This is a genomic window from Streptomyces sp. NPDC058000 (genome assembly GCF_042886435.1).
In the GTDB taxonomy this organism is placed as follows: domain Bacteria; phylum Actinomycetota; class Actinomycetes; order Streptomycetales; family Streptomycetaceae; genus Streptomyces.
In genome coordinates this window covers 1-57468 of record NZ_JBHVQS010000024.1, presented here as the reverse complement: position 1 = coordinate 57468, position 57468 = coordinate 1, and the positions used below count along the sequence as shown (strand labels likewise).

Here is a 57468-nt window from a genome sequence, read left to right as displayed (position 1 = left end):
GAAAGGGACGTGGATGTGGACGCAGTGCTGGTGCCCATGGGTGCAGCTGTCTCCGTGCGGGGGTGTCTGGGGGGCACCCCCGGGGAGGGGGTGCAGGCAGCGGCTGTGGTGCCTGGCCAGTGATTGCCAGGACTCTACGCGCGTTGCGCAGCCGTCCACCATCGTACTTTGATCCAACTTCTACCGGTCCGCCCCGTTGGACTCCTCGACGATGACACGAACGGTGTCGTCCTGTCGATGAATCCAGTCACACCACCCTGATCAGGACATACGAGGCGCGCTGAGCCTTCGGAAGGTGAACCGGAGACTCCTCTTCCGTGTTTGCGCCCCGCTCCGGAGCCCCGCCGCGAGCCCGTCGGAGAGATGCATGTCTCGTTTGAGCGCCGCCGTCGGACTGCCGGACGGAGAGATGGTGGCCTCCCCGGCATGGCGCACCGGAATTGGTGCAAGGTGATTCCGATGAACGACAGCGAGCGCGCGCAGGAGGTCGATGTGCCTGGTATGTCCGGCAAGGCGTGTCAGTGGTGCCAGGGCACCGGCTATGTGTCCCAGGCTCTGGCCTACGTCCCCGGCGTCGACCCGTTCCGGGGCCCCTACGAGACCGTCCAGCGAGCCGGCGAGTGCCGGCACTGCCGGGGCTCGGGGACGTACGACTCCCACCGCGACCCCACCCTGGAGCGCTGGCGCACGGAGGAACGCCGGGAGTCCTGAGGCGGAGCGCCGCGCCGTCCCGGGCCCCCGTGGAGCCCCGCCGGGACCCGGGGCGGATCCCCGGGCGCGTGCGGCTGTCCGCGGCGGGGCGTGGCTGATACTGGAGGGGTTATGGAAACCGTCATCCTTGCTGTAGTCATCGCCGTGGTCGTGCTCGGCGCGATCAGCGGGCTCGTCGTCAGCGGCCGCAAGAAGAAGCAGCTGCCGCCCCCGCCGGCTGTCCCCAAGCCCTCCGCCACCGCGCCCCCTGCCGAACCGCAGGTCGGCGAGGAGGCCGAAACCCCCCGCGACGAAGAACGTCGCACCATCGAAGAAGTCGAACTGCCCGCGGCCGAGGCCCCCGTGGCCGAGGCCGAGGCGCCGGTCGCCGAGCCGGAGGCGCCCGCGGCGCCCGCCGTCGAGGTCCCCGAGCCGACCGCCGGCCGCCTGGTGCGGCTGCGCGCCCGGCTCGCCCGCTCCCAGAACACCCTCGGCAAGGGTCTGCTGACCCTGCTGTCGCGGGAACACCTCGACGAGGACACCTGGGAGGAGATCGAGGACACCCTGCTGACCGCCGACGTCGGCGTCACCCCGACCCAGGAACTGGTCGAGCGGCTCCGCGAGCGGGTCAAGGTGCTGGGCACCCGCACCCCCGAGGACCTGCGCCAGCTGCTCCGCGAGGAGCTCCTCACCCTCATCGGCACCGACGCCGACCGCACCGTGCACACCGCCAACGGCATCGGCAACGGCGGCGACGAGATCCCCGGCGTCGTCCTGGTCGTCGGCGTCAACGGCACCGGCAAGACCACCACCACCGGCAAGCTGGCCCGGGTCCTGGTCGCCGACGGCAAGTCCGTGGTCCTCGGCGCGGCCGACACCTTCCGTGCCGCCGCCGCCGACCAGCTCCAGACCTGGGGCGAGCGGGTCGGCGCCCGCACGGTCCGCGGCCCGGAGGGCGGCGACCCGGCCTCGATCGCCTTCGACGCGGTCAAGGAAGGCATCGCCGAATCCGCCGACGTCGTCCTGATCGACACCGCCGGCCGGCTGCACACCAAGACCGGCCTGATGGACGAGCTCGGCAAGGTCAAGCGGGTCGTCGAGAAGCACGGCCCGGTCGGCGAGGTGCTGCTCGTCCTCGACGCCACCACCGGCCAGAACGGCCTCGTGCAGGCGCGGGTCTTCGCCGAGGTCGTGGACATCACCGGCGTGGTGCTCACCAAGCTCGACGGCACCGCCAAGGGCGGCATCATCATCGCCGTCCAGCGTGAACTGGGCGTTCCGGTCAAGCTGGTCGGCCTGGGCGAGGGCCCGGACGACCTGGCGCCGTTCGAGCCCGAGGCGTTCGTGGACGCACTGATCGACTGATCCCGCGGCCCGACGTGACGGCGGCGGCCCCCGGTACCTGCGGATGACGGGTACGGGGGCCGCCGCCGTTCTCCGTACGGTGCAGCGACCCGGCGCCCGCTCTCGCCCGGAGCGTCGGGAGCGTCTGAAGAGCCAGGAGAGCCCGGAGAGCCCGCAGCGCCCAGGGCGTTCGGATCAAGCCAAGACGCCGGACCGGTGCCGGTGGCGGACACATCGGGCCCATGGGGACGGGTGGTGCGTACCGGCGGTGCGGCGGGCCGGGCCCGCGGCCGGTACGGCAGGTGACGGTCGTGCGGGACCACCGCCCCGCGCGGCCCCGGTCGGTGCCCCGACCCGACGGCGAAACGATTTGCCCCGGCTCAGCACACCGACGGGCCGGAGACTGCCGCATCGGAGGCCGCCCGGCCGCCCGCCGACCTGTTGCACACATACGCCAGCGTCCCCAGGAGCAGCCGGGCCTGCGGCGGCAGGCCCGCGGCCTCCAGGGTCGGCGGGCGCAGCCAGCGCATCGGCCCGTGGCCGCCGAGGTCGGACGGCGGCGCGGTGATGTGGTCACCGTGCCCCAGCGGACGCAGGTCCAGATCCGCGTCGTCCCACCCCATGCGGTAGAGGAGGTCGGGGAGCGCGGCGGCCGCCCCCGGGGCGACGAGGAACAGGGCCCGCCCGGTCGGCGTGGCCGCCACCGGACCCAGCGGCAGGCCCATCCGCTCCAGCCGCACCAGCGCGCCCCGGCCGGCGTCCTCCGGCACATCGAGAACGTCGAAGGACCGGCCCACCGGGAGCAGCACCGCCGCGCCCGGCGTCTCCGCCCAGGCGGCCAGCGCCTTCTCCAGCGTCGCGCCGGCCGCCAGCTCCCGGCCGAAGGAGAGCGGATGGGCGCCCGGGGACGAGCAGTCCGCGACCCCGCACGAGCAGTCCGTCCGGTCGCCGGCCCGGACCGCGCGGGCCCCCGGGACGACGTCCCAGCCCCACAGCCCCGTGTACTCCGCCACCGCGGTGCCCTCGGCCGAGCGGACGCGACGGCGCGAACCGGAACGGAGGTCCCGGATGCCGCCGATCGTGAAACCCATGCCCCCTCCAACGGGTGGTGCGTACGAGTGGTTACGAGTCGGGGAGTTGACGAGGAGACGGTTCTTCACTCTGGTGTTCACGCTCCGTCGGCGGTCCGCGGTGCCGGTGGTGTGCCGTCGTACGCCGGGTGGTGCGATGCGGTGCGCGCGCCTCGGCGTGCTCCGCTCCGCCCGTCCCCGTACGACCTGTGTCAAGTCAATCGCGAGAGGCGGCCGGGGAGTTCACGCAAAGGGGTGGCGAATGGTGGCGTTTCCGCAATCGCCCTCCCGACGGGCGTGATCGTAGGATTACTTTCGGTGCACGAACCCCGGAGCGGCGTTCTTCGCACGGGTATGCCGGTGGCAACGCGACCAGGCGGCGACCGGAGGTGTGGCCGGATTCCGCGGTCGGGTAGATGTAGCGCGGAACGGGCGCCGCAACAGGCGGCATCCTGTGGGGGGTTCGCGGACAAGCGCTATCGGAATGGGGGCATTCCTGTGGGCGGCACTGGCGACACCGCCGGCTCCAACGGCACGGGCGGCGTGGGCGGCAGGGACGGCATCGACGCTGCCAAACGTCCCAACGCGCAGTTGGGCTCGTGGTTCCTGCGCAGCGGCTGGTCCAAGGGCGAACTGGCCCGGCAGGTCAACCGCCGGGCGCGCCAGATGGGCGCCCACCACATCAGCACCGACACCTCCCGGGTGCGCCGCTGGCTGGACGGCGAGCAGCCCCGAGAACCCATCCCGCGGATCCTCTCCGAACTCTTCTCCGAACGCTTCGGCTGTGTGGTCGGCATCGAGGAGCTGGGACTGCGCTCGGCGCACCAGTCGCCGTCCGTCTCCGGCGTCGACCTCCCCTGGGCCGGCCCCCAAACGGTCAACCTCATCAGCGAGTTCACCCGCAGCGACCTGATGCTGGCCCGCCGCGGCTTCCTGGGCACCTCCCTCGCCCTCGCCGCCGGCCCCACCCTCATCGAGCCGATGCAGCGCTGGCTGGTGCCGGTGCCCGTCGCCCGGGGCGAGGCCGCGGTGCAGTCCGACCGGGCCCGGCGTCCGGCCCGCCTCTCCCGCCCCGAGCTGGAGCTGCTGGAGGTGACCACCGCGATGTTCCGGCAGTGGGACGCCCAGTGCGGCGGCGGCCTGCGGCGCAAGGCGGTGGTCGGCCAGCTCCATGAGGTCACCGACCTCCTCCAGGAACCCCAGTCGCCGGAGGTCGCCAAGCGACTGTTCAAGGTCGCCGCCGAACTCGCCGAACTCGCCGGCTGGATGAGCTACGACGTCGGCCTCCAGCCGACCGCCCAGAAGTACTTCGTCCTCGCCCTGCACGCCTCCAAAGAGGCCGGCGACCGCCCCCTGGGCTCGTACATCCTCTCCAGCATGAGCCGGCAGATGATCCACCTCGGCCGGCCCGACGACGCGCTGGAGCTGATCCACCTCGCGCAGTACGGGAGCCGGGAGACCGCCACCCCGCGCACCCAGGCCATGTTGTATGCGATGGAGGCCCGCGCCTACGCCGGCATGGGCCAGCCCAGCAAGGTCAAGCGGGCGGTGCGGATGGCCGAGGACACCTTCTCCGACGTCACCCCCGGCGAGGCCGAGCCGGACTGGATCCGCTTCTTCTCCGAGGCCGAGCTCAACGCCGAGAACGCCCACTCCTACCGCGACCTCGCCTATGTGGCCGGCCGCAGCCCCACCTACGCCTCGCTCGCGGAACCCGTCATGCAGCGCGCCGTCGAACTGTTCGGCAAGGACGCCGAGCACCAGCGCTCGTACGCGCTCAACCTGATCGGGATGGCCACCGTCCACCTGCTCCAGAAGGAGCCCGAGGCGTGCGCCGTGATGGCCCAGCAGGCGATACCGTTCGCCCGGCAGGTCCGGTCCGAACGGGTCAACACCCGGTTGCGCAAAACGGTGGACACCGCGGTCCGGGAATTCGGCAACGTCACCGAGGTGATCCAGCTCAGCGACGAGCTCTCCCGCCAGCTCCCGGAATCCGCCGTGGCGGGCTGACCGGACCGCCCGCCGGATTTCGCGGGATCTCGGAATTCACCGGCGCGTAACACGGAGGACGGCTTCGTCACCCCGGTGAAACACCGACAAGGTTTGGCCGAAACGGCGCTGCGACAACCTCATCGCGAAGCCGGCCCACCCCACACCCGCACGGGCCGCATCGACGACGAGGAGACGCCGATGCCCCCAGGCATCCTTACGCTCGCAGACGGCCTCGCGGAAAAAGCGACCCTCAGTCCCGCCAACACCGGGTTCATGCTCATCTGCTCCGCGCTGGTGATGCTCATGACCCCCGGCCTGGCCTTCTTCTACGGCGGCATGGTCCGGGTCAAGAGTGTCCTGAACATGCTGATGATGAGCTTCATCAGCCTGGGCATCGTCACGATCCTGTGGGTGCTCTACGGCTTCGGGCTCGCCTTCGGCACCGACACCGGCGGCATCATCGGCTGGAACAGCGACTTCGCCGGCCTCGGCCACATCGGCCTGACCCAGCTGTGGGGCACCACCACCATCCCCATCTACGTCTTCGCCGTCTTCCAGCTGATGTTCGCGGTGATCACCCCCGCGCTGATCAGCGGGGCCCTCGCCGACCGGGTGAAGTTCACCGCCTGGGCGCTGTTCATCGCCCTGTGGGTGACCGTCGTCTACTTCCCGGTCGCCCACTGGGTGTGGGGCGACGGCGGCTGGCTCTTCAAACTCGGCGTGATCGACTTCGCCGGCGGCACCGCCGTCCACATCAACGCCGGTGCCGCCGCGCTCGGCGTGATCCTCGTCGTCGGCAAGCGCATCGGCTTCAAGAAGGACCCGATGCGGCCGCACAGCCTGCCGCTGGTGATGCTCGGCGCCGGTCTGCTGTGGTTCGGCTGGTTCGGCTTCAACGCCGGCTCCTGGCTCAACAACGACGACGGCATCGCCGCGGTCGCCTTCGTCAACACCCAGGTCGCCACCGCCGCCGCGATGCTCGGCTGGCTCGCCTACGAGAAGCTCCGGCACGGCTCGTTCACCACCCTCGGCGCGGCCTCCGGCGCGGTCGCCGGACTGGTCGCCATCACCCCCGCCTGCGGCGCGGTCAGCCCGCTCGGCGCCATCGCGGTCGGCGTGATCGCCGGGGTGCTCTGCGCCATGGCCGTCGGCCTCAAGTACAAGTTCGGCTACGACGACTCACTCGACGTCGTCGGCGTCCACCTCGTCGGCGGCATCGTCGGCTCGCTGCTGATCGGCCTGTTCGCCACCGGCGGCGTACAGAGCGACGCCAAGGGCCTCTTCTACGGGGGCGGCTTCGCCCAGCTCGGCAAACAGGCCGTCGGAGTGGTCTGCGTCCTGCTGTACTCGCTGGTCGTCTCGTACGTCCTTGCCAAGGCCATCGACCTGGTGATGGGCTTCCGGGTCGGCGAGGACGAGGAGATCACCGGCGTCGACCAGGCCGCGCACGCCGAGACCGCGTACGACTTCGCCGGCGCGGGCGGCGGCACGGCGGCCCGCAGGACCACGGCACTCGGCGATTCCCTGACCAAGAAGGTGGACGCGTGAAGCTCATCACGGCAGTAATCAAGCCGCACCGGCTCGACGAGGTGAAGGACGCCCTCCAGGCGTTCGGCGTGCACGGCCTCACCGTCACCGAGGCCAGCGGCTACGGGCGGCAGCGCGGGCACACCGAGGTGTACCGGGGCGCCGAGTACACCGTCGACCTGGTGCCCAAGATCCGCATCGAGGTGCTCGTCGAGGACGCGGACGCCGAGGAGCTGGTGGAGGTCGTGGTCAAGGCCGCCCGCACCGGCAAGATCGGCGACGGGAAGGTGTGGAGCGTCCCCGTGGAGGAGGCGGTGCGCGTGCGGACCGGGGAGCGCGGACCCGACGCACTGTGAGTCGCCGGCAGAGGGCGGCGGGGGACAACACGACCGAGGAGAGCCCGAGTTGACCGAGCGCCCCGAGCACACCGCGGACCCCGCCGCCGTTCCCGGAGACGGCCCGGGCGGCGGCTACCCCGCCGCCCGGCTGCGGCTCCTCCAGGCCCCCACCTCCGAGGCCCCCGGCGGACCCGACCGCCGCGCCGCCCTCGCCGGGCTCACCGACGACTGGCTCGCCGCCCTGCTGGCCGGGGCGACTGCCCCTGCCGCCCGCGGCACCGCCGCCGGCGGCACCGCACTGGTCGCCGTCGGCGGCTACGGCCGCGGCGAGCTCTCCCCCCGCAGCGACCTCGACCTCCTCCTGCTGCACGACGGCCGCGCCGCCACCGCCGACCTCGCCGCCCTCGCCGACCGCCTCTGGTACCCGGTCTGGGACCTCGGCCTGGACCTCGACCACTCCGTCCGCACCCCCGCCGAAGCCCGCCGCGCCGCCCGCGACGACCTCAAGGTGCAACTGGGCCTGCTCGACGCCCGCCACATCGCAGGGGACCCCGAGCTGACCGCCGCGGTCCGCACCGCCGCCTACGCCGACTGGCGGGACTGCGCCCCCAGGCGGCTGCCCGAACTCCGCGAACTCTGCCAGGAGCGCGCCGCCCGCCAGGGCGAACTCCAATACCTCCTCGAACCCGACCTCAAGGAGGCGCACGGCGGCCTACGGGACGCCACCGCACTGCGGGCCATCGCCGCCTCCTGGCTCGCCGACGCCCCCCGCGGCGGACTGGAGGCCGCCCGCACCCAGCTCCTCAACACCCGCGACGCCCTCCACCTCACCACCGGGCGCGCCACCGACCGGCTCTCCCTCCAGGAGCAGGACCAGGTCGCCGGCGCCCTCGGCCTGCTCGACGCGGACGCCCTGCTGCGCCGGACCTACGAATCCGCCCGCACCATCGCCTACGCCGCCGACGTCACCTGGCGCGAGGTCGGCCGGGTACTGCGCGCCCGGTCCGTCAAACCGGTGTTGCGCGGGCTGCTGCCCGGGCGCACCGGCGGCCGCGGCGAACGCTCACCGCTCGCCGACGGCGTCGTCGAACTCGACGGCGAGGCGGTACTCGCCCGCACCGCCCGCCCCGAACGGGACCCCGTCCTGCTGCTGCGCGCCGCGGCCGCCGCCGCCCAGGCAGGGCTGCCGCTGGCCACCCACGCGATCCGCCGCTGCGCCGCCGCACCGCTGCCGGTGCCCTGGCCGGCCGAGGCCCGCGAACAACTGGTCACCCTCCTCGGCGCGGGCGCGCACACCGTGCCGGTATGGGAGGCCCTGGAAGCCGAGGGCGTCATCGCCCGCCTCCTGCCCGACTGGGAACGCGTCCGCTGCCGCCCCCAGCGCAACCCCGTGCACACCTGGACCGTGGACCGCCACCTGGTCGAGACCGCGGTCCGCGCCGCCGCGCTGACCCGCCGCGTCCACCGGCCCGACCTGCTGCTGGTCGCCGCCCTGCTGCACGACATCGGCAAGGGCTGGCCCGGCGACCACGCGGTGGCCGGCGAGACCATCGCCCGCGACGTGGCAGCCCGGCTCGGCTTCGGCCCCGGCGACACCGCGGTGATCGCCGCCCTCGTCCGACACCACCTCCTGCTCATCGAGACCGCCACCCGGCGCGACCTGGACGACCCGGAGACCGTCGGCGCGGTCGCCGACGCCGTCGGCAGCCCCGGCACCCTGGAACTGCTGCACGCCCTCACCGAGGCCGATGCGCTCGCCACCGGGCCCGCCGCCTGGAGCTCCTGGCGCGCCGGCCTCGTCGCCGCCCTCGTCCAGCGCGTCGCCGACCGGCTCGCCGGGCAGCCCGCGCCGGACCCCCGCGACACCGACGCCCCCACCGCCGAACAGGAGCGCCTGGCCATCGAGGCCGGCCGCACCGGCGGCCCGGTGCTGACGCTCCGCACCCGCCCCGAGGGCGGCCCGCCCGGCACCGCGGACGGCACCACCGAACCCACCGGCCCCACCACCCGGGAACCGGTCGGCGTGGAGCTCCTCATCGCCGTCCCCGACCAGCCCGGCGTACTACCCGCCGCGGCCGGCGTACTGGCCCTGCACCGCCTCACCGTCCGCGCCGCCGACCTGCGCACCCTGGACCCCATCGGCCGGGGCCCGGTGCTGCTGCTGAGCTGGCGGGTCGCCGCCGAATACGGCTCGCTGCCCGAGGCCGGCCGGCTCCGCGCCGACCTGATCCGCGCCCTGGACGGTTCCCTGGACGTCCCCGACCGCCTCGCCGAACGCGAACGCGCATACGCCCGCCGCTCCCGCAGCGTCCTGGCCCCGCCGCCCCGCGTCACCGTCGCCGCCGGCAGCTCCCGCACCGCCACCGTCATCGAGGTCCGCGCCCAGGACGCGCACGGACTGCTGCACCGGATCGGTCGGGCCCTGGACGCGGCAGGGGTCAGCGTGCGCAGCGCCCACATCAGCACGCTGGGCGCCAATGCCGTGGACGCCTTCTACGTCACGGGCCCGGACGGGGCACCGCTGCCCGATCCGGTGGCCCACAAGGTGGCCGAGGCGATCGAAACCGCGCTCCAGTAGTGCCGGGCACGCCGTGCTCCGGGGTGCCCCCGGCGGCGCCCGGTGCACCGGACCGGAGTGGGCCACGGCGGAGTCACTTGCGTGGCCGGATACCCTAGAAGCCGACTGGACCTAAGCCCCCGACCCCGAGGATCGACGACCGCCGTGTTCGATACGCTTTCCGACCGCTTGGCGAGTACTTTCAAAAACCTCCGGGGCAAGGGCCGCCTGAGCGAGGCGGACATCGACGCCACCGCGCGCGAGATCCGGATCGCCCTGCTGGAAGCCGACGTCGCCCTGCCGGTCGTCCGTGCCTTCATCAAGCAGGTCAAGGAGCGCGGGCTCGGCTCCGAGGTCAGCCAGGCGCTGAACCCGGCCCAGCAGATCATCAAGATCGTCAACGAGGAGCTCGTCGGCATCCTCGGCGGCGAGACCCGGCGCCTCCGCTTCGCCAAGCAGCCCCCGACGGTGATCATGCTCGCCGGCCTCCAGGGCGCCGGTAAGACCACCCTCGCCGGCAAGCTCGGCCGCTGGCTCAAGGGGCAGGGCCACGCCCCGCTGCTGGTCGCCTGCGACCTCCAGCGCCCCAACGCCGTCAACCAGCTCCAGGTCGTCTCCGAGCGCGCCGGCGTCGCGTTCTACGGCCCCCAGCCGGGCAACGGCGTCGGCGACCCGGTCCAGGTCGCCAAGGACTCGATCGAGTACGCCCGCGCCAAGCAGTTCGACGTCGTCGTCGTCGACACCGCCGGCCGCCTCGGCATCGACACCGAGATGATGCAGCAGGCCGCGGACATCCGGGACGCGGTCAGCCCGGACGAGGTCCTCTTCGTCGTCGACGCCATGATCGGTCAGGACGCGGTCAACACGGCCGAGGCGTTCCGCGACGGCGTGGGCTTCGACGGCGTGGTGCTCTCCAAGCTGGACGGCGACGCCCGTGGTGGTGCCGCGCTCTCCATCGCGCACGTCACCGGCAAGCAGATCATGTTCGCCTCCAACGGCGAGAAGCTGGACGACTTCGACGCGTTCCACCCGGACCGCATGGCGTCCCGCATCCTCGGCATGGGCGACATGCTCTCGCTCATCGAGAAGGCCGAGCAGACCTTCAGCCAGCAAGAAGCCGAGAAGATGGCGGCCAAGCTGGCGAAGGGCCCCAAGGAGTTCACGCTCGACGACTTCCTGGCCCAGATGGAGCAGGTCCGCAAGATGGGCTCCATCTCCAAGCTCCTCGGCATGCTGCCCGGCATGGCGCAGATGAAGGACCAGATCAACAACCTCGACGAGCGCGAGGTCGACCGCACGGCCGCGATCATCAAGTCGATGACGCCGGGCGAGCGCCAGGACCCGACGATCATCAACGGGTCGCGCCGGGCCCGTATCGCCCGGGGTTCCGGTGTCGACGTCAGCACCGTCAAGAACCTCGTCGAGCGGTTCTTCGAGGCGCGCAAGATGATGTCGCGGATGGCCCAGGGCGGCGGTATGCCCGGTATGCCCGGCATCCCGGGCATGGGCGGCGGCGCCGGCCGGAAGAAGAAGCAGATCAAGCAGGCCAAGGGCAAGCGCAAGAGCGGCAACCCGATGAAGCGCAAGGCCGACGAGGAGGCCGAGGTGGCGCGCCGCGAGGCGGCCGCGACCGGCAACCCGCTCGGCCTGCCGCAGGGCGGCCAGGACCCGCAGAACTTCGAACTCCCCGAGGAGTTCAAGAAGTTCATGAACTGAAAGCGGCGCCCGTACGGCACCGACGGCCGAGCCCCCGACCACCTCTGGATGGTCGGGGGCTCGGCCGTTGCGCACCAGGCCCCGGCTAGCGGGTCCGCGCGATCAGGTACCGGAAGACGTTCGCCATCCAGACCGTTCCGTCCGCCCGCTGATACGGATGGAGCGCCTCGGCCAGCTCCTTCTCCACCTGCCGCGGCCCGGCCACCTCCAGCGCCGCGTCGAACAGCCCGGTCGACAGCATCCCGCGCACCGCGCTCGCCATGTCCGCGTACCCGAACGGGCAGGCCACCCGCCCCGATCCGTCGGGCCGCAGCCCCGCCCGGTCCGCCAACTCCTCCAGGTCGTCCCGCCCGGCCGGCCGCCATCCCGCGCCGAAGCCCGCAGTCCGGGCGGCCAGCCGCTCCGCCACCCGCAGCACCCCGGCCGCCGCACACCGCTCCACCGGGCCCCAACCGCCCAGCACCACCGCACTGCCACGCTCGGCCATCGCCGCCGCCGAGGTCAGCGCCCCGGCCACCTCCTCGGCACCGCCACCGCAGCCCACCGGGTGGAACGCCGTGATCACCGTGAACGCCGCGTCCTTGGGCGCCGCATCGACCAATCCGCCGCTGACCAGCCGGGTGACCTCCGGCATCCCGTCCGGTGTGAGCCGCTCGCGCGCCAGCTCCAGCCGGCACTCGTCCGCGTCCACACCGCTGACCTGCGCCCCGCGCGCCGCCGCGAGCAGCAGCGCCAGCCCGGACCCGCAGCCCAGACCCAGCAGCCGGGTGCCGGGGCCGACACCCAGCCGGTCGTACGCGGCTTCATAGAGGGGCACCAGCATCCGCTCCTGGATCTCCGCCCAGTCGCGGGCGCGGGTGCCGACCAGCGCGGCCGAGCCGTCAGCGTGCCCGGTCCCGGTGTTCGGAAGCTGGTGTCGCACGAGCGTGGGTGACATCGATAGCGCCCCTATTCGCCGAGAACCCGAAGCTGATCAGTACCGTCCGCCCCCGTGTTTCCGAGCGTTGTGCGCCCCCGCGATCCAGACAACTGCGCTTCCGACCGGCCGTCCAGAGGGTGCGCCGGGGTTGGCTCCCGCGCGCCCCTGTGTGCGCCGGCCTCTGTGCTCCCGGAGCGCCGTTCCAGGGTGCCTTGGGGAGTGCCGTCCCGCCACGGCAGTGCCCGCCGCCCGGCGCGCCGACCACGGGATCCCCGCCGACGGCCGCTCGTTCCCCCTGCCCTACGGTGGAGGGGCGGGGCCGACGTCCGCAGCATTTCGTACCGCCGGTAACATCGCCACGCGTCCCGTGCCCCGGCGCGCGGCGGCTTACGCCATGCGGTGTACGCGGGGGTACGCGCCCTACGTACCGGCTTGCGGCCCACGGGCGTCTTCTCCGCAGATCGGCGCACCACGTACGGGCCACGCCGCATGCCCAGAAACTGACCGGTACGTGCAAATTATTTGGGATGCCCCGGAATCGGAACACTGGGCGACTCCGGCTCGTTGTTACGACGTGAGCACGACACCGCCTGTTCTCGCCGCCGAGCTGGCGCTCGCGTGGGCCGACATTCAACGGCACCACCCCGAGCTGCCGGACCTGGCCGCGCCCGAGTCCCTGATCGGAGAGTCCTCGTCCGCCTGCGGCGCCGAACTCTCCTTCGAACGGCTGCTCCATGAGGCAGTCCACGGCATCGCCGCCGCCCGCGGCATCCGCGACACCTCCAGGGCAGGCCGCTACCACAACCGCCGGTTCCTGGCGATCGCCGAGGAGCTGGGCCTGGACCACACCGACGAGCCGCACCCCAGCAGCGGCTTCTCGCTGGTCACGCTCAACCCCGAGGCGAGACGGCGCTACCGCCCCACCATCGAGCGGCTCACCAGAGCCCTCAAGGCCCACAGTGCCGCCACCGCCACCGACACCACCCGCAGTTTCCGCGGCCCGGCCGCCCGGCACGGCTCCTCCGGAGGCGGCGTCCGCGTCAAAGCCGTCTGCGACTGCGGACGCAACGTCCGGGTCGTCCCGTCCGTACTGGCCCAGGCTCCGATCGTCTGCGGCGGCTGCGGGAAGCCCTTCCGGATCCCCGAGGTGGCCGCGGTCGGCTGACCTCCGGGCGTGTGGCACAATTGCCAGCTGTACTCGACAGTCGCATAGGACCCCTCTCTCCTCCGGCTGACGCGTCCATCGGGGCCCCCGAGTACCGCAACCCCACGTGGCATCTCGTTGTGCCCCACCACGTCAAGACCAGGAGACACCACTCCAGTGGCAGTCAAGATCAAGCTGAAGCGTCTGGGCAAGATCCGCGCGCCTCACTACCGCATCGTTGTCGCCGACTCCCGCACCCGCCGGGACGGTCGCGCCATCGAGGAGATCGGCCTGTACCACCCGGTGCAGAACCCCTCCCGCATTGAGGTCGACTCGGAGCGCGCCCAGTACTGGCTGGGCGTCGGCGCCCAGCCGACCGAGCCCGTTCTGGCCATCCTCAAGGTCACCGGCGACTGGCAGAAGTTCAAGGGTCTGCCGGCCCCGGCGCCGATGAAGGTTGCCGAGCCGAAGGCCGACAAGCGCGCCCTCTTCGAGGCCGCCGCCAAGGCTTCCGGTGACGAGCCGAAGGGTGAGGCCATCACCCCGAAGGCGAAGAAGGCCGACAAGAAGGCGGACGAGGCCGCGGCCGAGTCCACCTCTGAGTCCTCCGAGGACTGAGCGTGCTTGAGGAGGCCCTTGAGCACCTCGTCAAGGGCATCGTCGACAACCCCGATGACGTGCAGGTAGCCTCGCGCACCCTGCGTCGCGGGCGCGTGCTGGAGGTCCGGGTCCACCCCGACGACCTCGGCAAGGTGATCGGCCGCAACGGCCGGACCGCCCGCGCACTGCGGACTGTCGTCGGCGCCATCGGCGGCCGGGGCATCCGCGTCGACCTCGTCGACGTCGACCAAGTTCGCTGATCAAGTTGAACACCGGCTCGGGCCGGGGAGGACCTTCGGGTCGTCCCCGGCCCGCGTCCGTATGTGAGGCTGGAACCACGGCCACCCCGTCGGATCCGGCACCGTCACCATCCATTGAGGAACCCCGATGTTCCTCGGCCACCTCCGCGAAAGCGGCGGCGGCTTAGCCGTAAAAGGGAGAACAGTGCAGCTGGTAGTCGCCCGGATCGGCCGCGCCCACGGCATCAAGGGCGAGGTCACCGTAGAGGTGCGCACCGACGAACCGGAACTCCGGCTCGGCCCGGGCGCGGTCCTCGCCACCGACCCGTCCGCCGTCGGGCCGCTGACCATCGCCACCGGCCGGGTCCACAGCGGCCGGCTGCTGCTGCGCTTCGAGGGCGTCGCGGACCGCACCGCCGCCGAGGCGCTCCGCAACACCCTGCTGATCGCCGAGATCGACCCCGAGGAAGTCCCCGAGGATCCCGAGGAGTTCTACGACCACCAGCTGATCGACCTCGACGTCGTCACCCGCGACGGCACCGCCGTCGGCCGGATCACCGAGGTCTCCCACCTGCCCTACCAGGACCTGCTGATCGTTGCCCGCCCCGAGGGCGGCGAGGTCATGATCCCGTTCGTCACCGAGATCGTGCCCGAGATCGACCTGGAAGAGCAGCGTGCGGTCATCGACCCGCCGCCCGGGCTCCTCGACGAGACCCAGGCCGAGATCGACTCCAGCCGCGAGGACAGCTGATGCGGCTCGACGTCGTCACGATCTTCCCCGAATACCTCGAACCGCTGAACGTCTCGCTGGTCGGCAAGGCCCGTGCCCGCGGACAGCTCGACGTCCGCATCCACGACCTGCGGGAGTGGACCCACGACAAGCACAACACCGTGGACGACACCCCCTACGGTGGCGGCCCCGGCATGGTCATGAAGCCCGAACCGTGGGGCGAGGCGCTCGACCACGTCCTGGCGTCCGGCGAAGGCACCCCCGTCCTCGTCGTCCCCACCCCCAGCGGCGTCCCCTTCACCCAGGAACTCGCCGTCGAACTCTCCGGCAAGCCCTGGCTGGTGTTCACCCCGGCCCGCTACGAAGGCATCGACCGCCGCGTCATCGAGGAGTACGGCGACCGCCTGGACGTCCGCGAGGTCTCCATCGGCGACTACGTACTGGCCGGCGGCGAGGCCCCGGTCCTGGTCATGGTCGAGGCGGTGGCCCGACTCCTGCCCGGTGTCCTCGGCAACGCCGCCTCCCACCAGGACGACTCCTTCGCCCCCGGGGCGATGGCCGACCTCCTGGAAGGCCCCGTCTACACCAAGCCCCCCGAGTGGCGCGACCGCACCATCCCCGAGGTGCTGCTCAGCGGCCACCACGGCAAGATCGCCCGCTGGCGCCGCGACGAGGCGTTCCGCCGCACCGACCGCAACCGCCCCGATCTGATCGAACGCGCCGACCCCGCCGCCTTCAACAAGAAGGACCGGGAAATCCTGGCCGCACTGGGCTGGGCGCAGCGCGAGGACGGCCGATTTGGGCGGACGAGTCAGTCCGTGGAAGAATGAGCCGCTGCTGACTGCGTCCGGCGTGCGCCCCTGCCACAGGGGGAACGACGCCCGCCCGGCGATCCGACAGCAAACCAACTTTTCCGATGATTCCGCTGATGACCTGTGGCATCAGCGAAGAAAGCAGTGGGTTATGAACCTCCTCGACTCTGTCGACTCCGCAGCCCTGCGCAGCGACATCCCGGCCTTCCGCCCGGGTGACACCGTCAACGTCCACGTCCGCGTCATCGAGGGCAACCGCTCCCGTGTGCAGCAGTTCAAGGGCGTTGTCATCCGCCGCCAGGGCGCCGGCGTGCGCGAGACCTTCACGGTCCGCAAGGTCAGCTTCTCGGTCGGCGTCGAGCGCACCTTCCCCGTGCACACCCCGATCGTCGAGAAGATCGAGGTCGTCACTCGCGGTGACGTCCGTCGCGCCAAGCTGTACTACCTCCGTGAGCTGCGCGGCAAGGCCGCCAAGATCAAGGAGAAGCGCGAGCGCTGAGCCGCGCCGCACCGGGCTGCGGAAACCCGCCCCGGTGCACCGCGAGGCCACACTCGCGACCGGCGTCCGGGCCCGGCCGGATAGGCTCTGGGCCCCATGGACACCGACGCACAACTCACGGAGCGCGACCCCGCTCCCGACCCCGCCCAGGGGTCGGAACGGCGGTCGCGCTCCGCGCGTTTCCGGGTCGTGGTGGCGCAGCTGCGGTACCGGCCGGTCACCCTCTTCGTGCTCTGTCTGGCCTTTCTGTTCCTGCTCAGCACCTTCGTGGCGCAGCCGTTCCTGATCCCCAGCACCTCCATGGAGAACACCCTGCGGGTCGGCGACCGGGTCCTGGTGAACAAGCTGGCGTACCGCTTCGGTGCCACCCCGCAGCGGGGCGACGTCATCGTCTTCGACGGCACGGGATCTTTCGTTCACAGGGAGCAGGGGGAGAATCCCGTCACGGGACTGCTGCGCAAGGCCGGCGCGGCACTGGGCCTGGCCCGGTCCGACGACACCGACTACGTCAAGCGCGTCATCGGCGTCAGTGGGGACCATGTGACCTGCTGTGACAAACGGGGGCGGATCAACGTGAACGGAGTGCCGGTGATCGAGGGCTATCTCCATCCCGGGGACGCGCCCTCCGCCGTCCCCTTCGACATCGTGGTGCCGAAGGGCCGGCTCTGGGTCATGGGAGACCACCGCACCCGGTCCAGCGACTCCCGTGACCACCTGGGCGAGCCCGGCGGCGGGACCGTCCCGGTCGACCAGGTCATCGGCCGCGCCGACCTGATCAGTTGGCCGTTCGACCGGTGGAGCACCATCGGCACCCCCGGAGCCTTCGCCCGTATACCGGCACCGGCAGGCCCCCGTGGGTAACCGTGGACGTCCCCGCCACGGGCGCGAGGACACCCCCGATGACGGGATGTACGACAGCACCGGTGGGGTGGGAGAGGCCGGGGAGGTCGACGGTGCGCCGAGCTCCCAGTCGTCGACCGGCGGGCGGGCCGAGCGGCGCCGCCAGGCCCAGCGCATCAAGCGCCGCAGACGCCGCTCCTACCTCAAGGAAATCCCGATCCTCGTCGGGGTGGCGCTGGCCATCGCGCTGGTCCTGAAGACCTTCCTGGTCCAGGCGTTCGTGATCCCGTCCGGCTCCATGGAACAGACCATCAAGATCGGCGACCGGGTACTGGTCGACAAGCTCACCCCGTGGTTCGGCGCCAAGCCGCACCGCGGTGACGTCGTCGTCTTCAAGGACCCCGGCGGTTGGCTCAAGGGCGAGCAGAACCAGTCCACCGGGGGTTCCGGCCCGATCAACGACGTCCTGACCTTCATCGGGCTGCTGCCGTCCGCCAACGAGCAGGACCTGATCAAGCGTGTGGTAGCGGTCGGCGGCGACACCGTCCGCTGCTGCGACACCAAGGGCCGGGTCACGGTCAACGGCACCCCGCTCATCGAGCCGTACGTGCACCCCGGAAACCCGCCCTCCGAGCTGAAGTTCACGGTGAACGTCCCCACCGGACGGATCTTCGTCATGGGCGACCACCGCTCCAACTCGGCGGACTCGCGCTACCACCTGGACGAGCCGTACCGCGGCACGGTCTCGGAGGACAACGTCGTGGGCCGGGCCGTGCTCATCGCCTGGCCGTTCAGCCACTGGCAGTTCCTCAACGAGCCCGACACCTTCGCCACCGTGCACGACGCGCCGGGCGCGAAGGCGTCGGCAGCGGATGCAGCGCATAGGGTGTCATCCGAGAGTTTGGCCGTACTCCCGACCCCTGCGGAACTCCCGCTCGTTATGGGAGTGGTGGGCCTGCACCGGTTGACGGGCGGGCGAGAGCGCGGAGTGAGGAGCAGATGTGGGGGACTTGGCGGTCGGCGCGCGGTCCGGAACCGAAGAGCCCGAAGAGCCCGCGGGGCGCGGTGAGTCCGCGCAGCAGGCGATGAGTTCCGTACATCAGCCACAGGCGCAGTCAGGCGGGTCCGCACCCGGCCGGCCGCGCACCGATCTATCGAAGCCGTCGGACGCAGCGGCCGACGAGGAGGCGACCGGCAGCGTGACCAAAGGCAAGAAGCCGCGTGCCTTCTGGAAGGAACTGCCGATCCTCATCGGCATCGCCCTGCTCCTCGCCCTGCTGATCAAGACGTTCCTGGTGCAGGCGTTCTCCATCCCGTCCGACTCCATGCAGGACACTCTCCAGCGCGGGGACCGGGTGTTGGTCGACAAGCTGACGCCGTGGTTCGGCTCCAAGCCGCAGCGCGGCGAGGTCGTCGTCTTCCACGACCCGGGTGGCTGGCTCAACGAGACGCCCACGCCGCAGCCCAACCCCGTCCAGAAGGTCCTCAGCTTCATCGGCCTGATGCCTTCGGCCGAGGAGAAGGACCTGATCAAGCGGGTCATCGCGGTCGGCGGAGACACCGTCGAATGCCAGGGCGTCGGCCCCGTCAAGGTCAACGGCAAGGCCCTCAAGGAAGACTCCTACGTCTTCCCCGGAGCCACCCCCTGCGGCGACCGCCCGTTCGGCCCGATCCACGTTCCCAAGGGCCGGATCTGGGTGATGGGCGACCACCGAGACGACTCCCTCGACTCCCGGTACCACCAGAACCTCAAGGGCAACGGCACGGTCTCCGAGGACGAGGTCGTCGGCCGCGCCTTCACCATCGCCTGGCCGATCAACCGCTGGGCAACCCTCCCCGTACCGGACACCTTCGACCAGCCCGGGATCAACAAGGCAATGGGTGCGGCTCCGGCCGCGCTGGGCCTGGCCGGCGCGGTCCCGCTCGTGATCTGGCGTCGCCGGAGGCTGACCGCAGCGCGTAACCCCAGGTAAGGTGCCGTCCCGGATCTTCGACGCGGGCTCGTCCCGCGGGGCGGGAGCGCTGGGATGAGCAGCAGTACGGAACGTACGACGGACGGCCGCGGCCGGACCACGGGCAGTGTGCTGTCCGGTCTGGCCGTGGCCGTCGGCTGTGCGCTGTTCCTGGGCGGCTTCGTTTGGGGGGCGCTGGTCTACCGTCCGTACACGGTGCCGACCGACTCCATGTCGCCCACCATCGCCGCGGGCGCCCGGGTCCTGGCGGAGAAGGTGAGCGGCTCCGAGATACGCCGCGGCGACATCGTCGTCTTCAAGGACGCCACCTGGGGCGACCTGCCGATGGTCAAGCGGGTCGTCGGCGTCGGCGGCGACACGGTCGCCTGCTGCACCAAGAAGGGCCTGCTGACGGTCAACGGAACCCCCGTCGAGGAGCCGTACCTCCAGAGCGACGGCCCCGCCTCGCCCATCGGCTTCAAGGCCGCCGTCCCCACCGGCCAGCTCTTCCTCCTCGGTGATCACCGCAACGACTCCCTCGACTCCCGCGTCCACCTCACCGACGGCGACCACGGCTCCGTACCGCGCAGCGCAGTCGCCGCCCGGGTCGACGCCCGCGCCTGGCCGCTCGACAGCATCGGCATGCTCCAGCGCCCCGCGAGCTTCGCCGCGCTCCCCGGCGGCACCTCGCAGCCGGGACCGCTCAGGCCCCTCGTTCTCGCGGTCGTCGCCGGGGCCGTGCTCATTCTTGGGGGTGCGGCATACGGGCCGATCGCACGGCGGAAGGGGCGTGGACGTGGGTGAGCGGGAGCAGGGGCCGGAGCCGTGGCAGGAAAGCGGGCGGGGACGGGGGCTGGCCGGGGATGCCGGTGAGGTTGTCTGTGAGGGGGCTGGCGAAGCCGCTGCGACCAAGGTGACCGCTGTGACCGTTCCGGTCACTGAGACCGCTGCGGCTGGGCAAGCCACGGCGGTGCGTCGGGTCTCCCGGGTCGTGCTGCTCGACTCGGATGGCCGGATCCTGTTGCTGCACGGCTTCGAACCGGACCGTCCGACCGAAACCTGGTGGTTCACCCCCGGCGGCGGCCTGGAGGGCACCGAGACCCGAGAAGACGCAGCCCTCCGCGAACTCGCCGAGGAGACCGGTATCACCGAGGCCACCCTCGGCCCCCTCTTGTGGAAGCGCCGCTGCGCCTTTCCCTTCGACGGGCGACGCTGGGAGCAGGACGAGTGGTACTACCTGGCCCGGACGGACCGGACCGTCACCGACACCGCCGGCCACACGGACCTGGAACGACGCAGCGTCTCGGGACTGAAGTGGTGGACCTCGGAGGAACTGTCGGCGTCGCATGAGACGGTGTATCCGACCAGACTCGCCGAGCTGCTGCGCACACTGCTCGACGAAGGGCCCCCGAGTGCGCCGGTGCTCCTGGAGACCGAGAGGGTCTGACGCACAATAGGGGGACGCACGGCTGAAGGGGATCTGCCATGAGCGCCGAGGACCTCGAAAAGTACGAGACCGAGATGGAGCTGAAGCTCTACCGGGAGTACCGCGACGTCGTCGGGCTGTTCAAATACGTGATCGAGACCGAGCGTCGCTTCTACCTCACCAATGACTACGAGATGCAGGTGCACTCGGTCCAGGGTGAAGTGTTCTTCGAGGTCTCAATGGCCGACGCCTGGGTCTGGGACATGTACCGGCCAGCTCGGTTCGTCAAGCAGGTGAGAGTACTCACGTTCAAGGACGTGAACATCGAAGAGCTGAACAAGAGCGATCTGGATCTTCCGGGTAGCTGAGGATCTTCTGCGGGTCGGTGGTCGGCTTCCGGGCTGCGGTCGCTGCCGGCTGTCCGGACGGTGCCGTGCGTCGCCCTGACGGGTGACGGAGTTATCCACAGCCGGGCGGTTATCCACCAAGATCCAATAGATCTGCGCGGAGGCGTCACAGTCGGTGCCGGAGGTGGTACCGCATGAACGCCACACACACCGGCCGACAGGCCGTGGACGCAGTAGCACGCACCGGGGAGCACACGCCGGGGAACGGCGACCCCACCCGCACGCACCACAAGGGCGGGACAGGGGGCGGAGACCTCGGGTTGGACACGGACGCCCGTGAGGCAGAGGCCCTAGAGCGTGGGCCAGAAGCCGTGAGCCGTGGCTCACGGAACGAGAATCCTGGCCCAGGGACTGAGAACTGTGGGTCACGGACCGCTGGCGGCGCCGTCGGGGCCGTGAGCAGCGGGTCCGGGACAGGGAACCGTAGGCGCGGAAGGCGGCCCGGGGACCAGCCCCCGACAGCGGTCGGAGACCATCCACCGACGGCGGCCGAGGGCCGTCCACGGGCATCGCGTACAGCGCCCGCGGCGCGGCCGACGCCAACAGCGCAGCCAGCGAAGACACGGCAACCTGCCCCACCGACGACGTCCCGCAACGCCCTCGGCCGCTACGGCGAGGACCTGGCCGTCCGACGGCTCATCGAAGCCGGAATGCGGATCCTCCACCGCAACTGGCGCTGCCGCGAGGGAGAAATCGACATCGTCGCCGCCGACGGCGACACCCTGGTCGTCTGCGAGGTCAAGACCCGCCGCGCAGGCTGGTACGAACACCCCATGGCGGCAGTCCGAGCGGAGAAGACCGCCCGACTGCGCCTCCTCGCCGAACGCTGGCTGGAACGGCACGGCGGCCCACCGCCCGGGGGCGTCCGCATCGACGTCATCGGCGTCCTGCTGCCCGCCCGCGGCGCCCCCGTGGTCGAACACGCAAAGGGGGTGGCGTGATGGGATTCGCCCGCACCTGCTCCGTCGCGCTCGTAGGCGTCGAAGGAGTCGTCGTCGAAGTCCAAGCCGACCTGGAACCCGGCGTGGCCGCCTTCACGCTCGTCGGGCTCCCCGACAAGAGCCTGGTCGAGTCCAAGGATCGCGTCCGAGCCGCCTTGGTCAATTCCGGCGCTGACTGGCCGCAGAAGAAGCTCACCGTCGGCCTCAGCCCCGCATCCGTCCCGAAGAGCGGAAGTGGCTTCGACCTCGCCGTGGCCTGCGCAGTCCTCGGCGCCGCCGAACGACTCGACCCCCGCGAACTCACCGACCTGATGATGATCGGCGAACTCGGCCTCGACGGCCGCGTCCGCCCCGTCCGTGGCGTACTGCCCGCAGTGCTCGCCGCCGCCGATGCCGGATACCGCCAGGTCGTCGTGCCGGAACAGACCGTCGCCGAAGCCTCGCTCGTCCCCGGCGTCTCGGTCCTCGGCATCCGCAGCCTGCGGCAACTCATCGCCGTCCTCGCCGACGAACCGGTCCCCGAAGAGGAAAATCCCCTCGACGAAGGCCGCCCCGACCCGCTCCTGGCCGGGCTCGTCATGCCCGGCACCGGCATCACCGCGGGCCTGCCACAGGGCGACCACACCCCCGACCTCGCCGATGTGGCGGGCCAACACAATGCCCGGCGCGCCCTGGAAGTGGCCGCCGCCGGACGCCACCACATCTTTTTCAAGGGCCCACCGGGAGCTGGCAAGACCATGCTTGCCGAACGGCTCCCCGGACTGCTGCCGCCCTTGACACCCAAGGAATCCCTGGAGGTCACCGCCGTCCACTCGGTCGCCGGCACCCTTCCACCAGGGCAGCCACTGGTCCACCGCCCGCCCTACTGCTCCCCGCACCACTCGGCGACCATGGCCTCACTGGTCGGCGGCGGAACCGGCCTGCCCCGCCCAGGAGCCGTCTCACTCGCCCACCACGGCGTGCTCTTTCTCGACGAAGCCGCCGAATGCAGCCCACGCGTCCTGGATGCCCTACGCCAACCACTCGAATCCGGCCATGTCGTCGTGGCGCGCGCCGGCGGCATGCTGCGGATGCCCGCGCGTTTTCTGCTCGCCCTCGCAGCCAACCCGTGCTCCTGCGGGCGACACGGAACCACCGCCGGCGGCTGCGAATGCCGCCCCTCTTCGATCCGCCGCTATCGTGCCCGGCTCTCGGGGCCGTTGATGGACCGGGTGGACCTGCGGATCGCCGTGGAGCCGGTCGCCCGCTCCGAACTCATCGCATTCGGCCGCGGTGCCGAATCCACCGCCACCGTCGCCGAACGCGTCCGCGCCGCCCGCCAACGCGCCGCGGCCCGCCTCAACGACACGCCCTGGCAGACCAACAGCGAGGTACCGGGCCACGAACTGCGTACCCGCTGGCCGGTACACCCCGGCGCCCTCGCCCAGGCCGAACGCGACCTGGAATGCGGGCTCCTGACGGCCCGCGGTTTCGACCGCGTCCTGCGTGTCGCCTGGACCGCCGCCGATCTCGCCGGCCGTGATCGTCCGACGAAGGAGGACGTCAACTGGGCACTGGAGCTCCGCACGGGCGTACGGCGCGGCGCGGTGACGACGGGATCGACAGCGGGAGGGGGCCCAGGCGCGGGGGCCGGAGCGGGCACGGTCGCGGCCGTGAGGCCGAGCACACCAGCGAGGGCCGGCGCACGGGCGGAAGCACGGGGCGAAGGGTCGCCAGAAGCTGGGACGGAAGAGGAATCCGAGACAGGGACAGAGCGGACGGAGACGGCAGCGACCACGGCCGGAACACCGACGGTGAGAGGACCGGGGGAGAGGCTCCGGAAGACACCGGATCCCCGCCCACGGGTCGCACTCGTCCGCCCCGTGGAGAGCCGAGGCGAACGATGAACTCCATCGACGAATGGGGCTTCGTCACGGACGGAGCGGGGCAGGAACCGGAACCCTGCCCGGAGCGTGGATCGAAGCCGGGATCTGAAGCGGAACCCGCGACCGACTCGGGATCGGGAGAGGGAGCGAATTCGAGGGCGGCATCGGAGGCGGAACCCGGTGGCCACTGCCCCACCCGCCGCGCCCTCGCGGGTCCGCACTGTCCCACCAGCACGCCAACCTCGCCGCCGGCCGCAACGCCCGCCGCAACCAGAAAACGTCCCGCTGCCCACCGGGCACGCACAGCGCACCCAGCCCGTGACACCTACGAACCGCAGCGAGCGGCCCGCGCCGCACTCACCCGCATCCTCGAACCCGGCGACGAAACGGCTGGCCGCTGGCTGCGCGAGATGGGCCCGGTGGCCCTTTGGCACGCACTGTCCCAAGACAACGCGCCACCACCCATCGGCTCCAGTCCGACCAAGGTCGCGGGACTCCGACTGCGTGCCGAGCGGGCCCGTCCCGCCGCAGATCTCGCCGCCGTCGCCGCGCTCGGCGGCCGCTTCCTCTGCCCCGGCGACGACGAATGGCCCGGCCAACTGGACGACCTCGGCGACGCCCGCCCCATCGGCCTCTGGGTACGCGGCCGGGCCAACCTACGGATCTGGGCACTGCGCTCGGTGGCTGTGGTGGGAGCACGCGCCTGTACCGACTACGGCGCCCACCTCGCCACCACCCTCGGCGCCGGACTCGCCGACCGCGGCTGGACCATCGTCTCCGGAGCCGCGTACGGCGTCGACGGCGCAGCCCATCGCGGCGCTCTCGCCGCGGACGGCCCGACCATCGCCGTCCTCGCCTCCGGCGTCGACCACTCCTATCCGCGCGGACACACCGAGTTGATCGACCGCATCGCCGAACAGGGGCTGGTGGTAGCCGAGTTGCCGCCTGGCGACCACCCCACCCGCAGCCGGTTCGTCCAGCGCAACCGCGTCATCGCCGCCCTCACCCGCGGCACCGTCGTCGTGGAAGCCGAACTCCGCAGCGGTTCACTGGTCACCGCACGGCGCGCGCTGGCCCTCGGGCGCTTCACGATGGGCATGCCAGGCCCGGTCACCAGCGGATTATCCGCCGGAGTGCATCAACTCCTGCGCGGCGAGGCGACGGTGGTCACCGACGCCGACGAGGTCATCGAGCTCGTCGGCAGCATCGGTGACCTCGCCCCCGAGCGCCGTGGCCCGACCCACGCCCGCGACCTGCTGGACCCCATCGCCCGCCGCGTACTCGAAGCGCTGCCCGCACGCGGCGGCATGGATACCGACCACCTGGCCCGGGAGTCGGGCACGCCCCGCGACCTCACCCGCGGCAAGCTCTTTGAGCTCCAGTCCCTCGGATTCGTTCAAAGGTGCGGTGAGCGCTGGGAGTTGGTGCGACGCGTCAACTCGACCGGAGGTTCCCGGCGAGGCGGTACTTGACCTGGCGCGAACGGGTGAAAGGGTGAGGGGAATGACCGCAGAATCCAGATTTGCCGTGCTTCGGTGCGTGCAGCCGGCCCGTTGGGCGTCGACGACACGGCCCAGCGCACGTGCGGGTTTCCGCCCGCCACAACGCCACGACCGTCCGCATCGCCCTCCAGGAATGCATCCCAGGCGAACGCGTCGCAGGCACTCCTTCCGAGTGCCGCCGTGCCGCGCGAAGTAACCCCGGGGTGCGGGCAGCGGAACGTATCTGCGCACACCCAACCCACCTTCCTCGCACACCGCGACGTCGCGGTCACGCTACGCTCACGACAGTTCAAGCCTCACACATCCACCCACCCCCGTCTCGGCAGAACGGCTCAAGGCGACGAATGCCCCAGCACACCTCCGGGTCTGACCGCGCGGCAGTACCACCCGCCGCGCGCGGCAGCGTGCGCCCCGCCCCGCCCACCTCGGTCGACGAGCTGTGGCGCTCCTACAAGGCGTCAGGCGACGGACGCCTGCGGGAACAGCTGATCCTGCACTACTCGCCACTGGTCAAATACGTCGCCGGCCGTGTCAGCGTCGGACTGCCGCCCAACGTCGAGCAGGCCGACTTCGTCTCCTCCGGAGTCTTCGGACTGATCGACGCCATCGAGAAGTTCGAGCCCGAACGCTCCATCAAGTTCGAGACGTACGCCATCACCCGTATCCGCGGCGCAATGATCGACGAACTGCGCGCCCTGGACTGGATCCCCCGATCCGTACGACAGAAGGCCCGGGCCGTGGAACGCGCCTACGCCACCCTCGAAGCGCAGCTGCGCCGTACGCCGACCGAGGCGGAGGTCGCCGGCGAGATGGGCATCCCGCTGGAGGAACTCCACGGCGTCTTCAGCCAGCTGTCCCTGGCGAACGTCGTAGCGCTGGAAGAACTCCTCCACGTCAGCGGCGAGGGCGGTGAACGCCTCAGCCTGATGGACACCCTGGAGGACACCGCCGCCGAGAACCCCGTCGAGATCGCCGAGGACCGCGAACTACGGCGGCTGCTGGCACGCGCCATCAACACCCTGCCCGACCGTGAGAAGACCGTGGTCACCCTCTACTACTACGAGGGGCTCACCCTTGCGGAGATCGGCAACGTGCTCGGTGTCACCGAGAGCAGGGTCAGTCAGATCCACACCAAGTCCGTACTCCAGCTCCGCGCGAAACTGGCGGACGTGGGGCGCTGAACGCCGGGGCTTGTATGGGGCCGAGCTGGCTATGGGGCGGCTGGGAGTGGTGCCGGACCCTGCGAGGGGCGATCGGGCTCCCGGACCGACGTGGGGCCGCAGGTTGATGGTGGCCGACCGGACATGGCCCAGGGGCGGGGAGGGCAGAGTGGCAGGGCCCAGGATCGAGCGCTGGTTGCCCAGCTGCGCGGTCGGCTGCGCCCCGAGGCCGGCGGACCCACCGGACGCCGATGAGCGCACCGGCACCGATTCGTGTCGCGATGCGGCGTGCTACGGCGAGGAGGCCATCCGTACAGTGGTGGCGTGCCCAGGATTCGAGCGGCCTCGGTGGCCGAGCACCGGACGATGCAGCGCGGCGCCCTCTTGGACGCCGCCCGTACCTTGCTGTCCGAGGGTGGAACGGAGGCGCTGACCTTCCCTGCCCTCGCCGAACGGACGGGGCTCGCGCGCTCGTCCGTATACGAGTACTTCCGCTCACGGGCGGCCGTCGTCGAAGAACTGTGCGTCGTCGACTTCCCCGTATGGGCCGCGGAGGTCGAGGCCGCGATGGAGGGCGCCGAGTCGCCCGAGGCGAAGGTCGAAGCGTATGTGCGCCGGCAGCTGGCACTGGTCGGCGACCGCCGCCACCGCGCCGTCGTCGCCATCTCCGCAGGGGAACTGGACGCCGGCGCCCGGGAGAAGATCCGCGCCGCGCACGGCGGACTGATCGCCATGATCGTCGAGGCGTTGGCCGCCCTCGGTCACACCCAGCCCCGCCTCGCCGCGATGCTGCTCCAGGGGGTCGTGGACGCCGCGGTACGCCGTATCGAACTCGGCGCCGCCGAAGACCCGGACGAGATCACCGAGGCAGCGGTGGCGATGGCCCTCAACGGGGTGCGTGGCTGAAATCCGGCAGGGGCTCGGGGATCGCCCTGATGGCCCTGGGCAGGCAGAGGGCGTTTCGTCTTCCGAGGCATGGTTCCTGGTGGGGCTTTTTGGTGGGGCTACTCCTTTGCGCCTGTTTCCCTCCGCCCCGGGGGCCCCGCCCCCCCCGCCCCCCCGCCCCTCCTCCACCCCACCCGAAACGCTCGTTCAGCCCGCAGCCCGCAGCCCGCAGCCCGCAGCCCGCAGCCCGCAGCCCGCAGCCCAAAGCGGTCTGGTGTCGCTGCTCCGGTGTCGCGCGGGTGTCTTCTTTACGCCGAATCGGCCGTACTCCTTCACGCCGTTCGCGTGGGCATCTCCTCCCTCTCACGCGCGTGCTGTTCTTCACGGCTACTCGCCGCGCCGTATGTGGTCCAGCTGCCTCCTCCTGCTCGTAGCCCATGGGGCAGAGCCACGCCGCCTGGCCGTACTCGTCCTCCTTGGCCCATGGCGGAGGCGACCGAATGCCCACAGTGCGATGCCGGTGAGCGCGACCGCACCGAGCAGGGCAGCGCTCGTGATGCCTGCCGATGAGTCCTTCGCTGCATGGGCCGTTGGCTCCGGCTGCTCACGATGTGGACGGTCGGGTCCGGGTTCCGGGACTGGCCTTGCTTCGGGGACGCCGAATACCGGGAGCAGCCGTGAGTGGCCGTTACGGAGTGCGGTTGGCGGCAGCAGTGAGAGGGGGTTCAGGTATGTCGCACCGCGCCGCAGGCCCCAGTGGAGGCACGGGGCGCGGCAGTGATAAGGGCCGCCTTCCAGTACGCCGACGGGCTGGCCGGCGGTGACGCGCTGGCCTTCGCGGGAGGTGGCGCGGACCGGTTCGTACGTCGTGCGTAAGGGCGGATGGCCCGAGCGGGACACTTCGATGGTGAGGACGCCACGGCCGGCGACGGTGCCGGCGAACGCGACCTGTCCAGGCGTGGCGGCTTTGACGACGGAGCCGTCGGCCGCCGCCAGGTCTACGCCCCGGTGTCCCGCAGCCCAGGGGGTCGGTGGGGGTTCCCAACCACGCAACACCGCGGGTCGTGTCCCGGCAGGGCCGTCGACGGGCCAGGAGCGCTCTGATGTCGGAGCTGCTGGGCTGGTGGCCCGAGCCACCTCGACGTGTGCGGTTGAAGCCTTGGCCACGCCTGCCTCGCCGATCACTCCCACAGTCGGTACGGCGGACAGAGCGCACATAGCGAGAACGGGGAGTGGATACCGCTTTCCTCGGTGGTCCCGAGCTGCGGAAGGTGCCCGCTCCGGAACCGTCCGATTCGGTGCCGGTCCGTCCGTCGAGCTTGCTGGGGGGCCGTGGCGCCGGCCCAGCGGGTGTCGCGGAACCGTGCGCTGGATGTCGGGACGCCGGGCAACCGGTCCGGTCCGCTGTCCTCGCCGCATGTGCTGCTTTCGCGTCGGGGTGGAACCTCGCGGACCGGTCAGGTGCTGTCGTAGGGACGGAGGGCATGTGGGGCGGGGGTGCCGGGATTGCCGCTCGGTGCGGCCGGTGAGTCGTCGCATGTGTTGACCATGGCGGATGCGGAACCGGCGTGGGGATCTTGGTCAAAAGCTGTGGATGACGGGCCGCTTGTGGATAACGGCGTCACTCGACAGGGGCGCGAAATGGTGCGTGTCGCCCGGTGCATCGCCCGTCCCGTACACTTCTGATGGCGATCCGGGTCACCGGGTCGACTTCGCACGCCCCGCCACCAGTGCACCAGTCCCTTTCGGGCAGCACGTCGGCCGCGCTCTCGGTCCTCGGAAGGTTCCACACGGTTCCTCCCCTGGCAGGCGCGTCGGGGCGTCAGGCACTGCGGCCGGCCGGTCGCAGTGGAACCGAGAAACAAGGAGTACGGCCATGGCCGTCGTCACGATGCGGGAGCTGCTGGAGAGCGGCGTCCACTTCGGTCACCAGACCCGCCGCTGGAACCCGAAGATGAAGCGTTTCATCTTCACCGAGCGCAACGGCATCTACATCATTGACCTGCTCCAGTCGCTGTCGTACATCGACCGCGCCTACGAGTTCGTCAAGGAGACCGTTGCCCACGGCGGCTCGGTCATGTTCGTCGGTACGAAGAAGCAGGCCCAGGAGGCCATCGCTGAGCAGGCGACCCGCGTGGGCATGCCCTACGTGAACCAGCGCTGGCTCGGCGGCATGCTGACCAACTTCTCGACCGTCTACAAGCGTCTGCAGCGCCTCAAGGAGCTGGAGCAGATCGACTTCGAGGATGTGGCCGCCTCCGGCCTCACCAAGAAGGAGCTCCTGGTCCTCTCCCGCGAGAAGGCCAAGCTGGAGAAGACCCTTGGCGGTATCCGCGAGATGCAGAAGGTGCCCAGCGCCGTCTGGATCGTGGACACCAAGAAGGAGCACATCGCCGTCGGTGAGGCGCGCAAGCTCAACATCCCGGTTGTCGCGATCCTCGACACCAACTGCGACCCGGACGAGGTCGACTACAAGATCCCGGGTAACGACGACGCGATCCGCTCCGTCACCCTGCTCACCCGCGTGATCGCCGACGCCGTCGCCGAGGGCCTGATCGCCCGTTCCGGCGCCGCCACCGGCGACCAGAAGCCGGGCGAGAAGGCCGGTGAGCCGCTGGCCGAGTGGGAGCGCGACCTGCTCGAAGGCGACAAGAAGTCTGACGAAGAGGCCGCCAAGGTCGAGGCCCCGGCCGCCGAAGCCGAGCAGCCGGCCGCCGAGGCCGACGCTCCGGCTGCCGAGGCCGAGAAGCCGGCCGAGCAGGGCTGACCTCCAGGACCGGTTGATGACGGCGGGGGAGAGTGCCACAAGCGCCTCCCCCGTCGTTCACCCGTAGATCTTTCGACTTTCGCGATTCCGAGAAGAGATTCACAGACCATGGCGAACTACACCGCCGCTGACGTCAAGAAGCTCCGCGAGCTCACCGGCGCCGGCATGATGGACTGCAAGAAGGCCCTGGATGAGGCCGAGGGCAACGTCGACAAGGCCGTCGAGGTCCTGCGCGTCAAGGGTCAGAAGGGCGTCGCCAAGCGCGAGGGCCGCTCCGCCGAGAACGGCGCTGTGGTCTCCCTGATCGCCGACGACAACACCTCCGGCATCATCGTGGAGCTGAAGTGCGAGACGGACTTCGTCGCCAAGGGTGAGAAGTTCCAGTCCGTCGCCAACGCCCTCGCCGCGCACGTCGCCAAGACCAACCCGGCCGACATCGAGGCCCTGCTCGCCTCCGAGATCGAGGCTGGCAAGACCGTCCAGGCGTTCGTCGACGAGGCCAACGCGAACCTCGGCGAGAAGATCGTCCTGGACCGCTTCGCGCAGTTCGCCGGCGGCTACGTGACGGCGTACATGCACCGCACCATGCCTGACCTGCCGCCGCAGATCGGTGTCCTCGTCGAGCTCGACAAGGAGAACGCCGAGGTCGCCAAGGGCATCGCGCAGCACATCGCCGCCTTCGCCCCGAAGTACCTCTCCAAGGAGGACGTCCCGGCCGAGGTCGTCGAGGCCGAGCGTCGCGTCGCCGAGGAGACCACCCGCGCCGAGGGCAAGCCCGAGGCCGCACTGCCGAAGATCGTCGAGGGTCGCCTCAACGGCTTCTTCAAGGACGCGACGCTGCTCGGTCAGCCGTACGCGCTCGACAACAAGAAGTCCGTCGAGAAGGTCCTCCAGGAGGCCGGTGTCACCCTGAAGCGCTTCTCGCGCATCAAGGTCGGCATCTGAGCCTGCCGCGAAGGCAGCGAATGACTTACGGCCCCGCTAGGGTCGTACGCAGTCGGCCGCTCATCGGTCGGCCGCAGATGTGACGAGGAGGCCATTGCCGGACAGGGATCTGACCAAGACCCACGGCAATGGCCTTCTTCGTATGTGCACGAGGAGAGCTCAATGAATCACGGTGCCGACGGCGCGGACACACACAAAGCCGGGAACGGCGGCAGGCGGCGCTTCCTTCTGAAGCTGTCGGGCGAGGCGTTCGCCGGTGGCGGAGGACTGGGTGTCGACCCCGATGTCGTGCACGCCATCGCCCGCGAGATCGCCGCGGTGGTTCGTGACGGCTATGAGATCGCCATCGTGATCGGCGGCGGCAACTTCTTCCGCGGTGCCGAACTGCAGCAGCGCGGTATGGACCGGGCCCGCTCCGACTACATGGGCATGCTCGGTACGGTCATGAACTGCCTGGCCCTCCAGGACTTCCTGGAGAAGGAGGGCATCGACTCCCGCGTCCAGACGGCGATCACCATGGGCCAGGTCGCGGAGCCGTACATCCCGCTGCGCGCGGTGCGCCACCTGGAGAAGGGCCGGGTCGTCATCTTCGGCGCCGGCATGGGCATGCCGTACTTCTCCACCGACACCACCGCCGCCCAGCGCGCCCTGGAGATCGACGCCGAGGCCATGCTGATGGGCAAGAACGGTGTGGACGGGGTCTACGACTCCGACCCCAAGCGGAACCCGGACGCGGTCAAGTTCGACGCCCTTGAATACGGCGAGGTCATCACCCGCGACCTGAAGGTCGCCGATGCCACCGCCATCACGCTGTGCCGGGACAACAAGCTCCCGATCCTCGTGTTCGAACTGCTCGCCGAGGGGAACATCGCGCGTGCGGTGAAGGGTGAGAAGATCGGCACGCTCGTCAGCGATCAGAACACCCGGGCCTGACGGCCTCAACTGCCGTGATTCCGCACGGGCGTCGGCCCGTGCGGGCGGCAACCCCCGGTCGTGGGAAGACCTCGGTACGGGGATGGACAACCGCCTGCCGGTCGGACACCGTGCAGGAGAAGACGCGCGGCAGGGGCGAGGCTCTGCTTCTTACCGAAAAGACCAGGAGCAAGTGGTGATCGAAGAGATCCTCCTCGAAGCCGAGGAGAAGATGGAGAAGGCCGTCGTGGTCGCCAAGGAGGACTTCGCCGCGATCCGCACCGGGCGTGCGCACCCGGCGATGTTCAACAAGATCGTGGCGGACTACTACGGTGCCATGACGCCCATCAACCAGCTGGCATCGTTCTCGGTTCCGGAGCCGCGGATGGCCGTGGTGACCCCGTTCGACAAGAGCGCACTGCGCAACATCGAGCAGGCGATCCGTGACTCGGACCTCGGCGTCAACCCGAGCAACGACGGCAACATCATCCGTGTGACGTTCCCGGAGCTCACCGAGGAGCGCCGCCGCGAGTACATCAAGGTCGCCAAGAACAAGGCCGAGGACTCGAAGATCTCGATCCGCAGCGTGCGGCGCAAGGCCAAGGAATCGCTCGACAAGCTTGTCAAGGACAAGGAGTCGGGCGAGGACGAGGTACGTCGCGCCGAGAAGGAGCTCGACGACATCACCGCGAAGTACGTCGCGCAGGTGGACGAGCTCCTCAAGCACAAGGAATCCGAGCTCCTAGAGGTCTGATGAACGAGTCATCCTGGGGGACCCCGCCCGGCGCCGGCCAGTGGGGACCGCCCGATCACGGCCCGGCCGCCTCGCTGCGCGGTGCGGCGCCCCCCGTCCCGGCGGGTCCCCTGCACGACGGGGGCGGCGCGGCGCAGACTCGGCCCATGCCCATCGTGCCCGAGCCGGGCGGACACCAGGACGACCATCGGGACATCCGGGATAACTCGGACGACCGGGGGGCTGCTCGCCGGAGCGGCCCCCTGTTCCGCGACGACAGGCCGCAGGAGCCCATGCCCACCTCGCTCCCCGGGTCCGACAACGACCCAGTGAAACCGCAGAAGAAGAGCGCGGGGCGCAATCTGCGCGCCGCCATAGGGGTCGGTGTCGGACTCGGCGCGGTCATCCTCGCTTCGCTCTTCGTCTACAAGCCGGTGTTCATCGGCGTCATAGCGATCGCCGTTGTCGTGGGCCTGTGGGAACTGACCTCGCGGCTGGCGGAGCGCAAGGACATCCGGGTGCCGCTGGTCCCGCTCGCGATCGGCGGCACCGCCATGGTGGTCGCCGGATACGTGCGCGGCGCCGAGGGGGCATGGGTGGCGATGGCGCTCAGCGCGCTCGCCGTCCTCGTCTGGCGGATGACCGAGGCGCCCCAGAACTACCTCCGGGACGTCACCGCCGGAGTCTTCGCGGCCTTCTACGTCCCGTTCCTGGCAACCTTCGTGGCCCTGATGCTGGCGGCCGCGGACGACGGGCCGCAGCGGGTGCTGACCTTCCTGTTGCTGACGGTCGTCAGTGACACCGGGGCCTACGCGGTCGGCTGGCGCTTCGGGAAGAAGAAGCTCGCGCCGCGGATCAGCCCCGGTAAGACCCGCGAGGGACTCGTCGGCGCGGTGCTCTTCGCGATGGCGGCGGGCGCGCTGTGCATGCAGTTCCTGATCAAGGATGGCGTTTGGTGGCAGGGCTTGCTGCTCGGCCTCGCGGTCGCGGTCAGCGCCACCCTCGGTGACCTCGGCGAATCCATGATCAAGCGGGATCTGGGCATCAAGGACATGGGCACCCTGCTGCCCGGCCACGGCGGCATCATGGACCGACTGGACTCCCTGCTGCCGACCGCCCCCGTGGTCTGGCTGCTATTCGTGATCTTCGTGGGATCGGGCTGAGCGCCGCCGGTTACCCTTGAAGGGCGCGTCGCACATTCGCGGCGCGCCCTTTCCGCCCCCGCGACCGCGGGGGTGATCCGTGAGGCCTCCTGGTTCCGGCTCTGTCCGGCCCCTGGTTCCGCGTCGGCAGAAGCCGCCCGGCCTCGTTGCGCAGAGGAGTTTCCGCTCATGGCCCGCCCCGCCCCGGGAGAACTGACGTTTGTCGCCCCCCGCGGCGCCAAGAAGCCCCCTCGGCACCTCGCCGACCTCAGCCCGGTGGAGCGCCGCGAGGCGGTGGCCGCGATCGGCGAGAAGCCGTTCCGCGCCAAGCAGCTGTCGCAGCACTACTTCGCCCGCTACGCGCACGACCCTGCGGAGTGGACCGACATCCCCGCCGCGGCGCGCGAGAAGCTGGCGGCGGAGCTGCTCCCGGACCTGATGTCGGTGGTGCGGCACATCTCGTGTGACGACGACACCACCCGCAAGACCCTGTGGCGACTGCACGACGGCACCCTCGTCGAGTCCGTCCTGATGCGCTACCCGGACCGGGTCACCATGTGCATCTCCTCGCAGGCCGGCTGCGGTATGAACTGCCCGTTCTGCGCCACCGGACAGGCCGGCCTGGACCGGAACCTCTCCACCGCCGAGATCGTGCACCAGATCGTCGACGGGATGCGGGCGCTGCGCGACGGCGAGGTGCCCGGTGGGCCGGCGCGGCTGTCCAACATCGTCTTCATGGGCATGGGCGAGCCGCTCGCCAACTACAAGCGGGTGGTCGGCGCCGTCCGGCGGTTGACCGACCCCGAGCCGGACGGGCTGGGCCTCTCCCAGCGCGGCATCACCGTCTCCACGGTCGGGCTGGTCCCGGCGATGCTGCGGTTCGCCGACGAGGGCTTCAAGTGCCGGCTCGCGGTGTCGCTGCACGCGCCCGACGACGAGCTGCGGGACACCCTCGTGCCGGTCAACACTCGCTGGAAGGTCCGCGAGGTGCTCGACGCGGCGTGGGAGTACGCCGAGAAGTCCGGTCGCCGGGTCTCGATCGAGTACGCCTTGATCCGCGACATCAACGACCAGGCATGGCGCGGTGACCTGCTGGGACGGCTGCTCAAGGGCAAGCGGGTCCATGTCAACCTCATTCCGCTCAATCCGACGCCGGGTTCGAAGTGGACCGCCTCGCGGCCCGAGGACGAGCTGGCGTTCGTGCGGGCCATCGAGGCACACGGCGTGCCCGTGACCGTTCGGGACACCCGGGGCCAGGAGATCGACGGTGCGTGCGGACAGCTCGCCGCCTCGGAGCGCTGAGCCACCCGCTGGTACGGTGTCGTCGAACAAATGCACATTCCGACAGGGGAGCGCCACAGCGCTGAGAGTGCGGACACGTCGTAGCCCTACGGCGCCCGCAGACCCTTGAACCTCGCCCGGGTCATTCCGGGTAGGAAGTTCGGTCGTCACTCATGCTGTTGCGCCCCGCCCACCGTCCGTTGCCGAACGTCACCGACGCAGAACGCAGCGGACACCGGGCGGGGCCGCGTCTCTTCCTGGCCAGCCAGGAGGAATCAGTGAGCACCACCAGCAGGATCACCGCGGCAGCGCTGGCTGCCGCGGCCGGTATGACCGCACTCGCCGGGTGCGGCAGCTCGGGTACCGGCGGCAGCAGCGCCGACGCCAAGACCGTCACGCTCGTCAGCCATGACTCGTTCAACGCCTCCAAGTCCGTCCTGGCCGCCTTCGAGAAGGAAAGCGGCTACAAGGTCAAGGTGCTCAGGGGCGGGGACGCCGGCAAAGCCGTCAACCAGGCGATCCTGTCCAAGGACAACCCGCAGGGCGACGTCTTCTTCGGCATCGACAACACCCTGCTCTCGCGCGGCCTGAACGCCGGCATCTTCACCCCCTACAAGGCCAAGGGCTTGGACGGCGTCCCGGCCGACCTGCAGCTCGACAAGGGCGCCCACCGGGTCACGCCCCTCGACTACGGCGACATCTGCGTCAACTACGACCGCGCTTACTTCACCCAGCACAAGCTCGCGCCGCCGCAGACCTTCGACGACCTGCTCAAGCCGCAGTACAAGGGGCTGCTCGTCACGGAGAACTCCGCCACCTCCTCTCCGGGGCTCGCCTTCCAACTCGGCACCATCGCCACCCACGGCGAAGCCGGCTGGCCGGACTACTGGAAGAAGCTCAAGGCCAACGGTGTCGAGGTCGTCGACGGCTGGGAGCAGGCGTACAACGAGCGCTTCTCGGGCTCCGCCGCCGGCAAGGGCAAGGGGGACAAGCCGCTGGTGGTCTCCTACGCCTCCAGCCCGCCCGCCGAGGTCATGGGCAAGAACCCCGCCCCCAAGGAGGCCCCGACCGGCGTCGCGACCGGCACCTGCTTCCGGCAGATCGAATTCGGCGGTCTGCTCAAGGGCGCCAAGAACGAGAAGGGCGGCAAGGCGCTGCTCGACTTCCTCCTGTCGAAGAAGTTCCAGGAGGACATGCCGCTGCAGATGTTCGTCAACCCGGCACGCACGGACGCCAAGGAGCCGGAGCTGTTCACCCGCTACGGCGCCAAGATCGACAAGCCGGCGGCGCTCGCACCGGAGACGATCGCCAAGAACCGTGACCAGTGGATCAAGCAGTGGTCCTCGCTCGTTCTGAAGTAGCCCGCAGCCGCCGCAGGGGGCCCGCGCGAGGAACGGCGGTACGGCTCGGGCTGATGGCCGTGCCACTCGCCTTCTTCGCGGTGTTCTTCGCGTACCCGGTCGCCGTGATCGTCGGCCGGGGGCTGAAGGACGGCGGACAGTGGCAGCTCGGCCGGTTCAGTGCGGTGCTCGGTGATCCGGACGTCCTCCACGTGCTGTGGTTCACCCTGTGGCAAGCCGCCGCCTCGACCGCGTTGACGCTGCTGGTCGCCCTGCCCGGCGCCTACGTTTTTGCGCGTTTCGACTTCCCCGGCAAGCAACTGCTGAGGGCGGTGGTGGCGGTGCCGTTCGTCCTGCCCACCGTCGTCGTCGGCTCCGCCTTCCTGGCGCTGGTCGGACGGGGTGGACTGCTGGACGACCTGTGGGGCGTTCGGCTGGACACCTCGGTATGGGCGATCCTGCTGGCGCACGTCTTCTTCAACTACGCGGTTGTCGTCCGTACCGTCGGCGGACTCTGGGCCCAGCTCGACCCGCGTCAGGAAGAGGCGGCACGGGTCCTGGGAGCCGGACGGTTCGCGGCCTGGCGGAAGGTGACGCTGCCCGCGCTGGGCCCGGCCGTTGCCGCCGCGGCGCTGATGGTGTTCCTCTTCACCTTCACCTCCTTCGGAGTCGTGCAGATCCTGGGTGGGCCGACCTTCTCCACGCTGGAGGTGGAGATCTACCGGCAGACCGCCGACTTCCTGGACCTGCCCACCGCCGCCGTCCTGACGTTGATCCAGTTCGCGGCCGTACTGGGCCTGTTGGCGCTGCACGCCTGGACCGTGCGACGCCGCGAATCCACCCTGCGACTCGTCGACGCCTCCCGGACCGCTCGCCGCCCGCACGGCCCGGGCCAATGGGCGCTGCTGTGGGGCACGCTCGCCCTCATCGCCGTGCTGCTCGTCCTGCCACTCGCCGTGCTCGTCGAGCGGTCCTTCGCCGGGCCGGACGGCTACGGGCTGGTCTTTTACGAGACGCTGCGTGACGCGGCGTCCGCCGACAGCACCTTTGCCGTCGCCCCCCTCGACGCCCTCTGGAACTCCCTCGCCTACGGCGCGGCGGCCACCGCGATCGCCCTCCTGATCGGCGGCCTGGCGGCGGCCGCACTCACCCGCTCCCGGGCGGAGACCGGTCCGTCCGGGCGGACACCGATGATCACCCGGCTCCTGCGTGGCTTCGACGGGCTGCTGATGCTGCCCCTCGGGGTCTCCGCCGTGACCGTCGGCTTCGGTTTCCTGATCACCCTCGACAAGCCGCCGCTGGACCTGCGGGCCTCCTGGTGGCTGGTGCCACTCGCGCAGGCCCTGGTGGGCGTGCCGTTTGTCGTCCGCACGATGCTGCCCGTCCTGCGGGCGGTCGACAGCCGGCTGCGGGAGGCAGCGGCCGTCCTCGGCGCCTCGCCCTGGCAGGTCTGGCGCGAAGTGGACCTGCCGATGGTCCGGCGGGCGCTGCTCATCGCGGCAGGCTTCGCCTTCGCCGTATCGCTCGGCGAGTTCGGCGCGACCGTCTTCATCGCACGGCCGGACCAGCCGACCCTGCCGGTGGCCGTCACACGACTGCTGGGCCGCGCGGGGGAGTTCAACTACGGCCAGGCGATGGCCCTGTCGACCATGTTGATGGTGGTGTGCGCGGGCGCCTTGCTGGCCCTGGAACGCATCCGCACCGACCACTCCGGGGAGTTCTAGATGACGGCACAGGCCGGGACCACGGCACCGGAAATGCTGCGGCTGGACGGCGTCACCGTCCACTTCGGCACGCCCGGCGCGCGCCCCGCCCTCGACGGGGTGGACCTGGACGTCGCCGCGCACGAAATCGTCTGCGTCCTGGGCCCCAGCGGGAGCGGCAAGTCCACTCTGCTGCGGGTGGTGTCCGGACTGCAGCACGCCGACGAGGGGGCGGTGCTGCTGGAGGGGCGCGACCAGGCGGGGGTGCCCACGCACCGGCGCGGCGTCGGGCTGATGTTCCAGGACCACCAGTTGTTCCCCCAGCGCGACGTCGCGGGAAACGTCGCGTTCGGGCTTCGGATGCGGCGATCTCCCCGTGCCGAGCAGGAACGCGCGGTCACCGAACTGCTGGACCTCGTCGGGCTGCCGGGCGCCGAGCGGAGGGCCGTGGCGTCGCTGTCCGGCGGCGAGCAGCAGCGGGTCGCGCTGGCCCGTGCGCTCGCCCCACGCCCGCGGCTGCTGATGCTGGACGAGCCGCTTGGGCAGCTGGATCGGGGGCTGCGTGAGCGCCTCGTCGTCGAACTGCGGCGACTCTTCCGAGAGTTGGGGACGACGGTGCTCGCCGTCACCCATGATCAGGGGGAGGCGTTCGCTCTCGCCGACCGGGTCGTGGTGATGCGGGACGGCCGGATCGCGCAGAGCGGCACCCCGCTGGAGGTCTGGCAGCGGCCCGCCACCGCATTCGTCGCCCGCTTCCTCGGCTTCGACAACGTGGTCGAGGCGACTGTGCAGGGCGAGTCCGCCGCCACCCCGTGGGGCAAGGTGCCGGTGCCGGACGGCACTCCGGACGGTTCCTGTCGCCTGCTCGTCCGCCCGGCCGGCGTCCGGCTGACCTCCGCGACGGATGGACTGCCCTGTACTGTCGCGGCCCGGACGTTCCGCGGCACGCATGTCGCGTTGCTGCTCCAACCGGCGAGCGGGCCACAGGTGGAGGCGGCGTGCCCACTTCGCGAGGCGCCTGAGACCGGGGAGCGGGTGGGGGTCTCCTTCGCCGCCGAGGACGTGGTGGTGCTGGACGACGCGGCGGAATGACTGTGCCGCGTACCGGTGTTGTGCCATGGATCGCTCCTGAAGGGGCGGGCGCCACTAGGCGCGCGGGGGAGGGTCGGGGCACCGGCCCTGCGGGACGACCAGCCCCAGCTCGTAGGCGAGGATCACCGCCTGGGCGCGGTCACGGAGACCCATCTTCGCGAAGAGCCGGTTGATGTGCGTTTTGACGGTGTGATCGGTGATCGTCAGTCGTGCGGCGATTTCCGCGTTGGACAACCCCTGGGCGATGTGGACGAGCACCTCCACCTCACGGCCGGTCAGTTCCCGCACCGTGCGCACGGGAACCGGCGCCGACCGCTGTTTGACGAACTCCGCGATCAGCCGCTTGGTCAACTCGGGCGCCAGCAGCGCATTGCCCTCCGCCACCACCCTTACGGCATGCAGGAGTTCGGGGAACGTGGTGTCCTTGAGGAGGAATCCACTGGCACCGGCCGCGAGCGCGTCATACACGTACTCATCGACTCCGAACGTCGTCAGCATCAGCGCCTTGGTGGCACCGCCGGACGCCTGAGTGATCTCACGGGCGGCTTCGATACCGTTCTTGTGCGGCATTCGAATGTCCAGCAGCGCGAGGTCGGGGCGCTGCTCCGCGGCGATCCGGACCGCCTGAACACCGTCCTCCGCCTCACCGACCACCTCGATGTCGTCCTGCGTTCCCAGGAGGTTGACGAACCCGGTGCGGACGATGGCCTGATCGTCGGCCACGATTGCTCTGATCACCACGGGAATTCCGCCTCTACGAGAAAGCCGCCGTCCGGGCCCGGGCTCGCGGTGAGCTTCCCACCAAGCAACGCCGCCCGCTCCTCCATGCCGGCCAGGCCATGGCCGGCATGGGCCACGCCTGGTGAGCCCGGCCCGTCATCCACAATGCGCACCGCCAGCCGGTCGGGCCGGTAGTCGATCTCCACCACCGCATGGGCTCCCGGCGCGTGCCGACGGACATTGGTCAGCCCCTCCTGCACGATGCGGTACGCCGACAACTCACAGGACGTGGGCAACTCGACCCGGTCACCGCTGATCCGCAGCTCCACCTCACCGCCCACCGACCGGTGCTGCGCTATCAGCTCGCCCAACGCGTCCAAGGTCGGTTGGGGCGCCGTACCGGTGCGGTCCTCGGCGTCCGTCCGCAGCACCCCCAGCAGCCGGCGCAGCTCCGCCATCGACGCGCGGGCAGACGTGGCGATCTGCTGAAAGCCCTCGCGGGCCTGCGGCGACAGATCCGGTGTGGTGTAGGTGGCGCTCTCCGCCTGCACGGCGATCACCGAGACGGAGTGCGACACGACGTCGTGCAATTCGCGGGCGATCGAAGCCCGTTCGGCCTCGGCGGCCTGACGCCGTTCCATCGCGAGGAGCCGGGCCTGCGCGGCCGTCCGCTCGCGCTGAGTCTCCTCGCGCGCGCGTACCGCGTCACCCATTGATACCGCGGCCAGGATCGCCACGGTCAGGACGAACCACTCGGCAAGCAGGTCGACGGAGTACGACCTCGGATGCCAGGACGCGATATGCCAGACATTCGCCGCGAGGGAGAGCGCCGAACCGGCACCGACGAGCAGCGCCGGATGCGCCACGCGGTGGCGTCCGAGGGTGTAGCACGCGACGAGTCCGCTGACGGCCGCCGCAATATAGAGGTCTGTCCCGGCGGCGAAACTCACCAGGACCGCTGCGGCCGAGAGGGCCGCGATGGCCGGGCGCGCACGACGCCACGGCAGCGCCGCCGCGGACAGCAGCACGCTCAGCGCGATCACCGGCGAGTGCCTTGGCACGACCACCAGCTCCACGGCCGCGAACGCCGTGAGCGTCCCGCCGGAGGCCCAGGGATAAGCCGGCGACGCGACCCACGCGCGGAGCCGCTGCCGGAGAGAAGTGCTCATGCCGTTATCTTTTCGGTTCGTGGAAGCGGCCGCGTCGCCGCACGGGTTGATCCATGGCCGGCATGTCATGCCACGGGTTGACGTCGAAGTTCGGTTGCTCGTTTGACGCTCCGTGGTCCGGCCGTCCATAGCCTCGTGATCAAGGCGAGGACGGGAGCATCATGAAGACTCAACTGACTTGCAAAATAAGGGAATTGGCGTCATGTGGCGAGTCGCAGCGGGTTTCGCTTCCGCTGCGGCGTAGGGACGTCGGTCAGGGCGGACGCAGGTGCCACGAGGCATGGGGATGGGGCGCGTGCACGATCACCGCACTCGGCCTGGGACTCCTCACCACCCTTCCCCCACACCGCACCTGGGGTCTCTCCGCGGCAGTCGGATACGGCTGCGCGGCGGCGGCCGCGGCACTTCGCGCGAAAGGGCGGCGCGCGCCACGGGTTTCCGCTGTCACCAGTCAACTTCCGTTGCTGCTGGCGGTGATGGGTTCGGTGGTCGTGCCGCTACTCCTTCTCGTGCTGGACGGCAGCGCACAGCTTGAGGTCGCGGTCGTTGAGCGCTCCGGCGACCTGCTGCTGCACTCCGGCAGTCCGTACGTACCCGCGCCCGTTACGGTCGCGGACTACAACCCGTACCTTCCGGGCATGGCGGTCTTCGGCCTGCCTCATGCGGTGTTCGGCGACGGGCCGCTGACAGACGCACGATGGTGGATGGCCGGCACCTTCTTCCTGACGACGGCCGCCGCGGCGAGGGCACTCGCCCGGCATTCGTGGGCCGAGTCCGATCGCCGGCTCGGGTACCGTGCCGTATTCCACCGCGACAGCACACCTGTGCTGCTGTGGATCGCGGCCTGCCCGCTGGTGGCCCTGCCGGTGGCTGTCGGTGGGATCGACCTTCCGGTGATCGGCCTGATGTGCTGGGGCCTGGTTGCGGCCGGATGCGGAAAGCCGGGGCGCGCGGGGCTGCTGCTGGGCATCGGAGCAGCGCTGAAGTGGACGGCCTGGCCCGCTGTGCCCGTCGCGCTCGTGCTGGTGGCCGCCAGGCACGGCCGACGCCAGGCCGTCACCTGCGGCGCTGCGACCACGCTGACGGTATCGACAGCGGTTCTCCCCTTCCTGCTCACAGCCCCTGGGGCCTTCGCCGAGAACGTCCTGGCGTTCCCGCTCGGGTTGGGGACGACGGCGTCGCCTGCCGAAAGTCCGCTGCCCGGGCGGCTCCTGGCCGCCTACGTTCCCGGCGGGACACTCCTCGCGATGGTGCTGTTGGCGGTCGCCGCCATCGGTGTTGCCGCCTCTCTGCTGATACGGCCGCCGCGGACGGTGCGGGCGGCGGCCGACCGTCTGGCGATCGGCCTCGCGCTAGCCATGGTGCTGATGCCAGCCACACGCTTCGGGTACCTCGTCTATCCCCTGGTGTTCTGGGCGTGGCCGCGCCTGACGCAGTCCGTGACCGGATCACCCCGCGTGAGCCGTCACCGGTCGCCGGCCCGCGTTCCGTTCAGCGACGCGACGCGAGTCGGCCCACCGCAGAAAGACCGATCCGGCACTCTCCCCCACCTCCACCCCCACCCGCACCATCAACAGGCCGAAGGCCGCGAATGGAGCTGCAGTACAAGGCACTTGACCGACCCCATAGGCGCGGCGGAAGAGGCGGGCCAGAAGCGAGTGGACCCCGAACCGAGAGAGGAGGCGGCACGATGAGCCGCACGCTGAACGTCACCAACGACTTCCCACCTCGCCAAGACGGAATCGAGACCTTCGTTCATGCCATGACCATCCCCTTCCCATACGATGCGGTGGTCGTCTCCACGTCATCCGAACCGGGGGCGGCGGACCACGACGCCGCGCTGCCCTGCCCCATGTTGCATGATCCGGCCCGGACGCTGCTGCCCACATCCCGCGTCTCGTGTCGCGGCATGAACCTCGCCCGCGGTTATGCATGTCCCACTGTGTGGTTCGGGGCCGCGGCACCGCTCGGAACGATCGCCGCGCGGCCGCGGAGGGAGGCAGGAGTAGCCAGGGCCGCGGCCACCAGGCACGGCTACCAGGTCTGGTGGGCATGCACCCCCGACGCGCGCTCACTACTCCGGAAGATCGGCGCGCGGACGGATGTGGCGACATATCTGGGCGCGAGTACCCGGGCACCGATAGTGGCCGCGCTCGGGCCTGGCGCAGCAGGTCGCATGGGTCGGCTCGTCCCCGGCGTCTGTACGGACGCTTCCCAACCGGGGCTCGATGGGCGTGCTGTACGCGAGCGCTATGGGCTCGCCGGCCGCAGGACGATCCACTGCGCGGCCCGGTTCGTGTCCCGGAAGGGCCAGGACACGCTGATCCGAGCGCTACCGCTGCTCAGCCGCCGAATGCCGGACGCCATGGTGCTGCTCGTCGGCGGTGGACCCCATGAACCGCGGCTGCACAGGCTCGCCACCACGGAGTCCATGGACGAGGCCGAGGTCTTCGCAGGCGCTCAACCGCATCGTTCCCTCCCGACGTTCTACGCCGCGGCAGATGCTGTCGCTACGCCCTGCCGCACCCGACGACGTGGGCTGGTGGTTGAGGGTCTGGACATTGTCTTCCTGGAGGCGGCGGCCGCCGGGCTCCCCCCACTGGCCGGCGGCTCGGGCGGCGCACCAGACGCTGCACACGACACGATGGTGAGACGGGGCATGTGGTGGGCGGACGAAGTCCCGCCGCCGTGGCGGCGCGGCTCGTAGTCATGCTCACCGACCCGGGTACCGCGCGGGCGCTGGGCGAGAAGGGCCGGGCCTGGGTGGCAGCGGAGTGAGACTGGGACCGGTCCTACGAGGAACAGCACTGTTGCTGGCCAGGAAGCCGTGAGCGGGCACGGGATATCGGGCAGTGTTGCCCGACCGCTCCGGCGTCGGCCTCGGCCTCGGCCGCCCAAGGTCGCCCGAGGCCACCGCGGGCGAAGGCCGTGGCACCGCTACCACCCGCGGCATCAGCAGTGGCCCTCACACCGCCGCGCTCTGTGACCTCGTAGGCGAGCCCCCGGTCTCCACCGCCTCCTTGCCGCCCCCGTCCGGCCCACCTGAGCCGGACTCCGGGCCCGCTCCGTTTCCCTGGTCCGATCCGGACGCAGGCCCGGCGGCCGCCTCCCGACCCGAACCCAACTCCCGAGCCGGACCCGGTTCCGACTCCGGCTCGCCGAACCAGGCGACCGCGACGGCCCCGGCCACAGCGACCACGAAGCCGAGGATCGCCATCCAGGCGAAGCCCGGACGAGAGGAGTCCCCCAGCCACAGCACTCCGAGGATGCCGGGCACCACGGTCTCGCCCACCACCAGCGCGGCCGTGGCGCCGTTCACCGAACCGATCTGTAGGGCGATGGTGTGGAGATACATTCCGCCGATGCCCGCGACCAGGATCGCGTACAACGCAGGGTCGCCGAGAAGGGACGGCAGATGGAACGGGTCCACACCGTTCAGGACGCGTACGCCGACGCCGAGGGCGCCGAATCCCAGGCCGGACAGCAGCCCGGCGAGGATCGCGGCCCGTCCGCCGAGCACACGCACGATCAGGGTGCCGCCACCGATGAGCGCAACCGAGGCGGCCAGCAACCACCAATGGGTGCCGATCGGTGTATGGCCGCTGCCCTCCGGACCGGCGGCGGTGGCCAGCAGTACCAGGGCCGAGCAGACGACACCGATGGAAGCCCATTCAGGACGGGTGAGACGAATGTTGAGGAGCTTGATGCTCAGCATTGCCGTGATCACGAGGTTCGCGCTGATCACGGTCTGAGACAGGAACAGTGGCAGCATCCGCGCCGCGAGCGCCCCCAGCCCGAAACCTATGAAGTCCAGCACCGTGCCGACCATGAATTGCCAGGTCACGGCCGCCTTGGCGGTCGACGACAGGCTGGGGCCGCCGTGCTGGGTGACGGCGCTGCTGGATGCCTTCGCCGCTTCCTGGCGAGCGGACTTCCGCGATCCCACCGCCTGGAGGACCGAACCCGTGCCATAGCAGGCGGACGCCGCTATGGCCGTCAGAAGGCCGATGATCACCGAAAGCTCCGTTCGCACGCCGCATTACCTGTTCATTACCTGGCTTGGCAGACGTGCATTTCGGGATGTGAGTTGCCTCCAGGGGCAAAAAGATCTCTTGCTGCCAGGGCTTCGGTGAGGGAAGGGGTGCGATGGCGGGTTCGGGGAGGTCCTTCCGCTGGCTCGGGGAGATTCCCGGCACGGGCGTTTCGCGGGCCTCCGCGCACGGCCGACTTACGGCAGCCCCTTACGTTGCCTTCGGCGTCGCTGTATGGCGGTCTGCCGTCGGCACTCCGCACAGCGGTCGCAGGGACAGCTGTCAGGAACGGCCGCGGCAGCTGACCCCGGTCATGACGCGGGCCAGTGCCTCGGGGGCGTCGTCCAAGGTTCGACCGGGGCGATCCGGAGCGCCATCGGGTGGCCGACCACGAGTGTCCGGAGCAGGGGCCGGACCGGCAGCGTGCCAGTCCAGTGCTCGCGGTTCACCGGCATCATGGGCGTCGGCTCGCTGTGTGACCGGTGGGAGAGTGGGGTCGCGGCGTGGAAGACCTCCTGCACGGTCCCCGCACCACCGGGCAGGAACGCCGCGCGGGTGTTCGACCTGGCCAGCAGGCACTTCTCGTGACGTGGGTTGACGAAGCGCTTCGCCACATGGGACGCGAAGGCGTTTGGGAGCTCGTGCTCATAGGACCCACTCGGCACGACGGCAGAGGGGTCACTGCCCGGTCGGCTCCGAAGCGCTGCGAAAGCGGCGCGCGCCCGTCCCGAGACCGAGGGCTTGAAGAGCGGTGCCTTGGAGAGGGGTTCCGGTGTCGCGTCGAGCATGGTGCTCTGGTGCGGCGCGGTGTACGCCCCGAGGTTCGCTGCCTCCCTCGCACCGGGATCGCCGTCGGACGCACGGTCAGGCCATGTATCAGCAGTAGGTGGGGCGTCCGGGGCGTCTCGACCGGAGCCGAGTAGTCCGGTGAAGAGTTCGTCGGGTGTTGAGAGCGCCCGCGATGTGGGTTGAACGGCAGGTCCGGAACCGGCGGGAACACCAGGCGCCCCGGCCCGTACTTGCGCGGTGGCATCCGGTTCGATCACGCAGCCGAGGCAGACGGATTCCCCGGTGTCATCCGTGGCGAGCGGGGTGAACCCACGGCCTGTCAGGCCGAGGGAGCGGATGCGGTATCCGGCGAGGCTGCCGGTCGCGGTGACCCGTTCGAACTCCGTGAGCGAGCCGATCGCGCGGTCGTGCCTGCGGAGGTGGCGGGGTGCCGGGGCTCTGCATTCGACTGCACGCCCGTCATGTCAGGGGCGCAGGGACTTCACCAGGGGCCCGAGCAAGCCGTCTTCAGCAGCGGAGTCGAGAGCGGTGCGCAGCGCGCTGTCGTACGTCGGGCGCGCCCTGCTCTGCGCTTCGCGGCCCTCGTCGGTGATCACGCTGTAGACGCCGCGTCGGTCGTCGGGGCACAGGTCCCGGCGGGTCAGACCGGACGACTCCAGCCGCGAGGCCAGCCGACTGACGGAACTCTGGTTGAGGCCGATCAGATCCGCGAGCTCTTGCATCCGCAGTTCGCCGTCCTCCGACTCCGCCAGTCGGGCCAGTGCGCGGTACTCGGAGAGGCCGAGCCTGTGGCGCTGTTGCAGGGCCTTCGCCAGCTCCTGCTCGACGCGTGTGTGCAGTGCTCCGAACCGGTCCCAGTGCTCCGCGTCCATCGATTCCGCTTTCTTCCCTCGTCCGCCTTCTCTGGCGTGTCCTGCCCCGGACGCCTTCCGAGGCATTTTCCACTGAAGCTCTTGACATCAGCGTACATGCGCCTGAAACTTATGTATGTGCATGCAAGAGATGCGTGAACATGGAACTTCGAGGGGGAGCGTCATGTCGTCGACGGATGTCGCAGAAGTGGGAAGTACTCAGGAGATTCAGCGGATTGCGACCACGCCGGACTGGTATGAGCCGTACAAGATTTCACAGGCCATCAAGGCCGGCGGGCTGATCCATGTGTCCGGGCAGGCGGGGATCGATGAGCAGGGGCGGACTGTTTCGGATGACTTCCTGACTCAGGGGCGTCAGGCGTTCGCGAATGTCGAGCGAGTGCTCGCCGAGGCCGGTGCGTCGCTCGCCGACGTGGTGAAGGTCGGCATCTTCGTCACGGACATGGCCGCCGACCTCGGCCATGTCATCACCTTGCGCGAGGAGTTCTTGTCCGAGCCCTATCCCGCGGACACCTTGCTCGAAGTCTCGTCGCTGGCCCAACCGGAGTGGCGAATAGAGGTCGAGGTCACCGCCCTCGCCCGCTGACGCCCACGCCCCCAGCGGTTGCCGGACAGTCCGGGGCGCGCGGCCCAAGTACCTGCCCCTGCCAGGCGCGCCCCGACCCAAGCTGGACCTCGGTTCCGCCCCGGACAACGGCCGGGCGCCGGGCACCAGGCGACGCCGACACCAGGGGGATCCAGGCCAGCCGGATCCGACCGGGACAGGGCTCAGCGGCATCACCCGCAGCAACTGCATCGCGCCACGGTCCTGCGCCCTGCCAGTCTGCCGACCAACCGCCGCCACACCGCACACAGGCCTGCCGGACCGAGCTGCCCTTGCCTGCCTCTGCCGGCCGCTCCGCCTCTGTCGGCTTCTCCGCCTCGCCGCCTCGTTGGCTCACCCTGCTCCAGCGGCAGCCCAGTTGCATCCCGGTCGACCCCTGGCACGCTCCCCGCACCCGGCAGAACGCGCATACAAGGGAGCACAGGCACGGGCGAACCCACATATCAGGAAGGGGACTTCAGTGCACGGTCCTTCGGTATCCGTCCCTCCGTCCCTCCGGCGCAGCGCGTTGGCCGTGTCGGCCCTCGACACTCCGGACCCGGCGACACCGAGCCTCAGGACCACACATCGCCGCCGAAACAACGCCTCTGGGGTCCGAGCCGCAGCGAACAACGCCTCAGGAAATGGCGCCTCACGGCATATCGCCTAAGAACTCATGGTCCCGGGGGTGCCCCATGGACCAGCGGCCACCCAACCACGCTCAATGAGCCGGAGCCCAATGAGCCGGAGCCCAACGGGCTGCAGGGCCACGCGCCGGACCTCAACAAGGCCAACGCCCGACACGCCAAGCGCTGGCACCCAACGAGTGGCAGTCCACCGCGCTGGGCCCAATAAGTCCGGAACCCACCACACAGGAACCCACCACACAGGAACCCCCGAGGCCGGAACCCACGAGGCGGGAAATCCGCCCCGCCATTTCCCAGGCACCAGAGCTCCCTGGTCTGGAGCTCCACACGCCCCAACTCAGTGCACCAGCGGAAGCGTGGCCATCTCGGCGACGGTCCAGGTCAGGGGGCCGAGGACGAGTAACAGGGCCAGGGAGCGGAGGGCCGTCGCGCGGTGGAAGGCGGAGGCGGATGCGCCGAGCCGGCGCAGGGCGGCCGTGGTCCGGGCACGGGCCGTCCGGGATTCCAGGGCGGCGGAGAGTGCGCTGACGGTGACGCAGGCGAGGACGATCGCCGCACCGATCGCAGTGAACGGACCGAGCGGACGGGAAGGAGCAGCTTGATACACCGCGACGGCGGCGTAGGTACCGGAGGCGACCGCGCACATGACGCCGAGCGGGTGGCCCAGGCGAAGTGACTCCTCCTGGAGCACACGCCCGGACAGCAGCCGCAGAGCGCCGGGGCGGCCCGCGCACAGCAGTTGGCCGGACAGGTACACCAGGCCGGGGCCGGCCAGGACCAGGCCGAAGGCGGCCATGGCCCAGCCGGCCAGCAGGCCCGGCGGGCTGCCGATCAGCCGGCCGGGAAGGGGCAGCAGTCCGCCGGGGGTGCCGGTGGCGGGGCTGGTGTAGGCCTCGATGGCCAGGCCGGCCGCGGTCAGGGCGACGCCCCAGGGGAGGCCGGAGGGGGCGGCCTCGGTGGTCGAGGCGGTTTCGGTGTCAGTGGCGCCCGCTTCGGTGCGGGGGCGGAGCGAGAAGGCGGTGGCCGCGGCGGCGGTCAGCGGGACGAGGGACAGCAGCATGAGGGCGCCGATCAGCGGCAGCGGGTGACCGGCGCCGAGCAGACCGGCGTCGATGGCGCGGGAGCCGGTGGTGCGGGCGGCGTCGCCGAGGTCGCCGCGGAGAGCCAGGAAGACGACGAGGGAGAGGAGGACGCCGAGGGCGCAGGAGAGGGCCGTGGAGGCCGCGGCGAGCAGGGTGAGCCGGAACGGGCCCAGGCCGGCGGCGGTCATACCGCGCTGGAGGCGGGCGGCCGGGTCCGCACGGGCCACGGATACGGCGAGCTGGGCGGTGGCCGCGAGCGGGGCGGCGCACCACAGGAGTCGGGCCAGGGAGTCGCCGGCCGTGGCGGGGTGGGCGGCGGCGTGACCGAGGGCGGCCAGTACGAGGAAGCCCGTGCCGGCTGCTGCTGCGGCGACGAGGAGCCGGCGCAGCAGAACGAGGGGGTGGACACGGAAGGCTAGACGGAGAGCGAGCACGCTGCCCTGCTTTCCTCATCGGAGGCGCCGGCGTTCTCGGGGGCGGCGCCCGAGCGGCGGCCGTCGAGGAGGCTGATCGTCCGGTCGGCGAGGGCGGCGACCTGGGGGTCGTAGGTCGCCAGGACCACGGTGATGTGATGGGAGCGGGCCGCGGTGGTCAGGGTGCGCAGGACCTGGGTGCCGTCCGCGCTGTGCAGCGGGGCGGTCGGTTCGTCGGCGAAGAGCACCTGCGGGGTGGTGACCAGGGCACGGGCGATGGCGACGCGCTGGCGCTGGGACTGGTCGAGCCGGGAGGGGCGGCGGCGGGCGCACATGCCCACGTCGAGGCGTTCCAGCCACTCGAGGGCAGTGTGCTTGGCCGCGCGGTGGCCGGTGCCGCGCAGCAGGAGAGGGAGGGCGGCGTTCTCCCAGACGGTGAGTTCTGGGACGAGGTGGGGTTCGGTGTCGATCCAGCCGAACCGTTCGAGACGCAGCCGTTCGCGGCTGGGGGAGGAGAGCGTGTGTACGGGGGCGCGGTTGAAGAAGATCTCGCCCTCGGACGGGACGAGTTGGCCGGACAGACACTTGAGGAGTGTGGTCTTGCCGCTGCCACGGGGGCCGGTGACGGCGAGGATCTCGCCCTCGCTCACACCGAGTGAGACCCCGGTGAGGGCGACGGTGGCGCCGTGCATGTGGTGCAGGCCGCGTGCCCAGAGAACGTCGTTGTCAGGCGGGGCCACCATCTGCACACCTCTCGCTTGTTCGCTGGTCGTTCCCCCGGTCGGGGGAACGACCACGGAGGGTATCGGTCACCAGCACGGTAAGGAATCGGGTCCCCGGTCATTTGTGGTTCGGCAGCCACAACGGCCCAGATTCACTCGTATGGATGGGAACGAGCGAATCCGGGCCGTTGAATGTTCAGTTGTGTACTAGCGCACCAGGAGGTGACGCGATGATCAGAGCTTGGTCCACGCCTCGGTGAGGACGGAGCGCAGGATCTGCTCGATCTCGTCGAAGACCGACTGGTCGGCGATCAGCGGCGGGGCCAGCTGGATGACCGGGTCGCCACGGTCGTCGGCGCGGCAGTAGAGACCGTTGTCGTACAGCGCCTTGGAGAGGAAGCCGTAGAGGACGCGCTCGGTCTCCTCGTCGTTGAAGGACTCCTTGGTGGCCTTGTCCTTCACGAGCTCGATGCCGTAGAAGAAGCCGTTGCCGCGGACGTCGCCGACGATCGGCAGGTCGTGCAGCTTCTGCAGCGTGTTGAGGAAGTTGCCCTCGTTGTCGAGCACGTGCTGGTTGAGGCCCTCGCGCTCGAAGATGTCGAGGTTCGACAGCGCCACGGCGGAGGAGACCGGGTGGCCACCGAAGGTGTAGCCGTGCAGGAAGGTGTTGTCACCCTTGTAGAACGGCTCGGCGATGCGGTCGGAGATGATGCAGGCGCCGATCGGGGAGTAGCCCGAGGTCATGCCCTTGGCGCAGGTGATCATGTCCGGGACGTAGTCGAACTTGTCGCAGGCGAACATCGTGCCGAGGCGGCCGAAGGCGCAGATGACCTCGTCGGAGACGAGCAGCACGTCGTACTGGTCGCAGATCTCGCGGACCCGCTGGAAGTAGCCGGGGGGCGGCGGGAAGCAGCCACCGGCGTTCTGCACCGGCTCCAGGAAGACCGCGGCGACGGTCTCCGGGCCCTCGAAGAGGATCTGCTGCTCGATCTGGTCGGCGGCCCAGCGGCCGAACGCCTCGGGGTTGTCGCCGTGGATCGGGGCGCGGTAGATGTTGGTGTTCGGCACCTTGTGCGCGCCGGGGACCAGCGGCTCGAAGGGGGCCTTCAGGGCCGGCAGGCCGGTGATCGACAGGGCGCCCTGCGGGGTGCCGTGGTAGGCGACCGCGCGGGATATCACCTTGTGCTTCATCGGCTTGCCGGTGAGCTTGAAGTACTGCTTGGCGAGCTTCCAGGCGGTCTCGACGGCCTCGCCGCCGCCGGTGGTGAAGAAGACCTTGTTCAGGTCGCCCGGGGCGTAGTTCGCCAGGCGCTCGGCCAGCTCCACACCCGAGGGGTGGGCGTAGGACCACAGCGGGAAGAAGGCCAGTTCCTGGGCCTGCTTGTAGGCGGTCTCGGCGAGCTCGACGCGGCCGTGGCCGGCGTTGACCACGAAGAGGCCGGCGAGGCCGTCGATGTAGCGCTTGCCCTTGTCGTCGTAGATGTTGGTGCCCTCGCCGCGCACGATCGTGGGCACGGAGGCGTTCTCGTACGACGACATGCGGGTGAAGTGCATCCACAGGTGGTCGTATGCCGTCTTGGAGAGGTCAGCGCTCATTGCTATCTCGTTCCCCAGGTGTAGGTCTGCTTCCGGAGCTTGAGGTAGACGAAGCTCTCGGTGGATCGGACGCCGGGAAGCGTGCGGATCCGCTTGTTGATCATTTGCAGAAGGTGGTCGTCGTCCTCGCAGACGATCTCGATGATGAGATCGAAGGAACCTGCCGTCATGACGACGTACTCGACTTCTTCCATGGTCGTCAGGGCGTCGGCCACGGGATCGAGGTCACCCTCGACGTTGATGCCGACCATTGCCTGTCGACGGAAACCGACCGTGAGGGGGTCGGTGACCGCGACGATCTGCATCACGCCTTGGTCGAGCAGCTTCTGTACGCGCTGGCGTACCGCCGCCTCGGACAGGCCGACGGCCTTGCCGATCGCGGCGTACGGACGGCGCCCGTCTTCCTGGAGCTGCTCGATGATCGCCAGGGAGACGGAGTCGATCGACGGAGTGCCGTTTCTGTCACGAGTGGCCACGTCCTTCACTGTGCACGAGGTTCGACGGTATGGCAACCCCAAACAGTCGGAATCAGTTGTTGATCGAGGAGAATTTCACTGATTTCGTTGTTCGAGGCGTGTGGGTGTGTTGAAAACGTGGCCTTCGCGGCTACTGTGGGATCCCAACCACCGGACATCTGACACTGAAGGGGGCGCACAGTGACCACCGCACTGCGTCGTCTGCGCAACTACATCGACGGGGAGTTCCGGGACGCCGCCGACGGCCGGACCACGGAGGTGGTCAACCCGGCCACGGGCGAGCCCTACGCCACTGCCCCTCTCTCCGGCTCCACCGACGTGGACGCGGCCATGGCAGCAGCCGAGGCCGCCTTCCCCGCCTGGCGCGACCTCATCCCGGCCGAGCGCCAGAAGGTCCTCCTCAAGATCGCCGACCGCTTCGAGGAGCGCGCCGAGGAGCTGATCGCCGCCGAGTCCGAGAACTGCGGCAAGCCGATCGCCCTGGTCCGCTCCGAGGAGATCCCGCCGATGGTGGACCAGATCCGCTTCTTCGCGGGTGCCGCCCGGATGCTGGAGGGGCGCTCGGCCGGCGAGTACATGGACGGCTTCACGTCCATCATCCGCCGTGAGCCGGTGGGCGTCTGCGCCCAGGTCGCGCCGTGGAACTACCCGATGATGATGGCCGTATGGAAGTTCGCCCCGGCGCTCGCCGCGGGCAACACCGTGGTCATCAAGCCCTCCGACACCACCCCCGCCTCGACGGTGCTGATCGCCGACATCATCGGCAGCGTCCTGGACGAGCTGGGCCACCCCCGCGGCGTGTTCAACGTCCTCTGCGGCGACCGGGAGACCGGCCGCCTGATGGTCGAGCACAAGGTCCCGGCGATGGCGTCGATCACCGGCTCGGTGCGGGCCGGTATGCAGGTCGCCGAGTCCGCGTCCAAGGACCTCAAGCGGGTCCACCTGGAGCTCGGCGGCAAGGCGCCGGTCGTGGTCTTCGAGGACACCGACATCGCCAAGGCCGTCGAGGACATCGCCATCGCCGGCTACTTCAACGCCGGCCAGGACTGTACGGCCGCCACCCGCGTGCTCGTCCAGGAGTCCATCCACGACGAGTTCGTCGCCGCGCTGGCCAAGGCCGCCTCGGAGACCAAGACCGGTGCGATCGACGACGAGGACGTGCTCTACGGCCCGCTGAACAACGCCAACCAGCTCAAGCAGGTCAAGGGCTTCATCGAGCGGCTGCCCGCGCACGCCAAGATCGAGGCCGGCGGCGAACAGGTCGGCGACAAGGGCTACTTCTTCGCCCCGACCGTCGTCTCGGGCCTGAAGCAGGACGACGAGATCGTCCAGAACGAGGTCTTCGGCCCGGTGATCACCGTCCAGTCCTTCGCCGACGAGAAGCAGGCGGTGGAGTGGGCCAACGACGTCGAGTACGCCCTGGCCTCCTCGGTGTGGACCAAGGACCACGCCCGCGCGATGCGGATGTCCAAGGTCCTCGACTTCGGATGTGTGTGGATCAACACCCACATCCCGCTGGTCGCCGAGATGCCGCACGGTGGCTTCAAGAAGTCCGGCTACGGCAAGGACCTGTCCGCCTACGGCTTCGACGACTACACCCGGATCAAGCACGTGATGACCTCGCTGGACGGCTGAGCCGACCGGCCCCACAGGGGGATCTCCACCGTCGAGCGGCACGGAACGCTCGACACACCGTCGCGGGCGGAGGCCCGGCAATTGACGCTCTGTCTCTTGCCGCCTCCGCCCGCGGCACGTGAGAGTGCTCGCCATGGCTGATCTTTCGCGGCGTTCGCTGCTCAGGGGCATGGGCGGAATCGGTGTGACCGGGGCGCTGGCCGCCATGACGGGATGCGGGGTGCCGCCGGCGTACGTCGAGGCCGCCGACCGCGAGGCCCCGGACCGCTCCGCCCAGGAGCACCGGCTGGTCTTCGCCAACTGGCCGCTCTACATCGACGTCGACGACCACGACAAGCAGCGCCGCCCCACGCTGGACGCGTTCCAGAAGCGCACCGGGATCTCCGTGACGTACACCGAGGAGATCAACGACAACGACGAGTTCTTCGGCAAGATCAGTCCGGCACTGATGAACCACCAGGCCACCGGGCGCGACCTGATCGTCATCAGCGACTGGATGTGCGCCCGGTTCGTCCGGCTCGGCTGGGTCGAGACGATGGACCGGAAGGCCCAGCCGAACGTCGCCAAGTACCTCGACCCGCTGCTGCGCGGCCCGCACTTCGACCCCGGCCGCATGCACTCGGTGCCCTGGCAGTCCGGCATCACCGGCATCGCCTACAACCGCAAGAAGCTCGGCCGGGAGATCAAGCACACCGCCGACCTGTGGAAGGACGACCTGCGCGGCCGGGTCACCCTGCTGTCCGGGCTCGACGAGGCGTTCGCGCTGCTGCTCCAGGGCGACGGCGTCGACATCACCCGCTGGACCGCCGACGACTTCCACCGGATGATCGACCAGGTGGGCGGCCTGGTCCGCAAGGGGCAGATCCGCCGGTTCACCGGCAACGACTACATCAAGGACCTGGACTCCGGCGATGTGCTCGCCGCGCAGGCGTACTCCGGCGATGTGATCCAGCTGCAGGCGGACAACCCGGACATCGAGTTCGTGGTCCCCGAGGAGGGCGCGGAGTTGTGGGCGGAGAGCCTGATGATCCCCAACCTCGCGGCCCACAAGCGGAACGCCGAGCGGCTGATCGACTACTACTACCAGCCGGAGGTCGCGGCCGAACTGGCCACGTGGGTCAACTACGTCTGCCCGGTGCCGGCCGCGCGTGACGTGCTCGCCTCGTCCAAGGACAAGGAGCAGGCGCAGCTGGCCGAGGACCCGTTGATCTTCCCCGATACGACGATGCGCAAGCGGTTGGCCATCGCGCGGGACATCACGGCGAAGGAGCGGACCGAATTCGCCAAGGCGTGGAACGGGATCGTGGGGCTGTAGGGGCTGTAGGGGCTGTAGGGGGCCGTGTTCGGGGTGGGCCGGTGGCCGTGGTGGTCAACTGGCCTGCCAGACTCGGCGGTTATGTCGATCTCTGCGGTGCAGTGGAAGGTCCCCGAGGCGTCCGCCTCGTCCGAGGACGGGATAACGCCGGCCGTCACCCTGGGGCTGTTCGCCGCCTGGGCGTTGCACGACGCCGAGGAGGTGGCCTTCGGGCCGCGCTGGGTGCGGGAGAGCGTACCGGTGCTGCGGAAGAGGTTCCCGCAGGTGCCCGAGCGGGTCTGGCGGGCCCTGGAGGGCGTCACCGAGCGGGAGTTCGCGACGGCGGTGGCGGTGATGGCGGCCATCGTGGCCACCGCGGCGGCCAGGGGGTACCGCACCGGCGGCAGGTCCGGGTTCTTCCAGGCCACGCTGGACGGCTTCGGGCTGCACGGTCTGCTGCACCTCGCCCAGGCGGCCGCCACCCGCGGCTACACGCCGGGATCCGCCACCTCGCCCGTGCTCGTCATTCCGTTCACGCTCTGGGCCCGCGGCCGGCTGCGGCGGGCCGGACGGCTGCGGCCCACGACCCCGGGCAGCGCGGTACGGGGCATCGCCGCCGCGGCGGCCGCCACCGCCGTCTCGCACCTCGTGGCGCGGCGGCTGGTCAAGGGGTGAGGGGCTGGGGGCAGGGCGGCCTGTTTGACCTCTTGAGCGGGGCTCCGTGGCTCCCATGACTCTCGTGTCCCCTGCGTCCCCTGTGCCTCCCGTGTACCCCACGCGTCCCATGTGGCCGGTGTCGCTTCTGGTCGTGTGGCCCGCTGTGCTTCCGGCGGGTGGGCCGGCCCTCAACGCCCGGTGTTGACGGGTGTGTTCGGGGACGGGCCGCGGGCGGGGGCCGAGAACGGTCGGTGCGTCAGTCGACCGGGGTGAGAGCCCCTCCGTCCGTGTCCGCCCGCCGCAAGCGGTGCGCCAGGCCAGGCACCCGCCGAACGCAACCGCCGGCGCCGGCACTTCGTGCTCGCCAGTGACCTAGCCCGGCGGGCGGCGCTGGCCGACGCCTGGCGGGCCGGCCTGGACGCGCCGGGCCACGAGCCGTTCGGAGCTTTCGCGCCGGCGCCGGCCGGACAGGCCCTAGCCGCGCCACCCCGCCGCGTACGCGTCGATCTCGGTCGACAGTCGGGCCTTGGCCGCGTCGTCCATGAAGGAGGCGGTGACCGCGTTCTTGGCGAGGGTGGCCAGGCCGGTGGTGTCCAGCTCCAACAGGCGGGCGGCGATGGCGTATTCGGTGTTGAGGTCGGTGCCGAACATCGGCGGGTCGTCGCTGTTGATGGTGACCAGGACGCCGGCGTCGACCATCTCCTTCACCGGGTGCTCGTCCAGGGTGCGGACCGCCCGGGTGGCGATGTTGGAGGTCGGGCAGACCTCCAGCGGGATGCGGTGCTCGGCGAGATGGGCCAGCAGCTCGGGGTCCTGGGTGGCGCTGGTGCCGTGGCCGATCCGCTCGGCGCGCAGGGAGGTCAGGGAGTCCCAGATGGTGCCGGGGCCGGTGGTCTCGCCGGCGTGCGGGACGGAGTGCAGTCCGGCGGCGATGGCCCGGTCGAAGTACGGCTTGAACTGGGGCCGCGGGACGCCGATCTCGGGGCCGCCCAGGCCGAACGAGACCAGGCCCTCGGGCTGTAGCTCGCAGGCGATCCGGGCGGTCTCCTCGGCGGCCTCCAGGCCCGCCTCGCCGGGGATGTCGAAGCACCAGCGCAGCATCACGCCCAGCTCGGACTCGGCGGCCTTCCGGGCGTCCTCGATGGCCTCGACGAAGGCGGCGTCCGGGATGCCGCGGCGGGTCGAGCTGAAGGGCGTGACGGTCAGCTCGGCGTAGCGGATCTGCTGGCGGGCCATGTCGCGGGCGACCTCGTAGGTCAGCAGGCGGACGTCCTCGGCGTCGCGGATCAGGTCCACGACGGAGAGGTAGACCTCGATGAAGTGGGCGAAGTCGCGGAAGGTGAAGTAGTCGGCGAGCGCCTCGGGGTCGCTGGGCACGGCGGAGTCCGGGTGCCGGGCGGCCAGCTCGGAGACGATCCGCGGTGAGGCCGAGCCGACGTGGTGGACGTGCAGCTCCGCCTTGGGCAGGCCCGCGATGAAGGCGTCGAGGTCGGACAACGGTTCCTCCTGGGGGAGCGCGCGGGGGTGAGGTGCGCGCGGCGGATGGTGCGGAGTGGTCTGGTCTGGCCATCGTATGGGGGAGGTGGGGCGGTCGCGGGGCCCGGTGGGGGCCATCCCCTAGATGAATGAGTCCGATGTTTTCAGTGGTCGTAGGCGATCAGGGATCGTTTGATCTTGGCGCCGGTGCTCCAGTTGTGCCAGATGCCGGCTGC

General features: G+C 70.4%; 50 protein-coding genes, 3 pseudogenes and 1 riboswitch (1 of these 54 only partly in view). Of the genes and pseudogenes, 40 read left to right on the top strand and 13 right to left on the bottom strand.

Features of this window, described 5'->3' with window-relative positions:
* Positions 1–38: the 5' portion of a purine-cytosine permease family protein gene (locus ACFVT2_RS23175; protein ID WP_390020867.1), read on the bottom strand. It extends 1462 nt beyond the left edge of the window; only the first 38 of its 1500 coding nucleotides appear in the window; it begins with the start codon at positions 36–38; its stop codon lies off the left edge, out of view.
* A gap of 421 nt (positions 39–459) precedes the next feature.
* Between ACFVT2_RS23175 and ACFVT2_RS23170 the strand changes: the two genes are divergently transcribed.
* Both ACFVT2_RS23170 and ftsY read left to right on the top strand, forming a co-directional pair.
* Positions 460–711: a hypothetical protein gene (locus ACFVT2_RS23170; protein WP_390020864.1), complete on the top strand. Its 252-nt coding sequence runs from the start codon at positions 460–462 to the stop codon at positions 709–711.
* Positions 712–822: 111 nt separating this feature from the next.
* Positions 823–2055: a signal recognition particle-docking protein FtsY gene (ftsY, locus tag ACFVT2_RS23165; RefSeq protein WP_390020861.1), complete on the top strand. Its 1233-nt coding sequence runs from the start codon at positions 823–825 to the stop codon at positions 2053–2055.
* 359 nt (positions 2056–2414) lie between these two features.
* Here ftsY and ACFVT2_RS23160 read toward each other — a convergent pair whose 3' ends face one another.
* A complete protein-coding gene (locus ACFVT2_RS23160) occupies positions 2415–3125 on the bottom strand; it encodes a bifunctional DNA primase/polymerase (protein WP_390020859.1) in 711 nt (236 codons plus the stop codon).
* A 522-nt stretch (positions 3126–3647) separates the two neighbouring features.
* Here ACFVT2_RS23160 and ACFVT2_RS23155 point away from each other — a divergent pair.
* The 5 genes from ACFVT2_RS23155 to ffh all read left to right on the top strand — a co-directional run bounded on the left by ACFVT2_RS23155 (position 3648) and on the right by ffh (position 11234).
* A complete protein-coding gene (locus tag ACFVT2_RS23155) occupies positions 3648–5114 on the top strand; it encodes a hypothetical protein (RefSeq protein ID WP_390020998.1) in 1467 nt (488 codons plus the stop codon).
* 180 nt (positions 5115–5294) lie between these two features.
* Complete coding sequence (locus ACFVT2_RS23150; RefSeq protein ID WP_390020856.1) at positions 5295–6644, top strand: ammonium transporter; 1350 nt, start codon at positions 5295–5297, stop codon at positions 6642–6644.
* Positions 6641–6979: a P-II family nitrogen regulator gene (locus ACFVT2_RS23145; protein WP_039632407.1), complete on the top strand. Its 339-nt coding sequence runs from the start codon at positions 6641–6643 to the stop codon at positions 6977–6979. The genes ACFVT2_RS23150 and ACFVT2_RS23145 overlap by 4 nt, the downstream gene beginning before the upstream one ends.
* Before the next feature lie 49 nt (positions 6980–7028).
* Complete coding sequence (locus tag ACFVT2_RS23140) at positions 7029–9539, top strand: [protein-PII] uridylyltransferase (RefSeq protein WP_390020852.1); 2511 nt, start codon at positions 7029–7031, stop codon at positions 9537–9539.
* A 144-nt stretch (positions 9540–9683) separates the two neighbouring features.
* Positions 9684–11234, top strand: coding sequence for a signal recognition particle protein (gene ffh, locus ACFVT2_RS23135; RefSeq protein ID WP_390020849.1), 1551 nt, complete (start codon positions 9684–9686; stop codon positions 11232–11234).
* An 85-nt stretch (positions 11235–11319) separates the two neighbouring features.
* Here the strand turns inward: ffh and ACFVT2_RS23130 are convergent, their stop codons facing one another.
* The gene (locus ACFVT2_RS23130) at positions 11320–12171 is read right to left on the bottom strand and encodes a methyltransferase domain-containing protein (protein WP_390020847.1); all 852 of its coding nucleotides are present in this window, start codon (positions 12169–12171) and stop codon (positions 11320–11322) included.
* Positions 12172–12727: 556 nt separating this feature from the next.
* On the opposite strand from ACFVT2_RS23130, the gene ACFVT2_RS23125 reads away from it, so the two are divergent.
* The 17 genes and pseudogenes from ACFVT2_RS23125 to ACFVT2_RS23045 all read left to right on the top strand — a co-directional run bounded on the left by ACFVT2_RS23125 (position 12728) and on the right by ACFVT2_RS23045 (position 27176).
* The gene (locus ACFVT2_RS23125; RefSeq protein ID WP_039632402.1) at positions 12728–13318 is read left to right on the top strand and encodes a hypothetical protein; all 591 of its coding nucleotides are present in this window, start codon (positions 12728–12730) and stop codon (positions 13316–13318) included.
* Between the two features lie 156 nt (positions 13319–13474).
* Positions 13475–13915, top strand: coding sequence for a 30S ribosomal protein S16 (gene rpsP / locus ACFVT2_RS23120; protein WP_390020845.1), 441 nt, complete (start codon positions 13475–13477; stop codon positions 13913–13915).
* 2 nt (positions 13916–13917) lie between these two features.
* A complete protein-coding gene (locus tag ACFVT2_RS23115; RefSeq protein WP_003980229.1) occupies positions 13918–14157 on the top strand; it encodes an RNA-binding protein in 240 nt (79 codons plus the stop codon).
* Positions 14158–14341: 184 nt separating this feature from the next.
* Positions 14342–14887 (top strand): ribosome maturation factor RimM, encoded by a 546-nt coding sequence (gene rimM, locus ACFVT2_RS23110; protein ID WP_390020843.1) that lies wholly within the window; start codon positions 14342–14344, stop codon positions 14885–14887.
* Positions 14887–15696, top strand: a complete 810-nt coding sequence (trmD, locus tag ACFVT2_RS23105; RefSeq protein ID WP_390020840.1) for a tRNA (guanosine(37)-N1)-methyltransferase TrmD — start codon at positions 14887–14889, stop codon at positions 15694–15696. The genes rimM and trmD overlap by 1 nt, the downstream gene beginning before the upstream one ends.
* Before the next feature lie 133 nt (positions 15697–15829).
* A complete protein-coding gene (gene rplS, locus ACFVT2_RS23100; RefSeq protein ID WP_274913000.1) occupies positions 15830–16177 on the top strand; it encodes a 50S ribosomal protein L19 in 348 nt (115 codons plus the stop codon).
* 96 nt (positions 16178–16273) lie between these two features.
* Positions 16274–17038, top strand: coding sequence for a signal peptidase I (gene lepB, locus ACFVT2_RS23095; RefSeq protein WP_390020837.1), 765 nt, complete (start codon positions 16274–16276; stop codon positions 17036–17038).
* On the top strand, positions 17031–18086 hold the full coding sequence (gene lepB / locus ACFVT2_RS23090; RefSeq protein WP_390020834.1) for a signal peptidase I: 1056 nt from the start codon (positions 17031–17033) through the stop codon (positions 18084–18086). The genes lepB (ACFVT2_RS23095) and lepB (ACFVT2_RS23090) overlap by 8 nt, the downstream gene beginning before the upstream one ends.
* The gene (gene lepB, locus ACFVT2_RS23085) at positions 18028–18990 is read left to right on the top strand and encodes a signal peptidase I (RefSeq protein WP_390020995.1); all 963 of its coding nucleotides are present in this window, start codon (positions 18028–18030) and stop codon (positions 18988–18990) included. The genes lepB (ACFVT2_RS23090) and lepB (ACFVT2_RS23085) overlap by 59 nt, the downstream gene beginning before the upstream one ends.
* A 54-nt stretch (positions 18991–19044) precedes the next feature.
* Positions 19045–19773 carry a signal peptidase I gene (gene lepB, locus ACFVT2_RS23080; RefSeq protein WP_390020831.1) on the top strand — a complete coding sequence of 243 codons (729 nt, stop codon included), beginning with the start codon at positions 19045–19047 and terminating at the stop codon, positions 19771–19773.
* Positions 19774–19891: 118 nt separating this feature from the next.
* A complete protein-coding gene (locus tag ACFVT2_RS23075; protein ID WP_390020829.1) occupies positions 19892–20416 on the top strand; it encodes an NUDIX hydrolase in 525 nt (174 codons plus the stop codon).
* 38 nt (positions 20417–20454) lie between these two features.
* Positions 20455–20763 carry a DUF2469 domain-containing protein gene (locus tag ACFVT2_RS23070; RefSeq protein WP_003980220.1) on the top strand — a complete coding sequence of 103 codons (309 nt, stop codon included), beginning with the start codon at positions 20455–20457 and terminating at the stop codon, positions 20761–20763.
* Between the two features lie 626 nt (positions 20764–21389).
* Positions 21390–21743: pseudogene (locus tag ACFVT2_RS23065) on the top strand (YraN family protein); the annotation flags it as partial.
* Positions 21743–23341 (top strand): annotated as a pseudogene (locus tag ACFVT2_RS23060) (YifB family Mg chelatase-like AAA ATPase); the annotation flags it as partial. The pseudogenes ACFVT2_RS23065 and ACFVT2_RS23060, both read left to right, overlap by 1 nt.
* Before the next feature lie 284 nt (positions 23342–23625).
* Entirely contained in the window at positions 23626–25080 is a 1455-nt protein-coding gene (gene dprA / locus ACFVT2_RS23055) for a DNA-processing protein DprA (RefSeq protein WP_390020826.1), read from the top strand.
* Between the two features lie 374 nt (positions 25081–25454).
* On the top strand, positions 25455–26291 hold the full coding sequence (whiG, locus tag ACFVT2_RS23050) for an RNA polymerase sigma factor WhiG (RefSeq protein ID WP_100599565.1): 837 nt from the start codon (positions 25455–25457) through the stop codon (positions 26289–26291).
* A gap of 345 nt (positions 26292–26636) precedes the next feature.
* Positions 26637–27176 (top strand): TetR/AcrR family transcriptional regulator, encoded by a 540-nt coding sequence (locus tag ACFVT2_RS23045; RefSeq protein ID WP_390020992.1) that lies wholly within the window; start codon positions 26637–26639, stop codon positions 27174–27176.
* A 366-nt stretch (positions 27177–27542) separates the two neighbouring features.
* Here the strand turns inward: ACFVT2_RS23045 and ACFVT2_RS23040 are convergent, their stop codons facing one another.
* Entirely contained in the window at positions 27543–28373 is an 831-nt protein-coding gene (locus ACFVT2_RS23040) for a murein hydrolase activator EnvC family protein (protein ID WP_390020823.1), read from the bottom strand.
* Between the two features lie 658 nt (positions 28374–29031).
* On the opposite strand from ACFVT2_RS23040, the gene rpsB reads away from it, so the two are divergent.
* From rpsB to ACFVT2_RS22995, 9 genes are all read left to right on the top strand, one after another.
* Positions 29032–29922 (top strand): 30S ribosomal protein S2, encoded by an 891-nt coding sequence (gene rpsB, locus ACFVT2_RS23035; RefSeq protein ID WP_390020821.1) that lies wholly within the window; start codon positions 29032–29034, stop codon positions 29920–29922.
* Between the two features lie 108 nt (positions 29923–30030).
* On the top strand, positions 30031–30867 hold the full coding sequence (gene tsf, locus ACFVT2_RS23030; protein ID WP_390020818.1) for a translation elongation factor Ts: 837 nt from the start codon (positions 30031–30033) through the stop codon (positions 30865–30867).
* A 162-nt stretch (positions 30868–31029) separates the two neighbouring features.
* A complete protein-coding gene (gene pyrH / locus ACFVT2_RS23025) occupies positions 31030–31800 on the top strand; it encodes a UMP kinase (protein ID WP_390020816.1) in 771 nt (256 codons plus the stop codon).
* 175 nt (positions 31801–31975) lie between these two features.
* Entirely contained in the window at positions 31976–32533 is a 558-nt protein-coding gene (frr, locus tag ACFVT2_RS23020; protein ID WP_390020814.1) for a ribosome recycling factor, read from the top strand.
* Complete coding sequence (locus tag ACFVT2_RS23015) at positions 32533–33675, top strand: phosphatidate cytidylyltransferase (protein WP_390020812.1); 1143 nt, start codon at positions 32533–32535, stop codon at positions 33673–33675. The genes frr and ACFVT2_RS23015 overlap by 1 nt, the downstream gene beginning before the upstream one ends.
* A 168-nt stretch (positions 33676–33843) precedes the next feature.
* The gene (gene rlmN / locus ACFVT2_RS23010; protein WP_390020809.1) at positions 33844–34956 is read left to right on the top strand and encodes a 23S rRNA (adenine(2503)-C(2))-methyltransferase RlmN; all 1113 of its coding nucleotides are present in this window, start codon (positions 33844–33846) and stop codon (positions 34954–34956) included.
* Positions 34957–34990: 34 nt separating this feature from the next.
* A riboswitch (TPP riboswitch) is annotated at positions 34991–35111 on the top strand.
* Between the two features lie 102 nt (positions 35112–35213).
* The gene (locus ACFVT2_RS23005) at positions 35214–36296 is read left to right on the top strand and encodes a thiamine ABC transporter substrate binding subunit (RefSeq protein ID WP_390020806.1); all 1083 of its coding nucleotides are present in this window, start codon (positions 35214–35216) and stop codon (positions 36294–36296) included.
* 53 nt (positions 36297–36349) lie between these two features.
* Positions 36350–37999 (top strand): ABC transporter permease, encoded by a 1650-nt coding sequence (locus ACFVT2_RS23000; RefSeq protein WP_390020804.1) that lies wholly within the window; start codon positions 36350–36352, stop codon positions 37997–37999.
* Positions 38000–39070, top strand: coding sequence for an ABC transporter ATP-binding protein (locus tag ACFVT2_RS22995; protein WP_390020802.1), 1071 nt, complete (start codon positions 38000–38002; stop codon positions 39068–39070).
* Positions 39071–39124: 54 nt separating this feature from the next.
* Here ACFVT2_RS22995 and ACFVT2_RS22990 read toward each other — a convergent pair whose 3' ends face one another.
* Both ACFVT2_RS22990 and ACFVT2_RS22985 read right to left on the bottom strand, forming a co-directional pair.
* Complete coding sequence (locus ACFVT2_RS22990; RefSeq protein ID WP_390020800.1) at positions 39125–39811, bottom strand: response regulator; 687 nt, start codon at positions 39809–39811, stop codon at positions 39125–39127.
* On the bottom strand, positions 39805–40959 hold the full coding sequence (locus ACFVT2_RS22985; RefSeq protein WP_390020989.1) for a sensor histidine kinase: 1155 nt from the start codon (positions 40957–40959) through the stop codon (positions 39805–39807). Before ACFVT2_RS22985 ends, ACFVT2_RS22990 begins: the two co-directional genes overlap by 7 nt.
* Before the next feature lie 461 nt (positions 40960–41420).
* Here ACFVT2_RS22985 and ACFVT2_RS22980 point away from each other — a divergent pair, with 461 nt between their 5' ends.
* Both ACFVT2_RS22980 and ACFVT2_RS22975 read left to right on the top strand, forming a co-directional pair.
* Positions 41421–42653, top strand: coding sequence for a glycosyltransferase family 87 protein (locus ACFVT2_RS22980; RefSeq protein WP_390020797.1), 1233 nt, complete (start codon positions 41421–41423; stop codon positions 42651–42653).
* Positions 42650–43737: pseudogene (locus tag ACFVT2_RS22975) on the top strand (glycosyltransferase family 4 protein). The gene ACFVT2_RS22980 and the pseudogene ACFVT2_RS22975 overlap by 4 nt, the downstream one beginning before the upstream one ends.
* A 187-nt stretch (positions 43738–43924) precedes the next feature.
* Here the strand turns inward: ACFVT2_RS22975 and ACFVT2_RS22970 are convergent.
* Positions 43925–44974, bottom strand: coding sequence for a hypothetical protein (locus tag ACFVT2_RS22970; RefSeq protein WP_390020794.1), 1050 nt, complete (start codon positions 44972–44974; stop codon positions 43925–43927).
* Positions 44975–45413: 439 nt separating this feature from the next.
* On the opposite strand from ACFVT2_RS22970, the gene ACFVT2_RS22965 reads away from it, so the two are divergent.
* Positions 45414–45578 (top strand): hypothetical protein, encoded by a 165-nt coding sequence (locus ACFVT2_RS22965; protein WP_390020792.1) that lies wholly within the window; start codon positions 45414–45416, stop codon positions 45576–45578.
* 665 nt (positions 45579–46243) lie between these two features.
* Here ACFVT2_RS22965 and ACFVT2_RS22960 read toward each other — a convergent pair.
* Entirely contained in the window at positions 46244–46651 is a 408-nt protein-coding gene (locus ACFVT2_RS22960) for a MarR family winged helix-turn-helix transcriptional regulator (RefSeq protein WP_390020790.1), read from the bottom strand.
* Positions 46652–46814: 163 nt separating this feature from the next.
* Here ACFVT2_RS22960 and ACFVT2_RS22955 point away from each other — a divergent pair, with 163 nt between their 5' ends.
* Positions 46815–47237: a RidA family protein gene (locus tag ACFVT2_RS22955; RefSeq protein ID WP_390020788.1), complete on the top strand. Its 423-nt coding sequence runs from the start codon at positions 46815–46817 to the stop codon at positions 47235–47237.
* 981 nt (positions 47238–48218) lie between these two features.
* On the opposite strand, the gene ACFVT2_RS22950 is transcribed toward ACFVT2_RS22955, so the two are convergent.
* The 4 genes from ACFVT2_RS22950 to ACFVT2_RS22935 form a co-directional block, all read right to left on the bottom strand.
* Positions 48219–49397, bottom strand: coding sequence for a hypothetical protein (locus ACFVT2_RS22950; RefSeq protein ID WP_390020785.1), 1179 nt, complete (start codon positions 49395–49397; stop codon positions 48219–48221).
* On the bottom strand, positions 49379–50119 hold the full coding sequence (locus ACFVT2_RS22945; protein WP_390020782.1) for an ABC transporter ATP-binding protein: 741 nt from the start codon (positions 50117–50119) through the stop codon (positions 49379–49381). Before ACFVT2_RS22945 ends, ACFVT2_RS22950 begins: the two co-directional genes overlap by 19 nt.
* 213 nt (positions 50120–50332) lie before the next feature.
* Positions 50333–51694 carry an aspartate aminotransferase family protein gene (locus ACFVT2_RS22940; protein WP_390020779.1) on the bottom strand — a complete coding sequence of 454 codons (1362 nt, stop codon included), beginning with the start codon at positions 51692–51694 and terminating at the stop codon, positions 50333–50335.
* A 2-nt stretch (positions 51695–51696) separates the two neighbouring features.
* A complete protein-coding gene (locus ACFVT2_RS22935) occupies positions 51697–52170 on the bottom strand; it encodes an Lrp/AsnC family transcriptional regulator (RefSeq protein ID WP_390020776.1) in 474 nt (157 codons plus the stop codon).
* 180 nt (positions 52171–52350) lie between these two features.
* Here ACFVT2_RS22935 and ACFVT2_RS22930 point away from each other — a divergent pair, with 180 nt between their 5' ends.
* The 3 genes from ACFVT2_RS22930 (at position 52351) to ACFVT2_RS22920 (ending at position 55774) form a co-directional block, all read left to right on the top strand.
* Complete coding sequence (locus tag ACFVT2_RS22930; RefSeq protein ID WP_390020773.1) at positions 52351–53805, top strand: gamma-aminobutyraldehyde dehydrogenase; 1455 nt, start codon at positions 52351–52353, stop codon at positions 53803–53805.
* Between the two features lie 133 nt (positions 53806–53938).
* Positions 53939–55120 carry a spermidine/putrescine ABC transporter substrate-binding protein gene (locus ACFVT2_RS22925; protein ID WP_390020770.1) on the top strand — a complete coding sequence of 394 codons (1182 nt, stop codon included), beginning with the start codon at positions 53939–53941 and terminating at the stop codon, positions 55118–55120.
* 81 nt (positions 55121–55201) lie between these two features.
* Positions 55202–55774 (top strand): HXXEE domain-containing protein, encoded by a 573-nt coding sequence (locus ACFVT2_RS22920; protein WP_390020767.1) that lies wholly within the window; start codon positions 55202–55204, stop codon positions 55772–55774.
* A gap of 456 nt (positions 55775–56230) precedes the next feature.
* Here the strand turns inward: ACFVT2_RS22920 and ACFVT2_RS22915 are convergent, their stop codons facing one another.
* Positions 56231–57370, bottom strand: a complete 1140-nt coding sequence (locus ACFVT2_RS22915; RefSeq protein ID WP_390020765.1) for an adenosine deaminase — start codon at positions 57368–57370, stop codon at positions 56231–56233.
* Positions 57371–57468: the final 98 nt, after the last annotated feature.

What these genes read in the sequence shown, in the direction of transcription:
- ACFVT2_RS23170 (WP_390020864.1), top strand. Translation starts at nt 460, where the DNA reads ATGAACGACAGCGAGCGCGCGCAGGAGGTCGATGTGCCTGGTATGTCC.
- ftsY (WP_390020861.1), top strand. Translation starts at nt 823, where the DNA reads ATGGAAACCGTCATCCTTGCTGTAGTCATCGCCGTGGTCGTGCTCGGC.
- ACFVT2_RS23160 (WP_390020859.1), bottom strand. Translation starts at nt 3,125, where the DNA reads ATGGGTTTCACGATCGGCGGCATCCGGGACCTCCGTTCCGGTTCGCGC.
- ACFVT2_RS23150 (WP_390020856.1), top strand. Translation starts at nt 5,295, where the DNA reads ATGCCCCCAGGCATCCTTACGCTCGCAGACGGCCTCGCGGAAAAAGCG.
- ACFVT2_RS23130 (WP_390020847.1), bottom strand. Translation starts at nt 12,171, where the DNA reads ATGTCACCCACGCTCGTGCGACACCAGCTTCCGAACACCGGGACCGGG.
- trmD (WP_390020840.1), top strand. Translation starts at nt 14,887, where the DNA reads ATGCGGCTCGACGTCGTCACGATCTTCCCCGAATACCTCGAACCGCTG.
- rplS (WP_274913000.1), top strand. Translation starts at nt 15,830, where the DNA reads ATGAACCTCCTCGACTCTGTCGACTCCGCAGCCCTGCGCAGCGACATC.
- lepB (WP_390020837.1), top strand. Translation starts at nt 16,274, where the DNA reads ATGGACACCGACGCACAACTCACGGAGCGCGACCCCGCTCCCGACCCC.
- lepB (WP_390020831.1), top strand. Translation starts at nt 19,045, where the DNA reads ATGAGCAGCAGTACGGAACGTACGACGGACGGCCGCGGCCGGACCACG.
- ACFVT2_RS23070 (WP_003980220.1), top strand. Translation starts at nt 20,455, where the DNA reads ATGAGCGCCGAGGACCTCGAAAAGTACGAGACCGAGATGGAGCTGAAG.
- dprA (WP_390020826.1), top strand. Translation starts at nt 23,626, where the DNA reads ATGAACTCCATCGACGAATGGGGCTTCGTCACGGACGGAGCGGGGCAG.
- whiG (WP_100599565.1), top strand. Translation starts at nt 25,455, where the DNA reads ATGCCCCAGCACACCTCCGGGTCTGACCGCGCGGCAGTACCACCCGCC.
- ACFVT2_RS23045 (WP_390020992.1), top strand. Translation starts at nt 26,637, where the DNA reads ATGCAGCGCGGCGCCCTCTTGGACGCCGCCCGTACCTTGCTGTCCGAG.
- ACFVT2_RS23040 (WP_390020823.1), bottom strand. Translation starts at nt 28,373, where the DNA reads ATGTGCGCTCTGTCCGCCGTACCGACTGTGGGAGTGATCGGCGAGGCA.
- rpsB (WP_390020821.1), top strand. Translation starts at nt 29,032, where the DNA reads ATGGCCGTCGTCACGATGCGGGAGCTGCTGGAGAGCGGCGTCCACTTC.
- tsf (WP_390020818.1), top strand. Translation starts at nt 30,031, where the DNA reads ATGGCGAACTACACCGCCGCTGACGTCAAGAAGCTCCGCGAGCTCACC.
- pyrH (WP_390020816.1), top strand. Translation starts at nt 31,030, where the DNA reads ATGAATCACGGTGCCGACGGCGCGGACACACACAAAGCCGGGAACGGC.
- ACFVT2_RS23015 (WP_390020812.1), top strand. Translation starts at nt 32,533, where the DNA reads ATGAACGAGTCATCCTGGGGGACCCCGCCCGGCGCCGGCCAGTGGGGA.
- rlmN (WP_390020809.1), top strand. Translation starts at nt 33,844, where the DNA reads ATGGCCCGCCCCGCCCCGGGAGAACTGACGTTTGTCGCCCCCCGCGGC.
- ACFVT2_RS23000 (WP_390020804.1), top strand. Translation starts at nt 36,350, where the DNA reads ATGGCCGTGCCACTCGCCTTCTTCGCGGTGTTCTTCGCGTACCCGGTC.
- ACFVT2_RS22995 (WP_390020802.1), top strand. Translation starts at nt 38,000, where the DNA reads ATGACGGCACAGGCCGGGACCACGGCACCGGAAATGCTGCGGCTGGAC.
- ACFVT2_RS22985 (WP_390020989.1), bottom strand. Translation starts at nt 40,959, where the DNA reads ATGAGCACTTCTCTCCGGCAGCGGCTCCGCGCGTGGGTCGCGTCGCCG.
- ACFVT2_RS22960 (WP_390020790.1), bottom strand. Translation starts at nt 46,651, where the DNA reads ATGGACGCGGAGCACTGGGACCGGTTCGGAGCACTGCACACACGCGTC.
- ACFVT2_RS22955 (WP_390020788.1), top strand. Translation starts at nt 46,815, where the DNA reads ATGTCGTCGACGGATGTCGCAGAAGTGGGAAGTACTCAGGAGATTCAG.
- ACFVT2_RS22945 (WP_390020782.1), bottom strand. Translation starts at nt 50,119, where the DNA reads ATGGTGGCCCCGCCTGACAACGACGTTCTCTGGGCACGCGGCCTGCAC.
- ACFVT2_RS22940 (WP_390020779.1), bottom strand. Translation starts at nt 51,694, where the DNA reads ATGAGCGCTGACCTCTCCAAGACGGCATACGACCACCTGTGGATGCAC.
- ACFVT2_RS22925 (WP_390020770.1), top strand. Translation starts at nt 53,939, where the DNA reads ATGGCTGATCTTTCGCGGCGTTCGCTGCTCAGGGGCATGGGCGGAATC.
- ACFVT2_RS22920 (WP_390020767.1), top strand. Translation starts at nt 55,202, where the DNA reads ATGTCGATCTCTGCGGTGCAGTGGAAGGTCCCCGAGGCGTCCGCCTCG.
- ACFVT2_RS22915 (WP_390020765.1), bottom strand. Translation starts at nt 57,370, where the DNA reads ATGGCCCCCACCGGGCCCCGCGACCGCCCCACCTCCCCCATACGATGG.